General features: G+C 60.4%; 51 protein-coding genes and 2 pseudogenes (2 of these 53 cut by a window edge). 33 read left to right on the top strand and 20 right to left on the bottom strand.

Features of this window, described 5'->3' with window-relative positions; translation table 11 throughout:
• Nucleotides 1-513 carry the start of a 2,3-bisphosphoglycerate-independent phosphoglycerate mutase gene (gpmI, locus tag LOY28_RS01565; protein WP_258612974.1) on the bottom strand. 1,017 nt of this gene lie to the left of the window's left edge, so 513 of the gene's 1,530 nt are visible here — the first part of the coding sequence; it begins with the start codon at nt 511-513; its stop codon lies beyond the left edge, outside the window.
• 153 nt (nt 514-666) lie between these two features.
• On the opposite strand from gpmI, the gene LOY28_RS01570 reads away from it, so the two are divergent.
• The 3 genes from LOY28_RS01570 to secB are packed head-to-tail and all read left to right on the top strand — an operon-like array spanning nt 667 to nt 1,878.
• Nucleotides 667-1,080 (top strand): rhodanese-like domain-containing protein, encoded by a 414-nt coding sequence (locus LOY28_RS01570; protein ID WP_064615884.1) that lies wholly within the window; start codon nt 667-669, stop codon nt 1,078-1,080.
• A gap of 1 nt (nt 1,081) precedes the next feature.
• Nucleotides 1,082-1,336 (top strand): glutaredoxin 3, encoded by a 255-nt coding sequence (grxC, locus tag LOY28_RS01575; protein ID WP_018929204.1) that lies wholly within the window; start codon nt 1,082-1,084, stop codon nt 1,334-1,336.
• Between the two features lie 56 nt (nt 1,337-1,392).
• Nucleotides 1,393-1,878 carry a protein-export chaperone SecB gene (gene secB / locus LOY28_RS01580; protein WP_007939439.1) on the top strand — a complete coding sequence of 162 codons (486 nt, stop codon included), beginning with the start codon at nt 1,393-1,395 and terminating at the stop codon, nt 1,876-1,878.
• 86 nt (nt 1,879-1,964) lie between these two features.
• Here secB and trmL read toward each other — a convergent pair whose 3' ends face one another.
• The gene (trmL, locus tag LOY28_RS01585) at nt 1,965-2,420 is read right to left on the bottom strand and encodes a tRNA (uridine(34)/cytosine(34)/5-carboxymethylaminomethyluridine(34)-2'-O)-methyltransferase TrmL (protein WP_007939438.1); all 456 of its coding nucleotides are present in this window, start codon (nt 2,418-2,420) and stop codon (nt 1,965-1,967) included.
• Between trmL and LOY28_RS01590 the strand changes: the two genes are divergently transcribed.
• Nucleotides 2,419-2,859, top strand: coding sequence for a hypothetical protein (locus tag LOY28_RS01590; protein ID WP_018929203.1), 441 nt, complete (start codon nt 2,419-2,421; stop codon nt 2,857-2,859). The genes trmL and LOY28_RS01590 overlap by 2 nt on opposite strands.
• Nucleotides 2,860-3,409: 550 nt before the next feature.
• On the opposite strand, the gene ntrC is transcribed toward LOY28_RS01590, so the two are convergent.
• From ntrC to glnA, 6 genes are all read right to left on the bottom strand, one after another.
• Nucleotides 3,410-4,846: a nitrogen regulation protein NR(I) gene (gene ntrC / locus LOY28_RS01595; RefSeq protein WP_018929202.1), complete on the bottom strand. Its 1,437-nt coding sequence runs from the start codon at nt 4,844-4,846 to the stop codon at nt 3,410-3,412.
• Nucleotides 4,843-5,928 (bottom strand): nitrogen regulation protein NR(II), encoded by a 1,086-nt coding sequence (gene glnL, locus LOY28_RS01600; RefSeq protein ID WP_018929201.1) that lies wholly within the window; start codon nt 5,926-5,928, stop codon nt 4,843-4,845. The genes ntrC and glnL overlap by 4 nt, the downstream gene beginning before the upstream one ends.
• 230 nt (nt 5,929-6,158) lie before the next feature.
• The gene (locus tag LOY28_RS01605) at nt 6,159-6,779 is read right to left on the bottom strand and encodes a DUF4124 domain-containing protein (protein ID WP_019020933.1); all 621 of its coding nucleotides are present in this window, start codon (nt 6,777-6,779) and stop codon (nt 6,159-6,161) included.
• On the bottom strand, nt 6,776-7,291 hold the full coding sequence (locus tag LOY28_RS01610; protein WP_018929199.1) for a DUF4124 domain-containing protein: 516 nt from the start codon (nt 7,289-7,291) through the stop codon (nt 6,776-6,778). Before LOY28_RS01610 ends, LOY28_RS01605 begins: the two co-directional genes overlap by 4 nt.
• Nucleotides 7,292-7,392: 101 nt before the next feature.
• Entirely contained in the window at nt 7,393-7,941 is a 549-nt protein-coding gene (locus LOY28_RS01615) for a chorismate mutase (RefSeq protein ID WP_064615886.1), read from the bottom strand.
• 134 nt (nt 7,942-8,075) lie between these two features.
• A complete protein-coding gene (glnA, locus tag LOY28_RS01620; protein ID WP_018929197.1) occupies nt 8,076-9,482 on the bottom strand; it encodes a glutamate--ammonia ligase in 1,407 nt (468 codons plus the stop codon).
• Between the two features lie 328 nt (nt 9,483-9,810).
• Between glnA and thiI the strand changes: the two genes are divergently transcribed.
• Together thiI and typA are read left to right on the top strand one after the other, a co-directional pair.
• Nucleotides 9,811-11,265, top strand: a complete 1,455-nt coding sequence (thiI, locus tag LOY28_RS01625) for a tRNA uracil 4-sulfurtransferase ThiI (RefSeq protein ID WP_026286654.1) — start codon at nt 9,811-9,813, stop codon at nt 11,263-11,265.
• A gap of 139 nt (nt 11,266-11,404) precedes the next feature.
• Nucleotides 11,405-13,225, top strand: a complete 1,821-nt coding sequence (gene typA / locus LOY28_RS01630; protein WP_008028025.1) for a translational GTPase TypA — start codon at nt 11,405-11,407, stop codon at nt 13,223-13,225.
• Between the two features lie 227 nt (nt 13,226-13,452).
• Here typA and LOY28_RS01635 read toward each other — a convergent pair whose 3' ends face one another.
• Nucleotides 13,453-13,893 (bottom strand): YkgJ family cysteine cluster protein, encoded by a 441-nt coding sequence (locus LOY28_RS01635; RefSeq protein WP_026286653.1) that lies wholly within the window; start codon nt 13,891-13,893, stop codon nt 13,453-13,455.
• A 259-nt stretch (nt 13,894-14,152) separates the two neighbouring features.
• On the opposite strand from LOY28_RS01635, the gene LOY28_RS01640 reads away from it, so the two are divergent.
• The 5 genes from LOY28_RS01640 to LOY28_RS01660 all read left to right on the top strand — a co-directional run bounded on the left by LOY28_RS01640 (nt 14,153) and on the right by LOY28_RS01660 (nt 23,610).
• On the top strand, nt 14,153-16,603 hold the full coding sequence (locus LOY28_RS01640) for a glycogen/starch/alpha-glucan phosphorylase (RefSeq protein WP_258612975.1): 2,451 nt from the start codon (nt 14,153-14,155) through the stop codon (nt 16,601-16,603).
• Between the two features lie 194 nt (nt 16,604-16,797).
• A complete protein-coding gene (locus tag LOY28_RS01645) occupies nt 16,798-20,385 on the top strand; it encodes a DUF2339 domain-containing protein (RefSeq protein WP_258612976.1) in 3,588 nt (1,195 codons plus the stop codon).
• The gene (locus LOY28_RS01650; protein ID WP_018929192.1) at nt 20,382-21,749 is read left to right on the top strand and encodes a DUF3999 domain-containing protein; all 1,368 of its coding nucleotides are present in this window, start codon (nt 20,382-20,384) and stop codon (nt 21,747-21,749) included. Before LOY28_RS01645 ends, LOY28_RS01650 begins: the two co-directional genes overlap by 4 nt.
• Before the next feature lie 244 nt (nt 21,750-21,993).
• Nucleotides 21,994-23,004 carry a class 1 fructose-bisphosphatase gene (locus tag LOY28_RS01655; protein WP_007933966.1) on the top strand — a complete coding sequence of 337 codons (1,011 nt, stop codon included), beginning with the start codon at nt 21,994-21,996 and terminating at the stop codon, nt 23,002-23,004.
• Nucleotides 23,005-23,007: 3 nt separating this feature from the next.
• A complete protein-coding gene (locus LOY28_RS01660; RefSeq protein WP_018929191.1) occupies nt 23,008-23,610 on the top strand; it encodes a DUF924 family protein in 603 nt (200 codons plus the stop codon).
• Between the two features lie 62 nt (nt 23,611-23,672).
• Here LOY28_RS01660 and LOY28_RS29965 read toward each other — a convergent pair whose 3' ends face one another.
• Both LOY28_RS29965 and LOY28_RS29970 read right to left on the bottom strand, forming a co-directional pair.
• Nucleotides 23,673-24,437 (bottom strand): methyl-accepting chemotaxis protein, encoded by a 765-nt coding sequence (locus LOY28_RS29965; RefSeq protein ID WP_372240859.1) that lies wholly within the window; start codon nt 24,435-24,437, stop codon nt 23,673-23,675.
• Nucleotides 24,438-24,530: 93 nt separating this feature from the next.
• Nucleotides 24,531-25,565 (bottom strand): annotated as a pseudogene (locus tag LOY28_RS29970) (cache domain-containing protein); the annotation flags it as partial.
• Between the two features lie 284 nt (nt 25,566-25,849).
• Between LOY28_RS29970 and bamE the strand changes: the two are divergent.
• Both bamE and LOY28_RS01675 read left to right on the top strand, forming a co-directional pair.
• Entirely contained in the window at nt 25,850-26,104 is a 255-nt protein-coding gene (gene bamE / locus LOY28_RS01670; protein WP_018929189.1) for an outer membrane protein assembly factor BamE, read from the top strand.
• Between the two features lie 33 nt (nt 26,105-26,137).
• Complete coding sequence (locus tag LOY28_RS01675) at nt 26,138-26,707, top strand: lipocalin family protein (RefSeq protein ID WP_018929188.1); 570 nt, start codon at nt 26,138-26,140, stop codon at nt 26,705-26,707.
• 61 nt (nt 26,708-26,768) lie between these two features.
• Here the strand turns inward: LOY28_RS01675 and LOY28_RS01680 are convergent, their stop codons facing one another.
• The gene (locus LOY28_RS01680; protein ID WP_204123945.1) at nt 26,769-28,133 is read right to left on the bottom strand and encodes a formimidoylglutamate deiminase; all 1,365 of its coding nucleotides are present in this window, start codon (nt 28,131-28,133) and stop codon (nt 26,769-26,771) included.
• Between the two features lie 146 nt (nt 28,134-28,279).
• Between LOY28_RS01680 and hutC the strand changes: the two genes are divergently transcribed.
• From hutC to LOY28_RS01780, 20 genes are all read left to right on the top strand, one after another.
• Nucleotides 28,280-28,990 carry a histidine utilization repressor gene (hutC, locus tag LOY28_RS01685; RefSeq protein WP_161793960.1) on the top strand — a complete coding sequence of 237 codons (711 nt, stop codon included), beginning with the start codon at nt 28,280-28,282 and terminating at the stop codon, nt 28,988-28,990.
• Between the two features lie 12 nt (nt 28,991-29,002).
• Nucleotides 29,003-29,572 (top strand): HutD family protein, encoded by a 570-nt coding sequence (locus tag LOY28_RS01690; RefSeq protein WP_258612977.1) that lies wholly within the window; start codon nt 29,003-29,005, stop codon nt 29,570-29,572.
• 450 nt (nt 29,573-30,022) lie between these two features.
• A complete protein-coding gene (gene hutU, locus LOY28_RS01695) occupies nt 30,023-31,705 on the top strand; it encodes a urocanate hydratase (protein ID WP_018929184.1) in 1,683 nt (560 codons plus the stop codon).
• A gap of 170 nt (nt 31,706-31,875) precedes the next feature.
• Nucleotides 31,876-32,844, top strand: a complete 969-nt coding sequence (locus tag LOY28_RS01700) for an ABC transporter substrate-binding protein (RefSeq protein ID WP_018929183.1) — start codon at nt 31,876-31,878, stop codon at nt 32,842-32,844.
• Between the two features lie 70 nt (nt 32,845-32,914).
• Nucleotides 32,915-33,766, top strand: a complete 852-nt coding sequence (locus LOY28_RS01705) for a proline/glycine betaine ABC transporter permease (RefSeq protein ID WP_018929182.1) — start codon at nt 32,915-32,917, stop codon at nt 33,764-33,766.
• A complete protein-coding gene (locus LOY28_RS01710; RefSeq protein ID WP_018929181.1) occupies nt 33,763-34,593 on the top strand; it encodes a glycine betaine/L-proline ABC transporter ATP-binding protein in 831 nt (276 codons plus the stop codon). The genes LOY28_RS01705 and LOY28_RS01710 overlap by 4 nt, the downstream gene beginning before the upstream one ends.
• A 144-nt stretch (nt 34,594-34,737) precedes the next feature.
• Nucleotides 34,738-36,261, top strand: a complete 1,524-nt coding sequence (gene hutH / locus LOY28_RS01715) for a histidine ammonia-lyase (protein ID WP_064615898.1) — start codon at nt 34,738-34,740, stop codon at nt 36,259-36,261.
• Nucleotides 36,262-36,374: 113 nt separating this feature from the next.
• Entirely contained in the window at nt 36,375-37,913 is a 1,539-nt protein-coding gene (hutH, locus tag LOY28_RS01720) for a histidine ammonia-lyase (RefSeq protein WP_018929179.1), read from the top strand.
• 82 nt (nt 37,914-37,995) lie between these two features.
• Entirely contained in the window at nt 37,996-39,405 is a 1,410-nt protein-coding gene (locus LOY28_RS01725; protein WP_018929178.1) for an amino acid permease, read from the top strand.
• A gap of 17 nt (nt 39,406-39,422) precedes the next feature.
• Nucleotides 39,423-40,628, top strand: coding sequence for an imidazolonepropionase (hutI, locus tag LOY28_RS01730; RefSeq protein ID WP_258612978.1), 1,206 nt, complete (start codon nt 39,423-39,425; stop codon nt 40,626-40,628).
• Between the two features lie 10 nt (nt 40,629-40,638).
• A complete protein-coding gene (gene hutG, locus LOY28_RS01735; protein ID WP_018929176.1) occupies nt 40,639-41,442 on the top strand; it encodes an N-formylglutamate deformylase in 804 nt (267 codons plus the stop codon).
• Between the two features lie 327 nt (nt 41,443-41,769).
• Complete coding sequence (locus tag LOY28_RS01740) at nt 41,770-42,717, top strand: choline ABC transporter substrate-binding protein (protein WP_258612979.1); 948 nt, start codon at nt 41,770-41,772, stop codon at nt 42,715-42,717.
• Nucleotides 42,717-43,637: an alpha/beta hydrolase gene (locus tag LOY28_RS01745; RefSeq protein WP_258612980.1), complete on the top strand. Its 921-nt coding sequence runs from the start codon at nt 42,717-42,719 to the stop codon at nt 43,635-43,637. Before LOY28_RS01740 ends, LOY28_RS01745 begins: the two co-directional genes overlap by 1 nt.
• Before the next feature lie 115 nt (nt 43,638-43,752).
• Complete coding sequence (gene pip / locus LOY28_RS01750) at nt 43,753-44,724, top strand: prolyl aminopeptidase (RefSeq protein ID WP_018929173.1); 972 nt, start codon at nt 43,753-43,755, stop codon at nt 44,722-44,724.
• A complete protein-coding gene (gene dtd, locus LOY28_RS01755; RefSeq protein WP_018929172.1) occupies nt 44,721-45,158 on the top strand; it encodes a D-aminoacyl-tRNA deacylase in 438 nt (145 codons plus the stop codon). The genes pip and dtd overlap by 4 nt, the downstream gene beginning before the upstream one ends.
• Before the next feature lie 320 nt (nt 45,159-45,478).
• The gene (locus LOY28_RS01760) at nt 45,479-47,284 is read left to right on the top strand and encodes a glucan biosynthesis protein G (protein ID WP_026286649.1); all 1,806 of its coding nucleotides are present in this window, start codon (nt 45,479-45,481) and stop codon (nt 47,282-47,284) included.
• Entirely contained in the window at nt 47,277-49,847 is a 2,571-nt protein-coding gene (gene mdoH, locus LOY28_RS01765; protein ID WP_018929170.1) for a glucans biosynthesis glucosyltransferase MdoH, read from the top strand. The genes LOY28_RS01760 and mdoH overlap by 8 nt, the downstream gene beginning before the upstream one ends.
• 231 nt (nt 49,848-50,078) lie before the next feature.
• The gene (locus LOY28_RS01770) at nt 50,079-50,876 is read left to right on the top strand and encodes a transporter substrate-binding domain-containing protein (protein WP_026286648.1); all 798 of its coding nucleotides are present in this window, start codon (nt 50,079-50,081) and stop codon (nt 50,874-50,876) included.
• Between the two features lie 181 nt (nt 50,877-51,057).
• A complete protein-coding gene (locus LOY28_RS01775; protein ID WP_018929168.1) occupies nt 51,058-52,017 on the top strand; it encodes an amino acid ABC transporter permease in 960 nt (319 codons plus the stop codon).
• Nucleotides 52,010-52,744, top strand: coding sequence for an amino acid ABC transporter ATP-binding protein (locus LOY28_RS01780; RefSeq protein ID WP_007936789.1), 735 nt, complete (start codon nt 52,010-52,012; stop codon nt 52,742-52,744). The genes LOY28_RS01775 and LOY28_RS01780 overlap by 8 nt, the downstream gene beginning before the upstream one ends.
• An 80-nt stretch (nt 52,745-52,824) precedes the next feature.
• Here the strand turns inward: LOY28_RS01780 and LOY28_RS29975 are convergent, their stop codons facing one another.
• The 8 genes and pseudogenes from LOY28_RS29975 to hisI form a co-directional block, all read right to left on the bottom strand.
• On the bottom strand, nt 52,825-53,697 hold the full coding sequence (locus tag LOY28_RS29975) for a methyl-accepting chemotaxis protein (RefSeq protein WP_408981044.1): 873 nt from the start codon (nt 53,695-53,697) through the stop codon (nt 52,825-52,827).
• Nucleotides 53,683-54,741: pseudogene (locus tag LOY28_RS29980) on the bottom strand (methyl-accepting chemotaxis protein); the annotation flags it as partial. The pseudogene LOY28_RS29980 and the gene LOY28_RS29975, both read right to left, overlap by 15 nt.
• Nucleotides 54,742-54,847: 106 nt before the next feature.
• Complete coding sequence (locus tag LOY28_RS01790) at nt 54,848-55,555, bottom strand: 16S rRNA (uracil(1498)-N(3))-methyltransferase (protein ID WP_258612982.1); 708 nt, start codon at nt 55,553-55,555, stop codon at nt 54,848-54,850.
• Nucleotides 55,552-56,346, bottom strand: coding sequence for a twin-arginine translocase subunit TatC (gene tatC / locus LOY28_RS01795; RefSeq protein WP_019581837.1), 795 nt, complete (start codon nt 56,344-56,346; stop codon nt 55,552-55,554). Before tatC ends, LOY28_RS01790 begins: the two co-directional genes overlap by 4 nt.
• Nucleotides 56,343-56,774, bottom strand: a complete 432-nt coding sequence (gene tatB / locus LOY28_RS01800) for a Sec-independent protein translocase protein TatB (protein WP_258612983.1) — start codon at nt 56,772-56,774, stop codon at nt 56,343-56,345. Before tatB ends, tatC begins: the two co-directional genes overlap by 4 nt.
• 10 nt (nt 56,775-56,784) lie before the next feature.
• Nucleotides 56,785-57,063: a twin-arginine translocase TatA/TatE family subunit gene (locus LOY28_RS01805; protein WP_018929163.1), complete on the bottom strand. Its 279-nt coding sequence runs from the start codon at nt 57,061-57,063 to the stop codon at nt 56,785-56,787.
• Nucleotides 57,064-57,087: 24 nt separating this feature from the next.
• Complete coding sequence (locus LOY28_RS01810) at nt 57,088-57,420, bottom strand: phosphoribosyl-ATP diphosphatase (protein ID WP_007899279.1); 333 nt, start codon at nt 57,418-57,420, stop codon at nt 57,088-57,090.
• On the bottom strand, nt 57,413-57,671 hold the 3' portion of the coding sequence (gene hisI / locus LOY28_RS01815; protein WP_007936797.1) for a phosphoribosyl-AMP cyclohydrolase. It continues 143 nt past the right edge of the window; 259 of the gene's 402 nt are visible here — the last part of the coding sequence; its start codon lies off the right edge, out of view — the gene reads right to left on this strand; its stop codon occupies nt 57,413-57,415. The genes LOY28_RS01810 and hisI overlap by 8 nt, the downstream gene beginning before the upstream one ends.

A 57,671-nucleotide genomic window follows, 5' to 3' on the forward strand; every position in this document is an offset into this window, starting at 1 on the left:
TGCATCCAGCAATTCGATCGACGACTGGGCGCTTTTCGGCGGCGTGTCGCGGCCGTCGAGGAAGGCGTGCAGGTAGATTTTTTCGGCGCCGCGCTTGAAGGCCAGCTCAGCCATGGCGATCAGGTGGTCCTGGTGGCTGTGAACGCCGCCATCGGACAGCAGACCCATGAAGTGCACGGCTTTGCCGGCAGCGACGGCTTTATCCACCGCGGCGCAGATGGTCGGGTTCTCGAAGAACTCGCCGTCGCGGATCGCTTTGGTCACGCGAGTGAAGTCCTGATACACCACCCGGCCGGCGCCGAGGTTCATGTGGCCGACTTCGGAGTTGCCCATCTGGCCGTCCGGCAAGCCGACGTCCATGCCGCTGCCCGAGATCAGGCCGTTCGGCACGGTGGCCCACAGACGGTCCAGTACGGGCTTCTTCGCCGCATAGATGGCGTTGGATTCAGGGCTCTCACTGTGACCGAAGCCGTCGAGAATAATCAGGACCAAAGGTTTAGGCGTGGTAGTCATGGATTCCACTCGTGGCTGAATTAAAAGAGGGCGATGGAAAAGGGAGTGGCAGTTTAAAGCGAAGTTCCGGCCACGTCACCGCCGGACGGGGTTTGGCCCACCATAGTGGCTGTGTATACTGGCCGACATTTTAACGCCCTGGAACCTCCTTCGATGGTTGATCACCTGATTCAATTCGCCACCAACCACTACATTCTCGTGGGTATCTTCGTTGTACTGGCGGCCCTGCTATTGGCCTATCAGATGCAAGGCGGTGGCCGCAGCCTGAGCACCGGTGAACTGACCGGGCTGGTCAACAAGGACGCAGGCGTGGTGGTCGACATTCGTCCGACCAAGGATTTCGCCGCCGGTCACATCGTTGGCGCGTTGAATATTCCTCAGGACAAACTGGCCACTCGCGTCGGCGAACTGGAAAAGCACAAGGCCAAGACCATTATCCTGGTCGACGCCATGGGCCAGACCGCCGGTACTCATGCCCGTGAACTGGTGAAAGCCGGTTTCACCGCTGCCAAGCTGTCTGGCGGTATTTCCAGCTGGAAAGCCGATAATCTGCCGCTGGTGAAGTGATATGAACAACGTCGTCGTCTATTCCAGCGATTACTGCCCTTATTGCTCGCGAGCCAAGTACCTGCTCGAGAACAAAGGCGTGGCCTTCGAAGAGATCAAGGTCGATGGCAAGCCGCAGGTGCGTGCCGCGATGGCTCAGAAGGCCGGGCGAACGTCCGTGCCGCAGATCTGGATCGGCAACACCCACGTTGGCGGCTGTGATGATTTGTTTGCCCTGGAGCGCGCCGGCAAGCTCGACGCCATGCTCAAGGCCTGACTGCGTTACTTAGAAATAGCTAACCCTATAAGACCCGAGATCAGAAAGGATCTGAGATGACTGACCAACAGAACACTGCAGCTAGCGAAGAAGAAAACGCACCGCAATTCTCCTTGCAGCGCATCTACGTACGTGACTTGTCCTTCGAAGCCCCGAAAAGCCCGGCAATCTTCCGCCAGCAGTGGGAGCCGAGCGTCGGTCTGGATCTGAACACCCGTCAGAAGGCGCTGGAAGGCGACTTCCACGAAGTCGTGCTGACCCTGTCGGTCACCGTGAAAAACGGTGAAGAAGTGGCGTTCATCGCTGAAGTGCAACAAGCCGGGATCTTCCTGATCAAGAACCTGGACGCGGCTTCGATGAGCCACACCCTGGGCGCGTTCTGCCCGAACATCCTGTTCCCGTACGCTCGCGAAACCCTGGACAGCCTGGTGACCCGCGGTTCGTTCCCGGCCCTGATGCTGGCCCCGGTGAACTTCGACGCGCTGTACGCACAAGAGCTGCAACGCATGCAGGCGGCTGGCGAAACTCCGACTGTCCAGTAAAAGAAGCTTCGTTTGCTCCATGAAAAAAGCGCCTTCAAAGGCGCTTTTTTCATGGAGCAAACGAAACCTGTCGTCGGATCGTGAGGTTACTTGAACCCGAGCTGACGCCAGGCTTCGTACACCGCGATGGCCACGGTGTTGGACAGGTTCAGGCTGCGACAGCCTTCGCGCATGGGCAGGCGCAGGCGTTGTTCGCCGGGCAGGGCGTCGAGCACTTCGGCTGGCAAGCCACGGCTTTCCGGGCCGAACAGGAAGGCATCGCCCTCGGCGAAGCTGGCATCATGGAACGGTCGCGAACCCTTGGTGGTAAAGGCGAACAGCCGAGGGTGGCCGAGGCTTTCCAGACAGCTGGCGAGGTCTGCGTGGCGTTGCAGGGTGGCATACTCATGGTAATCGAGGCCCGCCCGGCGCAGGCGCTTGTCGTCCATCTCGAAGCCCAGCGGTTCGATCAAATGCAGGTGGCAGCCACTGTTGGCGCACAGCCTGATAACGTTGCCGGTATTCGGCGGAATTTCTGGTTGGAAAAGGATGACGTGAAACATGCACGGCTCCGAAGGTAAAGATGAGCAGCATTCTACGCCGCAAGCCGATCCCCGTTCGAAACTATTCCTGCGGGTGATGGGGTCACTGGCGATTGTCGGGGTGATGGTGGGCCTGATGATCGGTCGTCTGACTGCGCCCGACCCCAGCGTTTTGCAGCAGGTCGAGGTGACCAATGATGGACTGGTGGTTTGGTTCAACAACGAGCCCAAAACCCACGGCGAGTTGGTCGACGGCAGTGTCGCGCTGTTGTTCGAGGCTGAAGGCCGTGCACAGAAAGGTCAGCTCAAGCTCAACGGCAAGGACGTGAACTGGCGAACGCGATTGAGTGATGGGGGATTGTTGCTGACGGTGGTGGCGGCCCGACCCCTGCAGGGCGACTGGGCCGGTAGCAAGGTCGATGACCGCTGGCGGCTGGAGATCCATCTCCGAGAGCAATAAAAGAGGGAATCCCCGGCCTGCCTGTACCAAGGTTCCCGAAACGGGAGGGCTCGCGCATTGCATCGTGAGCCCGGTGTAAAGAGGGAATCCCCGGCCTGCCTGTACCAAGGACCCCAAAACGGGTGGGCTCGTCGCTGTTGCGGTATGAGCCCGGTATAAAGAGGGGAATCCCCGGCCTGCCTGTACCAAGGTCCCCGAAACTGGGTAGTGAATCGAACCACTGATTGGACTATTGCAGGGGGCGTGCCAGTTTTTAATATGCTGGAATGAAAAATCGCTGAGTAGCGCTGAAAGCCCCGTATTCCGGGGCTTTTGTGTTTTTGCGGTATGGTTTTTCCTGCAGATGAGCGCGGGATTTGGGACGGGGTGCTGTGCGCAATTGCGGTTCACGGTGCATTGCCGCGGTGCACGGTGGCCCCAAAAGCATCGTGGGCAATCCCGCTCCCACAAGGTTCAATGGTGTTCACGCGACAGTGAAACCATCGAAATTCCTGTGGGAGCGGGATTGCCCGCGATTGGATCCGGAACTCAGTGAGGAGCTGGCGGCTAGTTAACCCTCATCCCCCTCATCATCATCCCCACCGTCTACCTTCATCCCCAATTCCTTGATCTTGCGCGTCAAGGTATTACGCCCCCAGCCCAGCAGCACGGCGGCGTCGCGGCGGCGGCCGGCGGTGTGTTTGAGGGCGGTTTCGATCATGATCCGCTCGAAGGCCGGTACGGCGCTGTCGAGCAGGCTCGATTGGCCACGTGCCAAAGCCTGGTCGGCCCACTGGCGCAGCGCCTGCTCCCAATTGGTTACCGGAGCTGAATCCTGCGGCAGGCTCAGCAGCTCCGGCGGCAGGTCGCTGATGTGCACTTCGCGACCTGAAGCCATTACGGTGATCCAGCGGCAGGTGTTCTCCAGCTGACGCACGTTGCCTGGCCATGGCAGGTTTTTCAGGTATTCCTCGGTTTCGCTTTTCAGCAGTTTCGGTTCCACCGCCAGTTCTTGCGCGGCGCGGCTGAGGAAGTGCTTGGCCAGGGTCGGGATGTCTTCGCGACGGTCCGACAGCCGTGGAATGTGGATGCGGATTACGTTGAGGCGGTGGAACAAGTCCTCACGGAATTTTCCGGCATGCACCAGGGTTTCCAGATTCTGGTGAGTCGCGGCGATGATGCGTACATCGACCTTCACCGGCACATGACCGCCGACGCGGTAAAACTCGCCGTCCGCCAGTACCCGCAGCAAACGAGTCTGGGTGTCAGCCGGCATGTCGCCGATTTCATCGAGGAACAGCGTGCCGCCGTCGGCCTGTTCGAAGCGCCCGCGACGCAGGTTGGCTGCGCCGGTGAACGCGCCTTTTTCGTGGCCGAACAGTTCGGACTCCATCAGATCCTTGGGGATCGCCGCCATGTTCAGCGCAATGAACGGCGAGGCCGCCCGTGGGCTGTGACGGTGCAGGGCGTGGGCCACCAGCTCTTTACCGGTGCCGGATTCGCCGTTGATCAGCACGGTGATGTTGGAGTGACTCAAGCGCCCGATGGCGCGAAACACTTCCTGCATCGCCGGCGCCTCGCCGATGATTTCCGGGGTGCGGGTCAGCGTCGGGACGACTTCCAGGCCTTGCTGTTCCTGTGCGTGTTGATTGGCGCGCTTGACCAGCGACACGGCTTCGTCGACATCGAACGGCTTGGGCAAGTATTCGAACGCGCCGCCCTGATAGGACGCGACAGCGCTGTCCAAGTCGGAGTGGGCAGTCATGATGATGACTGGCAGCCGTGGGTGTTGTTCGCGAATCCGCGCCAGAAGGTCCAGGCCGCTGGCACCCGGCATGCGAATGTCGGAGATGATCACGTCCGGCTGCTGGCGCGCCAGGCGGCTCATCACGCCATCGGCGCTGTCGAAGCTTTGCGTGGTCATGCCTTCCTGTTGCAAGGCTTTTTCCAGGACCCAACGGATAGAACGGTCGTCATCGACGATCCACACGGTTTCACTACGGCTCATGTCGATGTGGCTCCTTGTTCCAGTGGCAGAAAGATCGAGAACGTGGTGTGGCCTGGATGGCTGTCACATTCGATCAAGCCCTGGTGCTGGCTGATGATGTTCTGGGTAATGGCCAGGCCCAGCCCGGTACCGTCCGGGCGGCCGCTGACCATGGGGAAGAAGATGGTTTCCTGCAGCTCGGCGGGGATCCCCGGGCCGTTGTCGATGATCTCGATCTTGGTCACCAGGCGATGGCGCACGTGGCCGATGGTGAACTGGCGCATGGCGCGGGTACGCAAGCTGATGCGGCCAAGGCGCAGCTCGTTCTGGCTGCTGATGGCCTGCATCGCGTTGCGCACGATGTTCAGCACGGCTTGAATCATCTGTTCGCGATCAATCAAGACATCCGGAATGCTTGGGTCGTAGTCGCGCACCAAAGTGATGCAGCCCTGACTTTCGGCCTCCACCAACTGACACACACGCTCCAGCACTTCGTGGACGTTGCACATGGCCAGCGACGGTAGCTTGTTGGAGCCGAGCATGCGATCCACCAGATTGCGCAGGCGATCGGCCTCTTCAATGATGACGTTGGTGTAATCGCGCAGGCTTTCTTCCGGCAACTCACGGGCGAGCAACTGAGCCGCGCCACGAATGCCGCCGAGAGGGTTCTTGATCTCGTGGGCGAGGCCACGCACCAGCATTTTGCTGGTTTCCTGCTTCGACAGTTGCGCCTCTTCCTTGGTGATCCGCAGGAGGCGGTCGCGAGGATGAACCTCCAGCAGCAGCATCGTGTCGCCATTGCTCAGGATTGGCGTCACGGCGTAGTCGACGGTCAAGGTCTGGCCGGTGAGGGCGGTGAGCATCGCTTCGCGCTTGGTGAACGGGTGTGCCTGCTCGACTGCCTGGCGCAGGGAGTTCAGCGCTTCGGTGGACTCGGTGAACAACTCACTGATGAACTGCCCATGGCTACGCTGGCCGCTGATGGCCAGGAGCATTTCCGCCGCCGGGTTCATGTACTCGAGGCGCAGTTCGGCGTCGAGCAGGATGGTGGCGGTGGTCAGGTTGTCGAGTAGCAAGCGGTGTAGTGCGTCGCTAATGGTCATCAGGACCTCTTTTGGAGCAGGGCATGCGCATGAATAACGCGCCGGTATTAGGAAAATGCAAAAACCAAACCAAGGCTCCGAAAAGAAGCGTTTAGAGCCTGAAACGGGCGTTTTACGCTCGTTTGCATGGCGTTCTGCGAGTTTTTTCGAGTACTTTCGAACCAAAATGGGCTGAGATGTGGGTATGGTGCAGATGTTTGCACCAATATAGTGCGCAAACCTGAACGAGGTTAGAAGAAGGGCAAGAAGGCGCTTTTTTCTTCTTCAGGCTTGTCTTTAAGGGGGCATTCCGGCCGTTGGCCGTAGTCGGTGAGGGTGCAGGGTTTGACCTGGCGTTTCTGCGCCAGGGAAATGCGCAGCATATGGAACGGTTGATTGGCCGTGCGTTCGACGGTGCGGCCCTGTTCGTCGAGGATTTCCACCGACAGGTTGTGACTGCCGCGGTCGATATTGCTCAGGGCGAACACCGGGCTGGGGCCGGGCTCGGCGGTGGGCTGGCCGTCCAGCAGCAAACGGTAACGATGACCCTGTTGCAGGCCGGGTTCGCTGGTAACGCTGACGATCAACTCACCGGCACTGCTACGGATCGTGGCATCCGGTTCCGGCACCAGCACCCGAAGCATGTCGTAATGAAACAGTGGTTTGGCCGGGTTTGTTTTCGCAGCGGTCATGGGCGCTGCGCCACTCGGGTTGGCTGACATTCGATTGCTTGTCGCCAACGGCACACGTTTGGCGTTGCGGGCGCCCGGCTGATCGGTGAAGACCCGATTACCCTGAGCGTCGATATATGTGAAGACCTCGGCCATCGCCGGCAGGCTGACCAGGCACGCGATCAACAGCCAGGCCCTCAAGGTTTATGCACCCGTTGCACGGTGAGCGTCACGGTGGGGCTCTGTTGCACGACGTTTTGCCCGTCGATCACCTGAACCGCAAGGTTATGTTCGCCACGGTCGATGTTCACCAGTTGCAGAGTCGGCACGTTGCTCGGCTGGCCGTAGGGTTGACCGTCCAGTAACAGCCTCAATCGATGAGTGCCTTGCAGGCGTGGATTGATCAATACGCTGACGGTGAACGTGCCGTTGTTGGCGCGCAAGGCTTCTTCGGTGGGCAGGCCGCTCAGCTCCAGCACCTGATAGGCGCTGTGCGGTTGGTCACGGCTACTGGCTTGCGGCGGTGCTACGGGTTCGCTGGGCGACTGACGCTCGACGCTGTTGAGCGGTGGCAATTCGACCGGCCGGGCTTTGACGCCGTCGGGCGGCTGATTGCTGTAGGCGGTGTTGCCATTGGCGTCGGTGTACTTATAGATCTGCGCAGCGGCGGGCAGGGCGATCAGTACGAGCAGGCATAACAATAATGAGCGCATTGCAGGCTTCCATTGGCCGTTGGGCAAGTGTCCGGCCCTGTTCCGTTCGTGGCGACTAAGCGCTGAGCATAGAGCACATCAGCGCATGTCGGCAGGCCGGCTCAGCGGCTGGCGCTGCACAACTCAGCGCTGGCGCGTACCTTGGCGAGCTCGCGCAGAGATACTTGGGTGCCGGTTTTATTGGCCTTGGCCAGCCAGGACGGGCACTGCGGGTCGTTGCGATAAGGGCTGAAATCGGCCAGTTGTTGCAGCAGGCGTTTTTGTAACTGATCAAGTTGCGGGCGGATCTGCCCGACGAGGTCGGGGCGAGGATCGTCGGGTGCCTTGCCTTGCGCATGCCAGTCAGACAAATGCGCGTATTGCACCAGTTTGTTGGCCTCGATCTGCGCCGAGAAGAACTGTTCGACGGCTTCGTTGCTCAATTTATAAGCAGGTGCCAGGGCAACGGCGCCGGCAATCACCTCACGCTCGCGCTGACGGTCCTCGACGGGTTTACCGCTGTCCCATTTGCTCAACGCGACTTGATCGGCAATCGCCAGGCGCTCCTCGATGGTGCCAAGCAGTGGGGCGAGGGCGGCAGGTGCCGGGCTGGCGAAAGCGCTGTTGGCCAGCAGGGCAGTGAGCAAGGCAAGGGATGAGCGTAGGCGCATGGAGGATCTCGACTTTATCGGGTGAAGGCCATGATGCACGCAACCGGGCATTCGATGACAGACGTTCGCCCACAAAAAAGGCCTCCCGAAGGAGGCCTCTCTTTTGTCACGCTGCGTAGTGCAGCGCTACCGGATCAGCAGCTGTAGTACAGCTCATATTCCAGTGGGTGTACGAAGGTACGAACCTTGATTTCTTCTTCGCTTTTCAGAGCGATGTAAGCGTCGATGAAGTCGTCGCTGAAAACGCCGCCTTTGGTCAGGAACGCACGACCTTTGTCCAGCTCTTCCAGGGCTTCTTTCAGGCTGCCGCAAACTTGTGGGATCTCTTTCGCCTCTTCAGGCGGCAGGTCGTACAGGTTTTTGTCAGCTGCGTCGCCAGGGTGGATCTTGTTCTGGATGCCGTCCAGGCCAGCCATCAACAGTGCAGCGAAGCCCAGGTACGGGTTAGCTGCTGGATCCGGGAAACGGGCTTCGATACGGCGAGCGCGAGGGCTGGACACGTAAGGAATACGGATCGAAGCGGAACGGTTGCGAGCCGAGTAGGCCAGCATCACTGGAGCTTCGAAGCCTGGGACCAGACGCTTGTAGGAGTTGGTCGACGGGTTGGTGAAGCCGTTCAGAGCCTTACCGTGCTTGATGATGCCTCCGATGAAGTACAGGGCGGTATCGGACAGGCCGGCATAGCCTTCGCCAGCGAAGGTGTTCTTGCCATCTTTGGCGATGGACAGGTGAACGTGCATACCCGAACCGTTGTCGCCGTACAGCGGCTTAGGCATGAAGGTCGCGGTGCGGCCGTATGCGTCAGCTACGTTGTGTACGCAGTATTTCAGGGTCTGAACTTCGTCAGCCTTGGCAACCAGGGTGTTGAACTTCACGCCGATTTCGTTCTGACCGGCAGTCGCCACTTCGTGGTGGTGAACTTCGATGGTCAGGCCCATTTCTTCCATGGCGTTGCACATGGAGGTACGGATTTCGTGGTCGTGGTCGAACGGCGGAACCGGGAAGTAGCCGCCTTTGACGCCTGGACGGTGGCCTTTGTTGCCGCCTTCCACGTCCTGGTCGGACATCCACGAACCTTGTTCGGAGTAGATTTTGAACATCGAGCCAGAGATGTCGGACTTGAACTTCACTTCGTCGAAGATGAAGAACTCGGGCTCTGGACCCACAAATACGGTGTCGCCGATACCGGTCGACTTCAGGTATTCCTCGGCACGCTTGGCGATCGCCCGTGGGTCACGGTCGTAGCCTTGCATGGTCGAAGGCTCGATCACGTCGCAAACCAGGATCAGGGTCGGCTCTTCGGTGAACGGGTCGAGAACGGCAGTGGTGTCGTCCGGCATCAGGATCATGTCGGAAGCTTCGATGCCTTTCCAGCCAGCGATGGAGGAACCGTCGAACATTTTGCCTTCTTCGAAGAAAGCTTCATCCAGCGCATCGCGAGCCGGCATGGTCACGTGGTGCTGAGTGCCTTTGGTGTCCGTGAAGCGCAGATCAATCCACTTGACGTCATGATCTTTGATGAGTTGAACCGACTTCGACATAGTGTCCTCCGGGTGGCTTAGGGCTAGTAATGGATGCCCTTAAATGTGGGTGATGCCGGCGCGAATACTCTGCCATGGCAACCTGCCTCACAAGGGAGCAAATTGCATGCCAGTGCCTCATCATGGGTTTTTTGCCCCAATATCACGCTTGCAAGGGGGCGGCGCACCATAAAGCGCAAAATATCGCCCTGTAATGTAGCGTCGATTTCCATAAATGACCTGTTTTGGTGCATGCAAAACCTTCTGCACATTAACTGGTTAAACCTTGAGCAATTTCCGCTATAATCCGCGCCCCCCTTTTTCGGCTGGCCCTGCGCGCGCTGTTTTCATGAAACTAATCGTAAAAGTCTTCCCCGAGATCACCATCAAGAGCCGCCCGGTACGGATGCGTTTCATCCGCCAGTTGGCCAAAAACATCCGTACCGTGCTCCGCGACCTGGACCCGGCCGTGGTGGTGAACGGTGTGTGGGACAATCTCGAGCTGGAAACCCGCGTCAGCGACCCCAAGGTCCTGAAAGAGATGGGCGAGCGCCTGACTTGCACGCCGGGCATCGCGCACTTTTTGCAGATCGACGAGTACCCGCTGGGCGACTTCGACGACATCGTCGAGAAGTGCAAGCAGCACTACGGCGATGCGCTGGCCGGAAAGATTTTCTCGGTGCGCTGCAAGCGCGCCGGCAAGCACCCATTCAGTTCGATAGACATCGAGAAATATGTCGGCAGCCAGTTGCGCCGTCAGTGTGGTGCCGCCGGGATCGACCTGAAAAAGCCCGAAATCGAAGTCCGTATCGAAGTTCGCGACCAACGGTTGTTCGTGATCCACAGCCAGCACAACGGCATCGGCGGTTATCCGCTCGGGGCCCTGGAGCAGACGCTTGTACTGATGTCCGGCGGCTTCGATTCCACCGTTGCGGCCTACCAGATCATGCGCCGCGGGCTGATGAGCCACTTCTGCTTCTTCAACCTGGGCGGACGCGCCCACGAATTGGGCGTCATGGAAGTCGCGCACTTCATCTGGAAGAAGTACGGCAGCTCCCAACGCGTGTTATTTGTCAGTGTGCCGTTCGAGGAAGTTCTGGGAGAAATTCTCGGGAAAGTCGATAACAGTCATATGGGTGTAGTTTTGAAGCGTATGATGTTGCGCGCTGCTTCCCGAATTGCCGATCGACTGCACATCGAAGCGCTGGTCACGGGTGAGGCGATCTCCCAGGTGTCGAGCCAGACGTTGCCGAACCTGTCCGTGATCGACTGCGTGACCGACAAGCTGGTCTTGCGTCCACTGATCGCCAGTCACAAGCAGGACATCATCGACACGGCCAACGAGATCGGCACCGCCGATTTCGCCCGGCACATGCCGGAGTACTGCGGGGTCATCTCGGTCAATCCGAAGACGGCGGCCAAGCGCTACCGCGTGGAGCACGAAGAGAAAGAATTCGACATGGCAGTCCTTGAGCGCGCGCTCGAGAACGCCAAACTGGTGCCGATCGATCGGGTGATCGACGAATTGGGCCAGGACTTGCAGATTGAAGAAGTCAGCGAAGCGCTGGCGGGCCAGATCATCATCGATATCCGTCACCCGGATGCCGCCGAAGACGACCCGCTGGAGCTTCCTGGTATCGAGGTACAGACGATGCCGTTTTATGCACTGAACGCTCGTTTCAAGGAACTGGACCCTACTCGCCAGTACCTGCTGTATTGCGACAAAGGCGTGATGAGTCGCCTGCATGCCCACCATTTGCTCAGTGAGGGGCATGCCAATGTGCGCGTTTATCGACCGAGCTAAGTGCCCGGGGCTGTTTGCCTGTGGCCTGCGTCACCGGCCCCCCGATGCCACCGTCAAGTTGTAACGGCTTGTACGGACGCTACTGTTAATCGCTGCCAAGACTTGTCAGCACACCGAATCCTCTGATCGAGATACACAAGTGATCGAAAATCTACGCAACATCGCCATCATTGCCCACGTTGACCATGGTAAAACCACCCTGGTAGACAAACTCTTGCGTCAATCCGGCACCCTGGAGCGCAACGAGCTCAACGACGAGCGCGTGATGGACTCCAACGACCAGGAGAAAGAGCGCGGTATTACCATTCTGGCGAAAAACACCGCCATCAACTGGAACGGCTACCACATCAACATCGTGGACACCCCGGGCCACGCCGACTTCGGCGGCGAAGTTGAACGCGTAATGTCGATGGTCGACTCCGTTCTGCTGCTGGTTGACGCTCAAGACGGCCCTATGCCGCAAACCCGTTTCGTGACCAAGAAGGCGTTCGAAGCCGGCCTGCGTCCAATCGTGTGCATCAACAAGGTTGACCGTCCAGGCGCGCGTCCGGACTGGGTTCTGGACCAGATCTTCGACCTGTTCGACAACCTGGGTGCTACCGAAGAACAGCTGGACTTCAAAGTCGTCTACGCCTCGGCCCTGAACGGCATCGCCGGTCTGGACCACACCGACATGGCTGAAGACATGACCCCGTTGTACCAGTCGATCGTCGACAACGTACCGGCTCCTAAAGTTGACCGTGAAGGCCCGTTCCAGATGCAAATCTCGGCACTGGACTACAACAGCTTCCTGGGTGTTATCGGTGTTGGCCGTATCGCTCGTGGTAGCGTCAAGCCGAACACTCCAGTCGTGGCCATTGGCGCCGACGGCAAGAAGCGTAACGGTCGTATCCTGAAGCTGATGGGTCACCACGGCCTGCACCGTATCGACGTTGAAGAAGCGTTTGCCGGTGACATCGTGTGCGTGAGCGGTATGGACTCGCTGTTCATCTCCGACACCCTGTGCCAGCCGGACAACGTCGAGGCGATGAAGCCTCTGACCGTTGACGAGCCAACCGTTTCCATGACCTTCCAGGTAAACGACTCGCCTTTCTGCGGTAAAGAAGGCAAGTTCGTGACTTCCCGTAACATCAAGGAACGTCTGGACAAAGAGCTGCTGTACAACGTTGCACTGCGCGTTGAAGAAGGCGACTCGGCTGACAAGTTCAAGGTTTCCGGCCGTGGTGAGCTGCACCTCTCGGTACTGATCGAAACCATGCGTCGCGAAGGCTTCGAAATGGGCGTTGGTCGTCCGGAAGTGATCATCCGTCAAGTTGACGGCGTGAAGCAGGAACCGTTCGAAAACGTAACCATCGACACCCCTGAAGAATCCCAGGGCAAGGTCATGGAAGAGATGGGCCTGCGTAAAGGCGACCTGACCAACATGGTGCCGGATGGCAAAGGCCGTGTTCGTCTGGAGTACAACATCCCTGCTCGCGGTCTGATCGGTTTCCGTAACCAGTTCCTGACCCTGACCAACGGTGCTGGCATCCTGACCTCGATCTTCGATCGCTACGACACCATGAAGTCCGGCGACATGTCCGGTCGTCAGAACGGTGTTCTGGTATCGGTAGAAACCGGCAAGGCGCTGACCTACTCCCTGGAAACCCTGCAGGCGCGTGGCAAGCTGTTCGTTGAGCACGGTCAAGAGATCTACAACGGTCAGATCGTTGGTCTGAACAGCCGTGACAACGACATGGGCGTCAACCCAACCAAAGGCAAGAAGCTCGACAACATGCGTGCTTCGGGTAAAGACGAAACCATCGCCCTGGTTCCACCTGTTCGCTTCACTCTGGAACAGGCCCTGGAATTCATCCAGGATGACGAGCTGTGCGAAGTGACACCTAAGTCGATCCGCCTGCGTAAGAAGATCCTGGACGAAGGCGAGCGTACCCGCGCTGCCAAGAAAGCCAAGAACTGAGTTAACTCAGGCTGAATGAAAACGCCCCCGGTCGAAAGGCCGGGGGCGTTTTTGTTTGTCTGGCTGTAGCAGCTGCCGAGCCTGCGAGGCTGCGTTCGACTGCGCAGCAGTCGTGAAATCAAACGCTGCGGTGCATCATATAAATCGTGTTTTCAGGCCTGCGACTGCTGCGCTGCCGAACGCAGCCTCGCTGGGGCTCGACAGCTGCTACGGGGATCGAGGCGGCTTTAAAACTTTTCGAGGGTGCGGCTGGAGCTGCTGGTCTCGCGCACCACTTCTTTAGGCTTGTACGCGCAATACCCTGGCCGCGGTCCGATCTTCGGGTGGTTGCGGCAGGTGTCCGGGCGCTTATCATAAATAGTGCACAAACGGCTTTTACGATCCAGGTACAGGCAATCGTTGTTGCTCATGCGCTGGAGGGTGAAGATCTCGGACTTCTGGTTGTAGCGCTCGACAATCCCTTCCTTCTGCAAGCGCTTGGCGATGTTCTTGGGTGGATCGCCCAGTTCGAATTCGTCGACGATGCCGATACGGATCAGATCCTTGATCTTGACCTCGACCGGCAGCGTGCAGCAGCTGGACATGCACGAGCCGCACATTGGGGCAGAGTACTTGGCCCAGGTATCGAGGCGATCGATTTCCGCGGCGGCGATCAGGTTGGGCTTCATCATCGGTTGTTACCAGCGTGTGCATCAGGGCGCGCGATCATACCGGGACTGGTGGATTTTTGAACAACCTTTCGCCAGATTTTTTTTGCTTGTCGCAAAATAGTCCTGTGTCCGGCACGGCCCCTGCATTGTTTCTGGCCCACGACAACGTAATGTCGATCTATCTCGTACTAACAGGAAAAACTGCCGAACCAGAGTCTCTACGGTCTGTCAGACCGACTAGGCTCAGACAACTTCACGCTCGCTCGAGGTCTTATCGATGACTCAAGAACCACTTGTTCGCGAAGCAGAGGTGGCCGCATTCCGCGACGCCGTCTTGACCAAGCTCACTTACGCAGTGGGCAAAGACCCGGATCACGCCTTCGACCATGACTGGTTCGAAGCCATTGCCCTGGCGGCGCGTGATCACATGGTCGAGCACTGGATGGACCACACCCGGCAGATCTACCGCAAAGGCCAGAAACGCGTTTATTACCTTTCCCTTGAATTTCTTATCGGTCGCTTGCTCTACGACAGCCTGAGCAACCTCGGCTTGCTCGATGTGGCCCGCGAGGCCATGACCGAACTGGGGGTCGACATCGAACGCATCCGTCTACTGGAGCCCGATGCGGCACTGGGCAACGGTGGCCTCGGACGTCTGGCGGCATGCTTTATGGAAAGCATGTCGACCCTCGGCATCGCCGGCCATGGTTATGGCATTCGTTACGAACACGGTTTGTTCCGCCAGGCCATCGTCGACGGCTGGCAGCAGGAGCAGACCGAACACTGGCTGGACTTCGGCAACCCGTGGGAGTTCGAACGACCAGAGGTGGCCTACCCGATCGGTTTCGGCGGCAGTGTCGAAACCGTGACCGATGAAGCCGGCAAGTCCAGGCAAGTCTGGTCTCCGTCGGAAACCGTGCGGGCCATCGCCTACGACACCCCGGTGGTCGGTTGGCGTGGTGCAAGCGTCAACACCCTGCGGCTGTGGCGCGCCCGGGCCATGGAAGAATTGCATCTGGAGCGCTTCAACGCGGGCGACCACTTGGGCGCGGTCGCGGAAGTGGCCTGGGCAGAAAGTATCTCCCGCGTGCTTTACCCGGCGGACAGCAACGAGGCCGGCCAGGAGTTGCGCCTGCGCCAGGAATATTTCTTCGTCTCCGCGTCCTTGCAGGACTTGTTGCGTCGCCATCGAAACATGCACACCTCGGTGCTGACCATGGGCGATCACGCGGCCATTCAACTCAACGACACTCACCCCTCGATCGCCGTGGCCGAACTGATGCGTCAGTTGGTCGACGTCTATGACGTGGCGTGGGATGCGGCGTGGCAGATCACTGTCGACACGCTGTCGTACACCAACCACACGCTGTTGCCGGAAGCGCTGGAAACCTGGCCGGTCAGTCTGATGGAACGGATGCTGCCCCGGCACATGCAGATCATTTACTTGATCAACGCCCAGCACATCGACTCGTTGCGAGCCAAAGGTGTTCACGATTTCGACGTGCTGCGTGCGATTTCGCTGATCGAGGAAGACAACGGTCGCCGCGTGCGCATGGGTAACCTGGCATTCCTGGGTTCCCACAGCGTCAATGGCGTGTCCGGCCTGCACACGCAGCTGATGCGCAGCACGGTGTTCTCCGAGCTGCACAAGCTTTACCCGGACCGGATCAACAACAAGACCAATGGCATTACCTTCCGCCGCTGGCTCTATCAGGCCAACCCCGAACTCACCTCCATGCTGGTCGACGCCCTCGGCCCGAATCTGCTGGACAACCCCGAGGAGCGCTTGCTCGCGCTGGAGCCGTTTGCCGAGAAGACTGCATTTCGCAAGCAGTTCGCCGAACAGCGGCTGCACAACAAGAAAGCCCTGGCGTATCTGATTCATGAGCGGCTGGGGATCGCGGTCAATCCGGCGGCGATGTTCGATGTGCAGGTCAAGCGGATCCACGAATACAAGCGTCAGTTGCTTAACCTGATGCACACCGTCGCGCTGTATCAGGCGATTCGTGCCGAGCCGGAAACCGACTGGGTACCGCGAGTAAAAATCTTCGCCGGCAAGGCGGCGGCCAGTTATCACCAGGCCAAGCTGATCATCAAGCTGACCAACGACATCGCGCGGGTGGTCAACAACGACCCGACGGTGCGCGGCTTGCTCAAAGTGGTGTTCCTGCCCAACTACAACGTCAGCCTGGCCGAGAGCATCATTCCGGCGGCGGACCTGTCGGAGCAGATTTCCACTGCCGGCTTCGAAGCCTCGGGCACCAGTAACATGAAATTCGGCCTCAACGGCGCGCTGACCATCGGTACCCTGGACGGGGCCAACGTGGAAATGTGCGAGCGCATCGGTGCCGAGCACATGTTTATTTTTGGTCTCAGCGCCCAGCAAGTGGAAGCGCGCAAGCGTAACCATGAATTCAACGCCGCGCCGGACATCGCCGCCTCCCATCGGCTCAACGACGTGCTGCAAGCGATTCGCAGCGGGGTGTTCTCACCAGACGATCCGTCCCGTTATACCGCGCTGATCGATTCGCTGGTGGACTACGACCGCTTCCTGGTCTGCGCCGATTTCGACTCTTATTGGAACGCGCAGATGCGGGTCGAAGCTCACTGGCACGACTCGAAAGAGTGGTGGCGCTCGGCGGTATTGAACACCGCGCGGATGGGCTGGTTCTCGTCCGACCGGACCATTCGCGAGTACGCAACGGATATCTGGAAGGCTTTGGAGTAATTTTTAGCAACAAATGTGCGCAAGGCCCAACGTCCGTTGGGCCTGATCGATATACTAAGCGCCAACTTGACCCCAGTGTGGGGGCGGCGCACCGCCGCTCCCACACTGGACTCCGGGTGTCTGCTCACTAGACTGAGCCAGAGGCTGTATCGCACGGATCAGCCCCGCCACGGGGCCGCTTAGGGATATCGACCATGCAATGGATGTTCATGCTGATTGGGCTGCTGTTGGGCTGGATACTTGACGAGTCGTTCAGCGAGGCGCTGTTGGGCGCTTTGCTCGGGCTGGGTCTCGGCCAGGCCATGCGTATCGGCCGCTTGAGCACTCAAACGGCCGAGCAGCGACGTTTACTCGATCAGGCTCAGGTTGCGCTGAATGCGGTCGAGCAGCGACTGGCGTTGCTGGAGGTGTCGGGTGCCAAGGCACCTGAACCAGGCGAACCGGTTGTCAGCGAACCCGCTGAGTCGCCTGAAATCATTCTTGAGCAAGCCCCTGTCGCACCCACGGAGCTGGTCTGGGAGCTACCCCCCGAATTCGAACCCATCACCGTAGCCGCTGCCGAAACCAGTCGTCCGTTGCCCGCCGATGTCTGGCAGCCCGAGCCGGTCGCCCGCGAACCGCAGCAACCGGCCGAGCCGCGCGGCCCGAACTTCATCGAGCGCGCCATCAGCGGCGCACGCAATTGGCTGTTCGGCGGCAATACCGTATTGCGGGTCGGCGTGGTGCTATTGTTCCTCGGCCTGGCTTTCCTGTTGCGTTATGCCACCGAAGGCATGGTGGTGCCGATCGAGTTGCGCTACGCCGGTGTCGCGGCGGCGGCCTTGGGCCTGCTCGCCCTGGGCTGGTGGCTGAGACTGCGCAACAGCAACTACGCGCTGATGCTGCAAGGCACCGGGATCGCGGTGTTGTACCTGACGGTATTTGCCGCGATGCGTCTGCATCCGTTGCTTGATCCCAAGGCAGCATTGGGCCTGTTGGTGGTGGTGACGGTGTTCTCGGCGATTCTCGCCATTACCCAAAATGCTTTGGGCCTGGCCGCCGCTGCCGCGTTGGGCGGTTTCGCCGCGCCGATCCTGACCTCCACCGGCGCCGGCAATCACGTCGCGCTGTTCAGCTATTTCGCCCTGCTCAACGCCGGCATCCTCGCCATCGCGTGGTTCAAGGCCTGGCGGCTGCTCAACCTGATCGGGTTTGTCGGCACCTTCGGCATCGGCTTTGCCTGGGGCCTGCGCTCCTATAGACCGGAGCTGCTGTGGAGTACCGAGCCGTTCCTGATTCTGTTCTTCCTGATGTACCTGGCCATCGGTTTGTTGTTCACCCGGCGCAAGTTGCTGGAAATGAGCGACGCGCCCGAGGACGACAGCCGTGAAGCGCTGCTGCGCTGGTCGGCGCACAAGGGCGATTACGTCGACGGCATGATGCTGTTCGCGCCACCGTTGGTGGGCTTCGGTCTGCAGTTCGCGCTGGTGGAGCACTTTGAATTTGCCGCGGCCTTCAGCGCCTTGGCCCTGGGCATGATTTACATGGGGCTGGCCCGGTTGCTGATGGGGGGGCGAGCACTGTTGTTGGCCGAAACCTGTCTGGCGCTGGGGGTGATCTTCGCCAGTCTGGCGATTCCTCTGGGGCTTGATGCGCGTTGGACTGCCGCAGCCTGGGCGGTGGAAGGGGCGGGGATTTTCTGGCTCGGCCTGCGTCAACGACGGCCGCTGGCGCGGGCCTTTGCCTTGCTGCTGCAATTGGGCTCGGCGTTGGCCTTTATCAGCGAATTGCGCAGCGGCGAGAGCAGCCTGCTCGATGGTGCGCCGCTGGGGGCGCTGATGCTCGGCGTGGCGCTGCTGTTCAGCTTCTACCAATTACGCAAAGCGTTGCCTGAACAGGCGTTGCCGTGGGAACGCCAGGGGTTGCCGGTGCTGGCCTGCCTGGGCCTGACGTTCCTTTATCTGCTGGCGCCGCTGTTTTTCTTCACTCACGGCACGGCGATCAGTTGGGCGCTGGCCGGGTTGGCGACGCTGTTCGTCGGCCTGCGCCTGCAATCGCGGGCGTTCCTGTTCAGTGCGTTCGCCGTGCAGCTGCTCGGCGGTGCGTTGTTCCTGGTGCGGCTGCGAGGGGCGAGCGGAGACTCGGCTGCGGTATTCAGCGCCGGCTGGAGCGGTTTGCTCAGCGCATCCTTGATCGGGCTGGCACTGATCGCCGGCATGTTGTTGGCGGCCCGGGACGAAATGGTGCGCAGTGACGTGCGTTTGTTGCGTGGCTTGTCGGTGGTGCTATTGGCCGGTCTGGTGCTGATCAACCTGGCTGTGCTGTTCGTGTTGCCGTGGCAAACCGCGAGTGCGGTGTGGGCGGCCAGTGGTTTGTTCATCATCTGGCTGAGTCTGTACCTGAAGCAGCGTGTGAGTTTTGTCTTTGGTCTGCTGTTGCAGGTGATCGGCGGCGTAGCGTTCCTGTTCGCCGGGCCAGACCTGCTCGGGCCGCTGCTCAGCGAAGGGTTGCGACCGTTGGCGCATAGCGGGTTCTGGACACCGCTGGTGCTGGGACTGGCGGCATTTGTCGGGGCCTGGCGTTTGCAGCTAGGCAACCATGCTTCGGCTTTCGATGTGTTGAGCCTGCAGCGCTTGTCCGAAGTGTTGCTGGTGTGGGGCACGGGTTGGTGGGCACTGGCGTGGATCAGCGAAGTGCTGCGTTTTGCGCCTGTGAACCTGCAAGCGACGTTGCTGCTGGCGGTCGCGGCGGTGAGTGTGGCGCTGTGGGCGGTGCTGGCGCTGCGCCTGAAGTGGTCGTCGCTGGGTTTGCTCTGCACCTTGCTGATTCCCGCCGCCGGTCTGGCGTTGCTCGCGGCCTGGCATTCGCGTTATCACCCGGCCGCCAACTTCGGCTGGCTGGTTTGGGCCGCGGTGTTCGTCGTGCATTTCATCTCGTTGCAGCGTCTGGCGTCGATGCTGCCCGAAAAAGCCCAGAGCACCGCCCATGTACTCGGTTGCTGGCTGTTGATCGGCGTGTTGGCCCTGGAGCTGCGTTATGGCTTGCTGCTGTTGTCGGAGCAGTACAACGCCTGGCGCTGGTTGGGCTGGGCGATTCTGCCGAGCCTGTATCTGGTGCTGATGGCCGCACCGCGCGCGTGGCCATGGCCAGTGTCGGCTTATCCCCGCGAGTACCGGGTCTATGCCGCCGCGCCGTTGGCGTTGTTGATGCTCGGCTGGTTCTGGCTGGCGAACATGTCCAGCGACGGCACCGCCGAGCCGTTGCCCTATGTGCCACTGATCAACCCGCTGGAGCTGGGCCTGTTGTTCGCCCTGTTCGGCGTTTATGTCTGGTCCCGCAACGCAGTCACGCAACTGGCGATCCGCAAGGATTACACCGATAACGCCACGCAGGTGATTGCCGGTGTTTCACTGTTCGCCTTCTTTACCGCGCTGGTGATGCGCGCGGCCCACCACTGGGGTGGCGTGCCGTTCGCGCTGGATCTGCTGCTTGAATCGATGCTGGTGCAGGCCGGCCTGTCCATCGTTTGGACGCTGATGGCCCTGAGTCTGATGATCGGTGGGCATCTGCGTCACCGCCGTGAAGTCTGGCTGATCGGCGCAGGGCTGATCGCGCTGGTGGTTGCCAAGCTGTTCTTCGTTGAATTGAGTAACCGCGGCGGGCTGGCGCGGATCGTGTCGTTTATCGGCGTTGGCGTGTTGCTGTTGGTGGTGGGCTATTTCGCCCCGCTGCCACCCAAGCGTGCCGAAGCCGTGCCGGGTGCTGAAAAACCGGCCCCTGAAACCGAAGGAGTGTCATCTTGAGTCAGAAGCTGAACCTGGGCTGGTGGGCTGCTGTTGTGCTGGGGGTGACACTGTCGGCTGGCGCGCAGGAAAAACCTGCGGACTTCGCCACGCAGGTGCCATTGTCTGTGAGCGGCGAGGGCCCGTGGTATCGCCTGGAATTGCCCTTGGGCGTGCAACTGAACGCGCGGCAAACCGATCTCAGCGATGTGCGCGTGTTCAACGCCGCCGGTGAGCCTCAGGCGTACGCTTTGGCTCGAGAGCCTGCTCAGACCCACGAAAACCGCACGCTGACCGACGTAAAGTGGTTCCCGTTGTACAACTCGGCGGATGCCAGCGAACGCACGCCGAGCGTACGGGTGCAATCGAACACCAACGGCACGTTGATCGAAGTGCAGCCGTCCAGCCAGTTGGAGGCGGGCGAAGAAGAGCTGCGCGGCTGGTTACTCGATGCCAGCGGCATCAAGGCGCCGTTGCAGCAATTAATCCTCGACTGGACCAGTGAACGCGACGGCTTCCAGCGTTTCAGCATCGAAGCCAGCAACGATTTGCAGCATTGGCAGTCATGGGGTGAAGGGCAGGTGGCGCGTCTGACGTTTGCCGACGAACGGGTCGAGCAACATGAAGTCGGCCTGCCGGGGCAATCGGCGCGCTATCTACGTTTGCTTTGGAATTCGCCTCAGTCGGCGCCAGTGCTGACTTCGGCGCAGCTGGAAAGCACCAACCCTCGCACCTTGCCGCTGCCGTTGGTCTGGTCGCAACCCTTGGCCGGCAGCAGCGTGAAGGCCGGTGAGTACATCTGGCAATTGCCGATGGGGTTGAACGTCCAGCGTTTGCAGGTCGAGCTGAATCAGCCCAACAGCCTGGCACCGGTAACGTTGTCGGGGCGCCGGGAGACCAGCCTGCCGTGGCAACCGCTGACCAACGGTTTGCTCTATCGCCTGACCCAGAATGGCCAGGATGTGGTGCAGAACGAATTGCAGTTGTCGGGCCAGACCGTGCAGCAATTGAAACTGACGGTGGATGAACGCGGCGGTGGCCTGGGTGCCGAAGCACCCACCGTGCGGTATGCCGTGCGCTCCACGCAATTGGTGTTCCTGGCGCGCGGTGCCGGGCCTTATACGCTGGCGCTGGGAAGTGCGACGGTGAAGGCTGCAAGCTTGCCATTGTCGACGCTGATTCCCGATTACAGCGCGGCGAAGCTGGCGACGCTGGGCAAGGCGACGGTGGACGGCGGGGCCGTGGTGACCCCGGCGGCGACAGCACCAACTGTGCTGGGCACGAACTGGAAAAAGATCGGGTTGTGGGCGGTGTTGCTGCTCAGTGTGCTGTTTCTGGGAGGGATGGCGTTCAGTTTGCTGCGCAAGCCTGCTGCTAAATCCTGAGGATGGCTGGCGCTGCGCGCCAGATCGCGGGCAAGCCGCTCCTGCAGGGGCGAGGCTTGCCCGCGCAGACGTCCTTCCTGCCACCAAAAATATCGAAACTGCCGCCCAATCGCGGCCCATTTCGAACTACGCTCAACCCCGCGCATGAACTCTATTGGGTGTATCACGTCTGATAGGAGGAAATGCGCCCCGACTCGCGTTAAACTGCGCGGGTTTTTAGCCCCCCATTCCTCCGGAGCCGTCCATGTCCCGCGTTACCCTGAGTCGCTATTTGATTGAGCAGACCCGCAGCAACAACACTCCTGCCGATCTGCGTTTCCTGATCGAAGTGGTGGCGCGTGCCTGTAAGGAAATCAGCCACGCCGTCTCCAAAGGCGCCCTGGGTGGTGTCCTGGGCAGCATGGGCACTGAAAACGTCCAAGGTGAAGTGCAGAAGAAGCTTGATGTGATGTCCAACGACATCCTGCTCGAAGCCAACGAATGGGGCGGTCACCTGGCCGGCATGGCATCCGAAGAAATGGACAATGCCTACCAGATCCCGGGCAAATACCCGAAAGGCGCGTACCTGCTGGTGTTCGACCCGCTGGACGGTTCGTCGAACATTGACATCAACGCGCCGGTCGGTACGATCTTCTCGGTGCTGCGTTGCCCGAACGAATACCTGACCCAGAACGAGCCTTTGAACGAAAAGGCCTTCCTGCAGCCAGGCACTCAGCAGGTTGCCGCCGGTTACGCGATTTACGGTCCACAGACCATGCTGGTGCTGACCCTGGGCAATGGCGTCAAAGGCTTCACCCTGGATCGTGAAATGGGCAGCTTCGTATTGACCCATGAAGACATCACGATTCCGGAGTCCACACAGGAATTCGCGATCAACGCGTCCAACAAGCGTCACTGGGAAGCGCCGGTACAACGTTACGTCGACGAATTGCTGGCTGGCGATGAAGGCCCGCTGAAGAAGAACTACAACATGCGTTGGGTCGCCGCGATGGTGGCCGACGTGCACCGCATCCTGACCCGCGGCGGTCTGTTCATGTACCCACGCGACAGCCGCGAGCCGTCGAAGCCGGGCAAACTGCGCCTGATGTACGAAGCCAACCCGATGTCGTTCCTGGTGGAGCAAGCGGGTGGCGCATCCACTGACGGCCACCAGCGCATCCTCGACATCCAGCCGGAAGGCCTGCACCAGCGTGTTGCGGTGTTCCTCGGTTCGAAAGAAGAAGTTGCCCGCGTCACGGCTTACCACAAGGAATAAAACATGACCGCGCCCTGGCAGCCGTTACTCGAATGGTGGTTTGGATCTTTCGAATCACCCAACGAAATAGCGGCTGACAAGGGCAAGTTATGGTTCGGCAAGCGTGACAGTCAGGACCTCGAAGCGCGGATGCGTTTCGGGGATCTGGTCGAGCAGGCACTGGCCGGCGGATTGACCGAATGGGCGCAACGCCCCGAAGGTTGGCTGGCCCTGGTGTTGTTGCTCGATCAATTGCCGCGAATGATCTTTCGCGACACACCCAAATCCTTTTCCGGCGACGTCAGGGCCCAGGCACTGGTGGCGCAAGGCATTGCCGCGGATTTCGATCGGCAACTGCGACCGATCCAGCGGGTTTTTATCTATCTGGTGTTCGAACACTGCGAAAACCTGGCGGTGCAGAACGAAGCGGTTTCGCGGTTTCTCGATCTGGTTGAACAGCAACCCGAGGCGGATCGGGCGGTGTTTGCCAGCAACCTGGATTACGCCGAACGGCATCAGAAGATCATTGCGCGATTTGGGCGGTTTCCCCATCGCAATGCGGTGTTGGGGCGTGAGTCTACGGCTGAGGAGCTGGAGTTTCTTTCGGGGCCAGGATCGCGCTTCTAGCTTTTCGTTGTTGTTGATGCCGGCATCGCGGGCAAGCCCGCGATGAGGCCGGTGAGAGCGCCTTAGATCCGGAAACTACCCACCAACTGCTTCAACCGCGCCGCTTGCTGCTCAAGATCGGCACACGCACGCAAAGTCGACTGCAAGTTCTCCACGCCTTCCTGGTTCAGCGTGTTGATCTCGGTGATGTCGACGTTGATCGATTCCACCACGGCGGTCTGTTCTTCAGTCGCGGTAGCCACCGACTGGTTCATCCCGTCGATTTCACCGATGCGCTGCGTCACGCTGCCCAGGCGTTCGCCAGCCTGGTTGGCGATGCCGACGCTGCTTTCGCTCTGGCGCTGGCTGTCGGTCATGGTGCTGACCGCTTCCCGGGCGCCAACTTGCAGCTCCTCGATCATCTTCTGCACTTGCTGCGCCGAATCCTGAGTGCGGTGGGCGAGGTTGCGTACTTCGTCGGCCACCACGGCAAAACCACGGCCGGCTTCACCGGCACGGGCAGCTTCGATGGCCGCGTTGAGGGCCAGCAGGTTGGTCTGTTGCGAGATGCTGGTGATCACTTCCAGAATCTGTCCGATGTTCACTGTGTTGCTGTTCAGGGTTTCGATGTTGCCGCACGAATCGCTGATTTTTGCCGAAAGCTGGTGCATCGCGGCGATGGTTTTATCCACTACCTGCTGACCGTCTTCGGCCAGGCTGCGTGCGTCGCTCGAATGTTGCGAGGCGAGGGCGGCGTTCTGGGCGATTTCCTGGGCGGCGGCCCCGAGCTGGTTGATCGCTGCCGCGACGCTGCTGGTGCGCGAGGCCTGTTGATCGGAGTTGAACATCGATGAGTTCGAGGCCGCCACTACGCGCAGGGCAACTTCGTTGACCTGGCCGGTGGCCGAAGATACTTCGCGGATCGAGGTATGGATACGCTCGACGAAACGGTTGAACGAGGTGCCCAGAGCACCGAATTCGTCCTGGCCATGAATGGTCAGGCGTTTGGTCAGGTCGCCTTCGCCCTCGGCGATGTCATGCATGGCGCGGCCCATGATCAGCAGAGGCTGCATCAGCACGCGGATCAACATGCTCAGCAGCGCAATGATGATCACCACGGCGATGACCATGGCGATGATCGCCGAGGTGCGGAATTCGCTGAGCATCGAGAACGCGGTTTCCTGATCCAGAACCAGCGCCACGTACCAGTCCGCCGACGGCACGCCGTTAACGTGGGTGAAGGAGATGAACTGGGTTTTACCGTCCAGTTCGACTTCTTTCAGGCCCGGGCTGACTTTCGGCGCGCCGTTGGGGTAGGCGTCGGCCAGGTTCTTGAGCACCAGTTTGCTGTCCGGGTGGATCAGAATCTTGCCGTCGGCGCTGACAATGAACGCATGGCCATGACCGCCGAAGTTCAGCGAGTTGATGATCGCGCTGACGCTGGACAGGTCGATATCCGCGCCGGCGACGCCAATCATCTGGCTCTGGTACTTCACCGGCGTGGCCACGGTGATCACCAGTTTGCCCGACGACGCCGCGATGTAGGGTTCGGTGACGATGGTCTGTTGCGCGTTGTTGGCTGCCTTGTACCAGCCACGGGCGCGAGGGTCGTAGTCCGCGGCGCGGTTGCCGGCCGGGATCGAGAACATCACGCCATCGGTGCCGCCGAAGTAGCTCAGCTGGAAGTTGCTGGTATAGGCCGGCAGGTCGATGGCGCGTTTGAGATTGGCCGGGGCGCTGCCGTCCACGGCGATCTGCTGGGACAGCGATTGCAGCAATTGGATGCGGCTTTCCAGCCAGGTCTGGATGTTGCTGGTGGTCAGGCTGCCGAGTTCCTGCATCGAGGACTCGGTACTGCTGCGCAGGGTTTGACGCTGGCGGTAATCGTTGAACAGGATGAAACAGGCGAATGCAACGGCCACCACGAGAGCGGCTGCCAACAAGATCTTGTGGCTGAATTTCATGTTTCTGGTCATTAAGTGATCTACCGCGCAGTGGCTGGTCAGCAAAGGGGCGTCAATTTGCCACAGTCGAGGGCTTGGCGCTGCTTTTATGTCGACTGGCCAGCGCCAAAGATTAGGCGGGTATTGACGAAAACCGACGAAATACCCAGTGACCTGAGAAAGGGGCTGATTTATCGGTAAAAGGCTGACGAGTGGCCTAATAAATAGGCGGACGGTCGGGGAACCAGATTAGGGTTTTCTCTTCTAAGCTTCTGGTTGGCAACATGCCACCTCTCTTCCGCTCCAGGAGTTACACCATGTCGCTGCGTTCTATCGCCTTGCTCTCGTTCTGCGTGCTGTTGGCCGCGTGCAGCAAGATCAATCAGGAAAATTATTCGAAGCTGTCGACCGGCATGCCCAAGGCCCAGGTTGAAACCTTGCTGGGCAAACCCACCGATTGCTCGGGCGCACTCGGCATGTCCAGCTGCACCTGGGGCGACAAAAACAGCTTTATCAGCGTGCAGTATGCCGGTGACAAAGTGCTGATGTTTTCGGGCCAAGGCCTGAAGTAAACCGGGGCTTTTCGCCCACGGGAGAAAAAAATAATGAAGCGGTTCCTGATCGTTCTTTTTGCCGGCCTGGTATTGGCCGGCTGCGCCTCTTCTGGCGTAGATCCGTTGGCGCCCAAGACCGTCAATAGTGTCAACCTCAAGCGCTACCAGGGAACCTGGTACGAATTGGCGCGTCTGCCGGTGTATTTCCAGCGTAACTGTGCGCAATCCGAAGCCCATTACAGCCTCAAGCCTGACGGTGAGATGGCGGTGCTGAACCGCTGCCTGACTTCGCAATGGCAATGGGAAGAGGCCAAGGGCAGGGCTTATCCACAGGTACCCGGCAAGGCCGACAAGCTGTGGGTCGAGTTCGATACCTGGTTCTCGCGACTGATACCTGGTGTGTCGAAGGGAGAATATTGGGTGTTGTACGTTAGCGATGACTACAAGACCGCGATTGTCGGCGACCCGAGCCGCCATCATCTCTGGCTGCTGTCACGGACCCCGACGGTCAATGGCGTAGTGCGTGAAGAACTGCTGAGCAGGGCGCGTCAGCAGGGCTATGACACGACGCGACTGATCTGGCGTACGTCGGATGCCAAGATGGCCAAGACCTCGAACTAACGGTCACCGAAGAGCAAAAACTGTGGGAGTGAGCAGGCTCGCTCCCACAGTTTTTTTTGCGTCAGCCCAAGAGATCGCGCAGGACTTGAGTGAATGCCCGGTTACTCTCTTCCTCGTCGGCATGCCGCCCATCGCGCACGACCCACTGGCCATTGACCAGCACATCCCGCACCTGGCGATCGCCACCGGCAAATAGCCAACGATTGAGAATCCCGTCGCCACTGGCCGTCGCCAGGTACGGATCGTTGCCGTCCAGCACCAACCAATCCGCGCGCTTGCCGACTTCCAGGGCGCCGATTGGCTGCCCCAACGCCTGGGCGCCGCCATCCAGCGCGGCGTCGTACAGCGTGCGGCCGACCATCGGCTGATTCGCGCCATACAACCGATTACGCCGCTGATCGCGCAGACGCTGGCCGTATTCCAGCCAGCGCAATTCTTCCACCACGCTCAACGACACATGGCTGTCGGAACCGATACCCATGCGCCCGCCCTGCGCCAGGAAGTCCACCGCCGGGAAAATCCCGTCGCCGAGGTTGGCTTCAGTGGTCAGGCACAGGCCGGCGATGGCGCGGCTCTTGGCCATGAGCGTGACTTCTTCCGGGTTGGCGTGGGTGGCGTGGACCAGGCACCAGCGTTGATCGACTTCGGTGTTTTCGTACAGCCATTGCAGCGGACGGCGACCGCTCCAGCTAAGGCAGTCGTCGACTTCCTTCTGCTGCTCGGCGATGTGAATGTGCACCGGGCACTGCTTGTCGCTGGCCGCCAGCACTTCGCTGATCTGCTGCGGTGTGACCGCGCGTAACGAGTGGAAACACAGGCCGAGCGACTGCGCCGGTTGCTGCGCCAGAATCGGCTGCAAACGTGACTGAAGCTTCAGGTAGTTTTCGGTGCTGTTGATAAAGCGGCGTTGGCCTTCGTTCGGGGTCTGGCCGCCGAAACCGGAATGGCTGTAGAGCACCGGCAGCAAGGTCAAACCGATACCGGCAGAGCTGGCCGCCTGGCTGATGCGCAGTGCCAGTTCGGCCGGGTCCGCATACGGCTGGCCATTGTTGTCGTGATGGACGTAATGAAATTCAGCGACCGATGTGTAACCGGCCTTGAGCATTTCGATGTACAACTGACGGGCGATAACGCCGAGTTGGTCCGGGCTGATTTTTCCGACGAGCCGATACATCAGATCGCGCCAGGTCCAGAAACTGTCATTCGGATTACCCGCCACTTCCGCCAGGCCGGCCATGGCCCGCTGGAAGGCGTGGGAGTGTAAATTCGGCATTCCCGGCAGTAGCGGACCGCTCAACCGTTCGGCGCCATCTGCGTGGGAATCGGCCTGGATATGGGTCAGCACGCCATCGGCGTTGACTTCAAGACGTACATTGTTGGCCCATCCACTAGGCAGCAGCGCGCGTTCGGCAAAGAAGGCGGACATGGTTCAGCACCCCATCGTGTGTTATTTGTATATACATATACAGACGTTTGCCTGCTCGGTAAACTCCGGCAAGCTAGCAACCTCTACCAAATGAACAAGGATTAACCGTGCCGACTCCGCCTCCAGTCTCCCCGTTGGCCGCGAACATGGGCGACAGTCCGGCGCCCTTGTACGCCCGCGTAAAACAGATGATCACCCAGCAAATCGACAGTGGAAACTGGCCGCCGCACTACCGCGTTCCGTCGGAAAGCGAACTGGTCAACCAGCTGGGTTTCAGCCGCATGACCATCAACCGCGCCCTGCGCGAGATGACTGCCGACGGCCTGTTGGTGCGTATGCAAGGCGTCGGAACGTTCGTCGCCGAGCCGAAAAGTCAGTCTGCGCTGTTTGAAGTGCACAACATCGCCGACGAGATCGCCTCCCGTGGTCATCGTCACACGTGCAAGGTGATCACCCTCGAAGAAGAGGCCGCCGGTTCCGAGCGGGCCCTGGCCCTGGACATGCGCGAAGGCCAGAAGGTGTTCCACTCGCTGATCGTGCATTTCGAAAACGATATCCCGGTGCAAATCGAAGACCGTTTCGTCAACGCGCTGGTGGCGCCGGACTACCTCAAGCAAGACTTCACCCTGCAAACGCCTTACGCCTATCTGAATCAGGTCGCGCCGTTGACCGAGGGCGAGCATGTGGTCGAAGCGATTCTTGCCGAGCCATCCGAATGCAAGCTGCTACAGATTGAAAAGGGCGAACCGTGCCTGCTGATTCGTCGCCGCACCTGGTCCGGCCGTCAGCCTGTGACCGCCGCCCGCTTGATCCACCCCGGTTCCCGTCATCGTCTGGAAGGACGGTTCCACAAATAAAAAGAGCCATAAATGAGTCAGTTGAAGGTATTACGCGCGGCCGATTACCCGCGCATGCCGTGGAAGAACGGCGGCGGCAGCACTGAAGAAATCACCCGTGATACGGGGATAGGTCTTGATGGTTTTGGTTGGCGCCTGTCGATTGCCGACATCGGCGAGTCGGGCGGTTTTTCCACCTTTGCCGGTTATGAGCGGGTCATCACCGTACTGCAAGGCGAGGGCATGACCTTGCGCGTCGATGGCCAGGACACGCGGGCGTTGTTACCGCTCGACCCGTTTGCTTTCAATGGCGAGAGTCACGTGTCCTGCGCATTGCTCGGTGGGCCGATTCGCGACTTCAACCTGATTTATGCACCGGATCGTTACAGTGCGCGGTTGCAGTGGCTGGAAGGCAAGCAGCGGTTTTTTAGTGAAGCCGGGACTCTGCTGGTGTTCAGTGTCAGTGAAGCGCTGGAAGTGAAGGTCGGTAACAAAGCATCGCAACTCGGTCGCCATGATTGCCTGCAACTGGACGGTAACGTCGGTCTGCAGGACGTCGCCATCAATGGTTCGTGCTGCGTCATTGAACTGACTGCACGCTGATCCAATATCGAGTCGCCTCTATCGCGGGCAAGCCTCGCTCCCACAAGGTCGATGACAATCTTGTGGGCGCGAGGCTTGCCCGCGATGCTTTTCTTCCTCGCAAATCCGTTCCCCATCGCGCACCAATTTGTTACCGAACGCCCCAGTGTGGCGCAAAACCATGCTCAAGTAACAACCGGCACGTCCCCGAATAAATCCCCGCGAAAAATTTCACTTACGCCAGAACCCTTGATCCAGGCGCTTTCCAGCCCTGTAAGAAATTTTCTTGGATGCTCATTCAACAAGTTGGCCGCTTGATTGCATATGCTTGTATGTACAAGTAAAGACGTATGTGTATGAGTCACGAAGACTCAACCATCGTCCACTGATTCGCTGATGTGCACTGATGCCCATCGGCTTGCTCGCCCACTACCTGGGTTGGTTTGGATTGATTGCTGAGGAGTTCTTTTCGTGACTGAGAATAAACCTACTAAGTTTCGTGACGTTGAAATCCGTGCTGCCCGCGGTAACAAGCTGACCGCCAAGAGCTGGCTGACTGAAGCGCCGCTGCGCATGCTGATGAACAACCTCGACCCGGAAGTCGCCGAGAACCCTAAAGAGCTGGTGGTTTACGGTGGTATCGGTCGTGCGGCACGTAACTGGGAATGCTACGACAAGATCGTCGAAAGCCTGACCAACCTGAACGACGACGAGACCCTGCTGGTGCAATCCGGCAAGCCGGTCGGCGTGTTCAAGACCCACAGCAACGCACCACGCGTTCTGATTGCCAACTCCAACCTGGTACCCCACTGGGCGAACTGGGAGCACTTCAACGAACTCGACGCCAAAGGCCTGGCCATGTACGGCCAGATGACCGCCGGCAGCTGGATCTACATCGGCAGCCAGGGCATCGTTCAAGGCACCTACGAAACCTTCGTCGAAGCCGGTCGCCAGCATTACAACGATGATCTGAAAGGTCGTTGGGTCCTGACCGCAGGCCTCGGCGGCATGGGCGGCGCTCAGCCTCTGGCTGCAACCCTGGCCGGCGCTTGCTCGCTGAACATCGAATGCCAACAAGTGAGTATCGATTTCCGTCTGAAAAGCCGTTACGTCGACGAGCAAGCCAAAGACCTCGACGACGCCCTGGCCCGTATCGCCAAATACACCGCCGAAGGCAAGGCGATCTCCATCGCCCTGCTGGGCAACGCTGCGGAAATCCTCCCGGAACTGGTCCGTCGTGGCGTGCGCCCGGACATGGTCACCGACCAGACCAGCGCCCACGACCCGCTCAACGGCTACCTGCCGGCCGGCTGGACCTGGGACGAATACCGCGCTCGCGCCAAGACCGAACCTGCTGCCGTGGTCAAGGCCGCCAAGCAATCGATGGCCGTGCACGTTAAAGCGATGTTGGACTTCCAGAAAATGGGCGTGCCGACGTTCGACTACGGCAACAACATCCGTCAGATGGCGCAAGAAGAAGGTGTGGAAAACGCATTCGACTTCCCGGGTTTCGTACCGGCTTACATCCGTCCACTGTTCTGCCGTGGCATCGGCCCGTTCCGTTGGGCTGCGCTGTCGGGCGACCCGCAGGACATCTACAAGACCGACGCTAAAGTCAAAGAACTGATCCCGGACGACGCCCACCTGCACAACTGGCTGGACATGGCTCGCGAGCGCATCAGCTTCCAGGGTCTGCCGGCACGTATCTGCTGGGTTGGCCTGGGCCTGCGCGCCAAGCTCGGTCTGGCGTTCAACGAAATGGTCCGTAGCGGTGAATTGTCCGCGCCAATCGTGATCGGTCGCGACCACCTGGACTCCGGCTCCGTATCCAGCCCGAACCGCGAAACCGAATCGATGCAGGACGGTTCCGACGCCGTGTCCGACTGGCCACTGCTCAACGCTCTGCTGAACACCGCGAGCGGCGCGACCTGGGTTTCCCTGCACCATGGCGGCGGCGTCGGCATGGGCTTCTCCCAGCACTCGGGCATGGTGATTGTCTGCGACGGTACTGACGAAGCGGCCGAGCGTATCGCTCGCGTGCTGCACAACGACCCGGCCACCGGTGTCATGCGTCACGCCGATGCGGGTTACCAGATCGCGATCGACTGCGCCAAGGAACAGGGGCTGAACCTGCCGATGATCACCGGCAAATAAGAGAAAAGACCACTGCAGGAGCTGTCGCGGCTGCTCCTGCAGAGATCACGATGTTGCAGACCCAACAATAAGCGGGGCGGGTCGCGCGTAGCGCAGGCCTGATTGGACGTGGACAGGGCTGGATGCCTCTTGACTGCCGTAAGCCAACTCATGATTAGGAGCGTCACACAATGAAATCGAACAAGACCCTGCTGACCACTTTGCTTTCCATGGGCCTGCTGGCCAGTGCCGGTGCTACCCAGGCGGCTGGCTGGTGCGAATCGGGTAAACCGGTGAAATTCGCCGGCCTGAACTGGGAAAGCGCCATGCTGCTGACCGACGTGCTGCAAGTCGTGTTGGAGAAAGGCTACGACTGCAAGACCGACAGCCTGCCGGGCAACTCCATCACCATGGAAAACGCCCTGAGCAGCAACGACATCCAAGTGTTCGCCGAAGAGTGGGTCGGCCGCAGCGAAGTCTGGAACAAGGCCGAGAAGGCCGGCAAGGTCGTCGGTGTCGGCGCTCCGGTGGTGGGTGCCGTCGAAGGCTGGTACGTGCCGCGCTACGTGATCGAAGGCGACGCCAAGCGCAAACTGGAAGCCAAGGCGCCGGACCTGAAAAACATTGCCGATCTGGCTAAATATTCCGCGGTATTCAAGGACGCCGAAGAGCCATCCAAAGGGCGTTTCTACAACTGCCCGGCCGGCTGGACCTGCGAGCTGGATAACAGCGAAATGCTGAAAAGCTACGGCCTGGAAAACAGCTACACCAACTTCCGTCCGGGCACCGGCCCGGCGCTGGATGCGGCGGTGCTGTCGAGCTACAAGCGTGGCGAGCCGATCCTGTTCTACTACTGGTCGCCAACCCCGCTGATGGGCCAGATCGACGTGGTCAAACTGGAAGAAAAACCGGGTGTCGACAAGCGCGTGACCATCAAGGTCGGCCTCTCCAAGACTTTCCACGAGCAGGCCCCGGAACTGGTGACCGTGCTGGAAAAGGTCAACCTGCCGATCGACCTGTTGAATCAGAACCTGGGGCGTATGGCCAAAGAGCGGATCGAGTCGCCAAAACTGGCCAAGATCTTCTTGAAGGAACATCCTGAAGTCTGGCACGCGTGGGTGAGCGAAGACGCAGCCAAGAAAATCGACGCGGCCTTGTAGGTTGAGCCTCTCCGACTGTCGGCAACGGCAGTCGGATGCTTGATCGCAACCCCTTGATTGAGAGTCTCTTATGTTTCCCGAAAGCTTTACCTTTTCCATCGCCGACTGGGTCAACGGTTGGGTCGATACGCTGGTCACCAACTACGGCGACGTGTTCCGCAGCATCTCCGACACCCTGCTGTGGGCCATCGTCAATCTTGAAGGGCTGCTGCGTGCGGCGCCCTGGTGGCTGATGCTGGCGATCGTGGCGGGCGTGGCCTGGCACGCGACCCGCAAAGTCGTGACCACGGCGGTCATCGTCGGCCTGCTGTTCCTGGTGGGCGCGGTCGGTCTCTGGGACAAGCTGATGCAGACCCTGGCGCTGATGATGGTGGCGACGGTCATCTCGGTGCTGATCGGCATTCCGTTGGGCATTCTTTCTGCGCGCAGCAATCGCCTGCGTTCGGTGTTGATGCCGTTGCTGGACATCATGCAAACCATGCCGAGCTTCGTGTACCTGATCCCGGTGCTGATGCTGTTCGGCCTGGGCAAGGTCCCGGCGATTTTCGCTACCGTTATTTACGCTGCGCCGCCGCTGATCCGCCTGACCGATCTGGGTATTCGCCAGGTTGACGGTGAAGTGATGGAAGCGATCAACGCCTTCGGTGCCAACCGCTGGCAGCAACTGTTCGGCGTGCAACTGCCGCTGGCCCTGCCAAGCATCATGGCCGGGATCAACCAGACCACCATGATGGCCCTGTCGATGGTGGTGATCGCCTCGATGATCGGTGCCCGTGGCTTGGGTGAAGACGTATTGGTGGGGATTCAGACCCTCAACGTCGGACGTGGTCTTGAGGCCGGTCTGGCGATCGTGATTCTGGCAGTGGTGATCGACCGCATTACACAGGCGTACGGTCGTGCACGGCATGAGGTGAGCAAATGAGCAACGCAGCCATCAGCAAGATTGAAGTCAAAAACGTCTTCAAGATTTTCGGCAACCGTTCCAAGGATGCGCTGGCCATGATTAGCCAGGGCAAAACCAAAGACCAGGTACTGGCCGAAACCGGTTGCGTGGTCGGCGTGAATGACCTGTCGCTGAGCATCGGCACCGGCGAGATCTTCGTGATCATGGGCCTGTCGGGTTCCGGCAAGTCGACCCTGGTGCGTCACTTCAACCGCCTGATCGACCCGACCAGCGGCGCGATCCTGGTGGACGGCGTGGACATCCTGCAATACGACATGGAAGCCTTGCGCGAATTTCGCCGGCACAAGATCAGCATGGTGTTCCAGAGCTTCGGCCTGCTGCCGCACAAAAGCGTGCTGGATAACGTCGCCTACGGCCTGAAAGTGCGTGGCGAGAGCAAGCAGATGTGCGCCGAGCGCGCGCTGCACTGGATCAACACCGTAGGCCTGAAGGGCTACGAAAACAAATACCCGCATCAGCTTTCCGGCGGTATGCGCCAGCGTGTGGGCCTGGCTCGCGCCCTGGCGGCGGACACCGACATCATCCTGATGGACGAAGCTTTCAGCGCCCTCGACCCGCTGATCCGCGCCGAAATGCAGGACCAGTTGCTGGAACTGCAAAAGACCCTGCACAAGACCATCGTCTTCATCACCCACGACCTCGACGAGGCCGTGCGCATCGGCAATCGCATCGCGATTCTCAAGGATGGCCGGCTGATTCAGGTCGGCACGCCACGAGAGATCCTGCATTCGCCGGCGGATGAGTATGTGGACCGGTTCGTACAGCGGCGGGCTGCAGTGGTTTGAGGTTGATCGTTTTTGTGGCGAGGGAGCTTGCTCCCGCTGGGCTGCGAAGCGGCCCTGAAAATCTGCGACCGCTGCGCGGTCGAACGGGAGCAAACTCCCTCGCCACAGGTGTCATACGTCCATGAATTTTGTATGAGGCTCTAGATGTCCCAGGCTGAAAAAATCGTTATCGCCGATGCCCCGTTGCGTTGGCAGGATGTGGTCGCGGTCGCCCGCCACGGTGCGCAGCTTGAGCTGTCGGCCCAAACCTGGGCGCGGATCGAGAATGCCCAGGCGATCGTCCAGCGCATCGTCGCCAGCGGCGAGCGCGCCTATGGCGTCAACACCGGCCTGGGCGCCTTGTGCAACGTCTCGCTCAAGGATGAACAACTCAGCCAGCTGTCGCGCAACACCTTGCTCAGCCATGCCTGCGGCGTCGGTGCTCCACTGTCCGACGAGCAGACTCGCGCGATCCTCTGCGCCGCGATCCACAACTACAGCCATGGCAAATCCGGCATTCACCGCCGGGTGGTCGAAGCGTTGCTGGCGTTGCTCAATCGCGGCATCACTCCGCAAGTGCCGTCCCAGGGGTCGGTCGGTTATCTGACCCACATGGCCCACATCGGTATCGCGCTGCTGGGCGTCGGCAATGTCAGCTATCGCGGGCAGATCGTTTCTGCACAACAAGCCTTGGCCGAAGAAGGGCTGCAACCGGTTCAACTGGGTGCCAAAGATGGTTTGTGCCTGGTCAACGGCACACCGTGCATGACCGGCCTCAGCTGCCTGGCCCTGGCCGATGCAACGAACCTGGTGCAGTGGGCCGATGTGATCGGCGCCATGAGCTTCGAAGCCCAGCGTGGTCAGATTGCCGCGTTCGATGCCGAGATCATTGCGCTCAAACCGCATCCGGGCATGCAGCAGGTGGGTATCAATCTGCGGGCGTTGCTCGACGGCAGTGAAGTGATCGCCAACAGCAAAGGCATTCGCACTCAGGATGCACTGAGCATCCGCTCGATTCCGCAAGTGCATGGCGCTGCCCGCGATCAGCTGGAACACGCCAGAAAACAGATCGAAACCGAGCTCAACTCCGCGACCGACAACCCGTTGCTGCTGGGCACGCCGGACAATTTCCGCGTCATGTCCCAGGCCAATCCGCACGGCCAATCAGTTGCTTTGGCGGCTGACTTGCTGGCGATCGCGATGGCTGAGATCGGCTCCATTGCCGAGCGTCGCCTGGACCGCTTGGTCAACCCGCACGTCAGCGGTTTGCCAGCCTTTCTGGTGGCCAATCCGGGCGTGAACTCCGGGATGATGATCGTGCAATACGTCGCTGCGTCGCTGTGTGCGGAAAACCGCCAGTTGGCGCAACCGGCGGTGCTCGATAACTACGTCACTTCGGGCTTGCAGGAAGACCACCTGAGCATGGGCACCAACGCCGCGCTGAAGCTGCATCGCGCGTTGGAAAACTGCACACAGATCCTCGCCATCGAGTACCTGTTGGCGGCTCAGGCTTTTGAATTCCTGAAAGAACAACGCTTCGGCGCCGGCACCGATGCCGCGTGGCGCCTGCTGCGCGAACGTATTCCGGCCTACGACCAGGACCGCTGGCTGGCGCCGGACATCGCCAGCGCCGCTGCTGTTTTGAAAGACCCGATTTTGCTGCACAAGGCTGTACCGAACCTCAACTGATTTCCACAACCACCAGCGTGCCAAGGCGCGGCCCCTCCAAAAGGCGGGAAGCGACGGACAACGGATATCTCCGGAGCGTCTGGTTAGTTAATAAAAATGCTCTCAAAAGGAGAATGAATGTGACTGCGCTTAATTTGATTCCCGGCCAACTGAGCCTTGCCCAACTGCGTGATGTGTATCAGCAACCGGTCAAAATCACCCTCGACGAAAGCGCTTCGGCGCAAATCGAAGCCAGCGTTGCCTGCGTGGAACAGATCCTCGCCGAGAACCGCACCGCGTATGGCATCAACACCGGTTTCGGCCTGCTGGCCTCGACCCGCATCGCCAGCGAAGACCTGGAAAACCTCCAGCGCTCGCTGGTGCTGTCCCACGCCGCCGGTGTCGGCGAACCGATCAGCGACGCCTTGGTGCGGCTGGTCATGGTGCTCAAGGTCAACAGCCTGAGCCGTGGTTTCTCCGGTATTCGTCGTCAGGTGATCGACGCACTGATCGCGCTGATCAATGCCGAGGTTTACCCGCATATTCCTCTGAAAGGTTCGGTTGGTGCATCCGGCGATCTGGCGCCGCTGGCGCACATGTCGCTGGTGCTGCTGGGCGAAGGCAAGGCGCGTTACAAAGGTGAATGGCTGCCCGCCACCGAAGCGCTGAAAGTCGCCGGTCTGACACCGCTGACCCTGGCAGCGAAAGAAGGCCTGGCGCTGCTCAACGGCACTCAGGTGTCCACCGCCTACGCCCTGCGTGGCCTGTTCGAAGGCGAAGATCTGTTCGCCGGCGCACTGGCCCTTGGCGGCCTGACGGTCGAAGCGGTACTGGGCTCGCGCTCGCCATTCGACGCACGTATTCATGCCGCTCGCGGCCAGAAAGGCCAGATCGACGCCGCTGCCGCTTACCGCGATCTGCTGGGTGAGCGCAGTGAAGTGTCCGACTCGCACCAGAACTGCGAAAAGGTCCAGGATCCGTACTCCCTGCGCTGCCAGCCGCAAGTCATGGGCGCCTGCCTGACCCAGTTCCGTCAGGCCGCCGAAGTGCTCGCCATCGAAGCCAACGCCGTATCGGACAACCCATTGGTGTTCGCGGCTGAAGGCGACGTGATCTCCGGCGGTAATTTCCACGCCGAGCCGGTGGCCATGGCTGCCGACAACATGGCCCTGGCCATTGCCGAAATCGGCTCCCTGAGTGAACGCCGCATCTCGCTGATGATGGACAAGCACATGTCGCAACTGCCGCCGTTCCTGGTGGCCAATGGCGGCGTGAACTCCGGCTTCATGATCGCTCAAGTAACGGCTGCGGCACTGGCCAGCGAGAACAAGGCGCTGTCCCATCCGCATTCGGTGGACAGCCTGCCGACTTCCGCCAACCAGGAAGACCATGTGTCCATGGCGCCGGCTGCCGGCAAGCGTCTGTGGGAAATGGCCGAGAACACTCGCGGGATTCTCGCGGTGGAATGGTTGGCGGCGGCCCAGGGGCTGGATCTGCGCGACGGTCTGAAAACCTCGCCAAAACTGGAAAAAGCCCGTGCGATCCTGCGTGCTGAAGTGCCGTTCTACGAGAAGGACCGCTTCTTTGCGCCGGACATCAATGCGGCCAGTGAGTTGTTGGCGACGCGTTGCCTGAATGGCCTGGTGACGGCGAAGTTGTTGCCTAGCCTGTAATAGCTCCTTCCCTGATGATCGTTCCCACGCGGAGCGTGGGAACGATCATTTAGCGTCGAATAAGAATAATTAAGGACGAGAGATGCAACAGCCAGCAAAAGGTTTGAAACGCGGGCTCTCTGCCCGACATATTCGCTTCATGGCACTGGGGTCGGCGATCGGCACCGGGCTGTTTTACGGTTCTGCCTCGGCCATTCAAATGGCCGGCCCCGCGGTCCTGCTCGCTTACCTGATCGGTGGCGCGGCGGTGTTCATGGTCATGCGCGCCCTTGGCGAGATGGCGGTGCATAACCCGGTGGCCGGTTCATTCGGCCAGTACGCCAGCACCTATCTGGGGCCAATGGCGGGCTTTATCCTCGGTTGGACCTACGCATTTGAAATGGTCATCGTCGGTATGGCCGACGTGACCGCATTCGGCATTTACATGGGGTTCTGGTTTCCGGAAGTCTCCCGCTGGATCTGGGTGCTGGGCATCGTTTCGGTGGTCGGCGGCTTGAACCTGTGCAACGTCAAAGTCTTCGGCGAAATGGAGTTCTGGTTGTCGCTGCTCAAGGTCGCGGCCATCGTCGCGATGATCCTCGGTGGTTTCGGCATCATGCTGTTCGGCATCAGCAATGCGCCCGGTGCCCAGGCGACCGATATCAGCAACCTCTGGACCCAGGGTGGCTTCATGCCCAATGGCGTGGGCGGCTTGATCGCCTCGTTTGCGGTGGTGATGTTTGCCTTTGGTGGTATTGAAATCATCGGCGTTACCGCCGGTGAAGCCAAAGACCCGCAGCATGTGCTGCCTCGCGCGATCAATGCCGTACCGTTGCGAATCCTGCTGTTCTACGTGCTGACGATGCTGGTGCTGATGTCGATCTTCCCGTGGCAGCAGATCGGCAGCCAAGGCAGCCCGTTCGTGCAGATTTTCGACAACCTGGGGATCAGCTCGGCGGCGACCATCCTCAACATCGTGGTGATCTCGGCGGCGGTGTCGGCCATCAACAGTGACATCTTCGGCGCGGGCCGCATGATGTATGGCCTGGCTCAGCAAGGGCACGCACCGAAAGGCTTCGCTCGCTTGTCGCGCAATGGCGTGCCGTGGCTGACGGTGATGGTGATGAGCTGCGCGCTGCTGCTGGGTGTGTTGCTGAACTACCTGATCCCGGAAAACGTGTTTCTGCTGATCGCCTCCATCGCGACCTTTGCCACGGTGTGGGTCTGGCTGATGATTCTGTTCACCCAGGTGGCCATGCGTCGCTCCATGAGTGCCGAGCAGGTCGCACAATTGAAATTCCCGGTGCCGTTCTGGCCCTATGCGCCGATGGCGGCGATTGCCTTCATGCTGTTCATCTTCGGCGTGCTGGGTTATTTCCCGGATACCCAGGCGGCGTTGATCGTCGGCGTGGTCTGGATTGTGTTGCTGGTGCTGGCCTACCTGACGTGGGTCAAACCGGCGGCAGGCAAGGCGGTACCGGTGGAACAGGAACCCATTTTTTCTCATCGATAACCTAACGGAGGCCAAGGATGAAAACGCTCTGGCAACACTGCCACGTCGCAACCATGGCGCAAGGCGTCTACTCGATCATCGAGGATGCGGCCATCGTGACGTCCGGTGCGCACATTGAGTGGATCGGCCCACGCGCCGAACTGCCGGCCGGCGAGTACCCGGCGGTCAATGACTTGAGCGGGGCCTGGGTCACCCCGGGCCTGATCGACTGCCACACCCATACGGTATTCGGCGGCAACCGCAGCGGCGAATTCGAGCAGCGCCTGCAAGGCGTCAGCTACGCGGAAATCGCCGCTGCCGGCGGCGGCATTGCCAGCACCGTGCGCGCCACCCGAGCCGCCAGTGAAGACGAACTGTTCGCCAGCGCCGCCAAGCGTCTGAAAAGCCTGATGCGTGATGGCGTGACCACCGTCGAAATGAAATCCGGCTACGGCCTGGACCTGGCCAGCGAACGCAAGATCCTGCGGGTGATCCGCCGTCTCGGCGCCGAGCTACCCGTCAGCGTGCGCAGCACGTGCCTGGCGGCCCACGCCTTGCCGCCGGAATACACCGACCGCGCCGACGCCTACATCGATCACATATGCAGCGAAATGCTCCCGGCCCTGGCGGCCGAAGGGCTGGTGGATGCGGTAGACGCTTTCTGTGAATACCTGGCGTTTTCGCCAGAGCAGGTCGAGCGGGTGTTCGTCGCCGCGCAGAGCCTCGGCTTGCCGGTGAAGCTGCACGCCGAGCAATTGTCATCGCTGCACGGTTCGAGCCTGGCGGCGCGTTACCACGCACTGTCCGCCGATCATCTGGAATTCATGACCGAAGCCGACGCCATCGCCATGGCCAAGTCCGGCACCGTCGCGGTATTGCTGCCCGGCGCGTTTTACTTCTTGCGGGAAACCCAATTGCCGCCGATGGAAGCCCTGCGCAAACACGGGGTGAAAATCGCCATTGCCAGCGACCTTAACCCGGGCACTTCGCCGGCGTTGTCGTTGCGCTTGATGCTGAACATGGCCTGCACCTGCTTCCGCATGACCCCGGAAGAGGCGCTGGCGGGCGCGACTATTCATGCCGCCACCGCCTTGGGCATGGGCCAAACCCACGGTTCGCTGGAAGCCGGCAAGGTCGCAGACTTCGTCGCCTGGCAAATCGATCGTCCGGCCGACCTGTCGTACTGGCTGGGCGGCGACCTGGAAAAACGCGTCGTGCGTCACGGCGTTGAATCAAATCTGTAGGAGAGCGGTTGTGGATAAGGTTCTGAACTTCAAACAAGGCCGCGTGCCACTGCTGATCAGCATGCCCCACGCCGGCCTGCGCCTGACCCCGACGGTGGAAGCGGGGTTGATCCCCGACGCGAAAAGCCTGCCGGACACTGACTGGCACATTCCACGGCTTTATGAGTTCGCTGCCGAACTGGGCGCCAGCACCCTGGCGGCCGAGTACTCGCGGTTTGTCATCGACCTGAACCGGCCGTCCGACGACAAGCCTTTATATGTCGGCGCCACCACCGGTCTGTATCCGGCGACGCTGTTCGATGGCGTGCCGTTGTTCCGCGAAGGGCTGGAGCCGTCGGCTGCGGAACGGGCGACGTATCTGGAGCAGATCTGGACGCCGTACCACCGCACCTTGCAGGAAGAGCTGGCGCGGCTGAAAGCCGAGTTCGGCTACGCGCTGCTGTTCGACGCGCACTCGATCCGTTCGGTGATTCCGCACCTGTTCGACGGCAAGCTGCCGGACTTCAACCTCGGCACCTTCAATGGCGCCAGCTGCGATCCACAGTTGGCCACACAGCTGGAAGCGATCTGCGCGAAGCACACCGATTACAGCCATGTGCTGAACGGTCGCTTCAAGGGCGGTCACATCACCCGGCATTATGGCAATCCGGCCGAGAACATTCATGCCGTGCAACTGGAGTTGGGCCAGTGTACGTATATGGAAGAGTTCCAGCCGTTCCGTTATCGCCCGGATTTGGCCGAGCCGACGCAAGTGGTGCTCCGGGAATTGCTGCAAGGGTTGTTGGCGTGGGGCGAAAAGCATTACAGCGCGTAACCCCGTGGCGAACAGGCCTTTGTGGCGAGGGAGCTTGTCGGATCGCCGCACCGTCCCGCTCGGCGGCGAAGCCGTCGTAAACCCTGTTGGTCGGGCGTATCTGATGAAACTCGGTTGAATGGTTTGGGGGCAGCTTCGCAACCCAGCGGGAGCAAGCTCCCTCGCCACAGATTAGTGTTCGCCTTGGTAACGCATCAGGACAGTCGCCACCGTGCAAAACACGGTCGCCACAGGTCACTTTTGCCGACTCGGCGCTGCGTAACGTTGTGGGCACGGTGCACAAAGACACCGGGCCCACAATAATCTGCTGCCGAGCGAGCCTTCCCGATGAAACGACTGTTCAACCGCTGTCTGTTAATCCTCACCGGCACTGCTCTTCTGAGCACCAGCGTTTTCGCCAACGACCCCGCTTCCTGCAAGGCCGTGCGCATGGGCGTGGTCAACTGGACCGACGTCATTGCCACCAGCGGCATGGCCGATGTGCTGCTCAATGGCCTTGGCTATGAAAGCAAGCAAACCAGCGCCGTGCAGCAAATCATCTTCGCCGGCATCCGCGACAAACGCCTCGATATCTTCCTCGGTTACTGGAAACCGGCGATGGACAAGAACATCGCCCCGTTCGTCGCTGCCAATCAAGTGAAGGTCATGGACAAGCCGAGCCTGGCCGACGCCCAGGCAACGCTCGCCGTACCTGATTACGTCGCTGCCGCCGGCCTGAAAACCTTCGCTGACATCGCCAGGTTCAAGGATCAGTTGGGCGGCAAGATTTACGGCATCGAGCCAGGCAGCGGCGCCAACACCACCATCAAAACCATGATCGAGACCAACCGCTTCGGTTTGAAGGACTTCAAGCTGATCGAGTCCGGTGAGGCCGGGATGCTCGCCGCCGTGCAGCGGGCGGTCAATCGCAAGGAGTTCGTGGTGTTCGTCGGCTGGACCCCGCATCCGATGAACATCAACATGAACATCGCCTACCTGACCGGCAGCGAAGACGTCTATGGCCCGAACGAAGGCGCGGCGACCGTTTCCACCGTGACCGCGCCGGACTATGCCGAGCGTTGCCCGAACGTGAACCGTCTATTGGAAAACCTGACCTTCACCGCTGCCCAGGAAAGCCAGTTGATGGTGCCGATCATGGAGCGCAAGACGCCGCAGGATGTCGCCAAACAGTGGCTGCGTGATCATCCCGAAGACCTTCAGCGCTGGCTGGCGGGTGTCAGCAGTTTCGATGGCAAGGATGGCGTGGCAACCGTTCAGGCCAGTTTGAAACCCTGATGGCCGCGTATCCACTCTCTGAACATATGGCGGCTTTCGTCGAGAAAACCCTCAGCTTCAACAGCACCGACAGCAGCCTCGCCGGTATGCGTCAGGCCTACAGCGAGATGTGCCGGGCGTTTACCCCGCCACATCCCGCGGGGCTTGAGGTGGTCGATCTCGAGTTGGCGGGAGTGGCGGTGCGCGCCTGGCAACCGCCGGTTCCGCCGCCGACCAACGGTTGGCCCTGCATTGTGTATCTGCATGGCGGCGGTTGGGTGGTGGGGGATCTGGACTCCCACGACTTCATCTGCGCCGAACTGGCATCGGTGCTCGGTGTGTTGGTGATCGCCGTCGATTATCGGCTGGCGCCGGAGCATCCGTTTCCAGCGGCGTTCGATGACTGCCTGAGTGTCTGGCGTGCGTTGCGCACGGGGCCGTTTCAGCTCGACCCGGCGCGGACGCTGGTGGCCGGCGACAGCGCTGGCGGCAACCTTGCCGCTGCGCTGTGTCTGGCCTTGCGCGATGCCGGCGAACCGGCGCCTTGTGCGCAGGTGCTGATCTATCCGGGCCTGGGCGGTGATCACCGGTTGCCATCACGCGGCGAATGCGCCGACGCGCCATTGCTCAGCAGCAGCGATCTGGATTGTTATCACACGCTGTACCTGGGTGGTGTCCGTCAGCCAACGGCCTATGCGATGCCCTTGCTCGCCGCCGACTTCAGCGGCCTGCCGCCGGCGCTGATCGCTGTGGCGCAGTTCGATCCGCTACGCGATGACGGCGTGCTTTACGCCGGGCGACTCAACACCGCCGGCGTGAGCGCAATGCTTTATTACGGTCAGGGGCTGGTTCACGGGTGCTTGCGGGCGCGGGGGCAGGTTGCCGAGGTCGACCGACTCTATGAAACCCTGCTCGGCTATTTGGCTGACAAGACGGGCTGACAAGCGCTGACGCTGCAAGGGGCATGCTCATTGAAGTAATTCGGGTTTATGATGCCGGACGGCAGAATAATAGAAGTCCCTACAGGGATGACCTCGACCCCTTACGGAGCGCGCAATGCAGACTTTGTACCCGCAGATCAAACCCCACGCCCGGCACGATCTGGCCGTCGATAAAACCCATACGCTGTATGTCGACGAAAGCGGTTCACCGGAAGGTTTGCCGGTAGTGTTCATTCACGGCGGCCCTGGCGCCGGGTGTGATGCGCAGAGCCGCCGGTATTTCGATCCGAACCTGTATCGCATCGTCACCTTCGACCAGCGCGGTTGCGGTCGCTCCACGCCCCACGCCAGCCTTGAGAACAACACCACCTGGGATCTGGTCGCCGATCTCGAGCGGATTCGCAAGCACCTGGGCATCGACAAATGGGTGCTGTTCGGCGGTTCCTGGGGTTCGACTCTGGCCCTGGCTTACGCGCAAACCCACCCGGAGCGCGTGCACGGTCTGATTCTGCGCGGGATTTTTCTCTGCCGTCCCCAGGAAATCGAGTGGTTCTACCAGTGTGGCGCCAGTCGCCTGTTCCCCGATTACTGGCAGGACTACATCGCGCCGATCCCGCTGGACGAGCGCGACGACTTGCTCACGGCATTCCACAAACGCCTGGTCGGCAACGACCAGATCGCCCAGATGCATGCGGCCAAAGCCTGGTCCATCTGGGAAGGCCGCACCGCGACCTTGCGTCCGAACCCGCTGGTGGTCGATCGTTTCTCCGAACCCCAGCGTGCGTTGTCCATCGCCCGCATCGAATGCCACTACTTCACCAACAACGCTTTCCTTGAGCCGAATCAGCTGATCCGCGACATGGGCAAGATCGCCCATTTGCCCGGCGTCATCGTCCATGGTCGCTATGACGTGATCTGCCCGCTGGACAACGCCTGGGAACTGCATCAAGCCTGGCCGAACAGCGAACTGCAGGTGATCCGCGACGCCGGCCATGCGGCGTCCGAACCGGGGATCACCGATGCATTGGTGCGCGCCGCCGATCAGATGGCCCGTCGCTTGCTCGACCTGTCGCCTGACGAAGCATGAAGGCCCTGCTGCAACGCGTGCGCGGCGCGCGAGTCGAGGTCGCGGGAGAGGTGGTTGGTGCGATAGATCAGGGGTTGCTGGTGCTGGTGGCGGTCGAACCCGACGACACGCAGGCCAGCGCCGACAAACTTCTGCATAAACTGCTTAACTATCGAGTATTCAGTGACGCCGAGGGCAAGATGAATCTGTCCTTGGCTGACGTGGACGGCGGGTTGTTGCTGGTCTCGCAGTTCACCCTGGCCGCCGATACCAAAAACGGGTTGCGTCCGAGTTTTTCGACTGCAGCCCCCCCGGCCTTGGGCGAGGCGCTGTTCGACTATCTATTGGGCAAAGCGAAACAGGTGCATGGCACTGTGGCATCAGGTAGATTCGGCGCGGATATGCAGGTGCACCTGGTCAATGATGGCCCGGTAACCTTCCTGTTACAGACGTGAAAGCGCTTGAAACATGTTTTTAAGGGCATTTCGGCTGAAAACAGAGGCTTTTCCCGATAAATACTTGCTTCCCCCTGATGCGTTGTAACGCGGCCTACTAGATAATCGCGCGCTACGGGGATCAGCGTTCGTTGGTCCATTTTGACTTAGGTAGAGACTTGTCCGCGGCCTGTTGGGGAATCATTTTGCCCCATGGGAGTCGGAACAATGCTCGCCAACTTGGCAAGAGTGGTCCGCAGGGTCGGTTTTTTCCACCGTACACCGTGCTGGCACTTTAACTGGCCGTTGGTTTTTTGATCTGTTTTCGGCGAGGGTTGCTCGTGATTGTTAGTCCCTGTAATGCACCAAAATTGTCTGCCAAACGGTTTCGAAATGCTCTGGTAGCGGGCTCTGCACTGCTCTGCCTGTTCAGCGCCGGCCAGCTTTGGGCATTCAATCTGGATGACGTATCGGTCAAGGCAAAAGAGCTGGCCGGGCAAAAATACGAAGCCCCGCGCAGTAACCTGCCGAATGAATTTCGTGAAATGAAATTCGCGGATTATCAAAAAATCCGCTTCCTCACCGAAAAAGCCGAGTGGGCTAACCAGAAAACCCCATTCAAGCTGTCGTTCTATCACCAGGGCATGCACTTCGATACGCCGGTGAAAATCAACGAAATCACGGCCAACACCGTCGAAGAGATCAAATACGACCCAAGTCGTTTCGATTTCGGCGATATGAAGTTCGATCCTAAAGCCACCGAGCAGCTGGGTTATGCCGGTTTCCGTGTGCTCTACCCGATCAACAAGGCCGACAAGCAAGACGAAATCATGACCATGCTCGGCGCGAGTTACTTCCGCGTCGTCGGCAAGGGCCACACCTATGGCTTGTCCGCTCGCGGCATGGCCATCGATACCGCCTTGCCGTCCGGCGAAGAGTTCCCGCGTTTCACCGAGTTCTGGATTCAGCAGCCGAAGCCGGGCGACAAGCACCTGGTGATCTTCGCCCTGCTGGATTCGCCGCGCGCCACTGGTGCCTATCGCCTGACCCTGCGTCCGGGCAGCGACACGGTCGTCGACGTCAAGGCCAAGATGTTCCTGCGTGACAAGGTCACCAAACTTGGCGTTGCGCCGCTGACCAGCATGTTCCTGTTCGGCGCCAACCAGCCGTCGAAAGTGCTGAACTACCGTCGCGAACTGCACGACTCCAGCGGTCTGTCGATCCATGCCGGCAACGGCGAATGGATCTGGCGCCCATTGAACAACCCGAAACACCTGGCCGTGAGCAACTTCTCGATCGAGAACCCGCGCGGTTTCGGCTTGCTGCAACGTGGCCGTGACTTCAGCCACTACGAAGACCTCGATGACCGCTACGACAAGCGCCCAAGTGCCTGGATCGAGCCGAAAGGCGATTGGGGCAAGGGCTCCGTCGATCTGGTGGAGATTCCTACCGCTGACGAAACCAACGACAATATCGTTGCTTTCTGGAGTCCGGAAAAACTGCCAGAGCCTGGCCAACCCCTGGACGTCGCCTATCGCATGCACTGGACCATCGACGAAGCCGCCCTGCATTCGGCGGACAGCGCCTGGGTTCAACAGACCCTGCGTTCCACGGGTGACGTGAAGCAGTCGAACCTGATTCGTCAGCCGGACGGCAGCGTGGCCTACCTGGTGGATTTCCAAGGTCCGTCCCTGCAAGACTTGCCAGAAGATGCTGAAGTACGCAGCCAGGTTAGCGTTGGCGACAACGCGGAACTGGTCGAGAACAGTGTCCGTTACAACCCTGAAACCAAGGGCTGGCGCCTGACCCTGCGGATGAAGATCAAGGATCCGGGCAAGTCCACTGAAATGCGTGCAGCACTGGTCAAGACCATCACGCCGGCCGAGACGATCAAGACCACGGCGCCAGCGTCCAGCTCTTCCGTTGCCAAGGCCGACAAGATCGCCGCCAAGCAGCAGGAGAAGAAGGACAAGGAGGCCAAGCAAGCTGAAGCGCAAGCCCAGCAAGTCAAGGACACCAAGGACAAGGACAACAAAGACGCCAAGCAGCCTGTCGCTGCCGAAGCGGCCCCTGCCACACCGGAATCGGCACCGACTGAACAAGTCCTGACCGAGACCTGGAGCTATCAGTTGCCTGCCGATGAGTAATTCACAAGTACAGCCACAAACGCTTGCCGAGTACCTGGCGCATTTGCCGATGACCGACGAGCAGCGCGCGGAACTCGCGGGCTGCAAGTCTTTCAGTGAGTTGCACGAACGTCTGTCGTCCCAGGCGTTCGACGCGCCAACCGATGCCGCCCAGGCGTCGGTCGGGCGGCGCCTGACCCTGAACACCGCCGAAGAGCTGGCGGATGCGCAAATGTTGGGACTCGACGCCAGTGGTCGGGTTTGCCTCAAGGCAGCCCCGCCGATCCGTCGGACCAAAGTCGTTCCGGAGCCATGGCGCACCAATATCCTGGTGCGTGGCTGGCGTCGGCTGACCGGTCGCACCAACCCGCCGAAGCCGCCGAAAGACGAGAACGTGTTGCCAGCAGCTCGCTGGCGCACCGTCGGTTCGATCCGTCGTTACATTCTGTTGGTGCTGATGCTTGGTCAGACGATCGTCGCCGGCTGGTACATGAAAGGCATCATGCCGTACCAGGGCTGGTCGTTCGTCGATCTGGAAGAAGTCCTGCACCAACCGCTGCTGCAAACTGCGGCCCAGGTGCTGCCTTACGTGTTGCAAACCAGCATCCTGATTCTGTTCGGGATTCTGTTCTGTTGGGTGTCGGCCGGTTTCTGGACCGCGCTGATGGGCTTCCTCGAGTTGATCACCGGTCGCGACAAGTACCGCATTTCCGGCGCCAGCGCCGGCAACGAGCCGATCGCCAAGGACGCACGCACCGCATTGGTGATGCCGATCTGCAACGAAGACGTGCCGCGGGTGTTCGCCGGTTTGCGGGCGACCTTCGAGTCGGTTGCAGCCTCGGGTAACCTGGATCGTTTCGACTTTTTCGTGCTCAGCGACAGTAACGACGCCGATATCTGCGTCGCCGAACAGCAGGCCTGGCTGGACGTCTGCCGTGAAGCCAAGGGCTTCGGCAAGATCTTCTACCGCCGCCGTCGTCGTCGCGTAAAACGTAAAAGCGGCAACCTCGACGACTTCTGCCGTCGTTGGGGCGGTGACTACAAATACATGGTCGTGCTCGACGCCGACAGCGTAATGAGTGGCGAATGCCTGAGCAGCCTGGTGCGCCTGATGGAAGCCACGCCGGACGCCGGGATCATCCAGACCGCGCCGCGTGCGTCGGGCATGGACACCCTTTATGCGCGTATGCAGCAGTTCGCCACCCGTGTGTACGGTCCACTGTTCACCGCTGGCCTGCACTTCTGGCAGTTGGGCGAATCCCACTACTGGGGCCACAACGCGATCATCCGCATGAAGCCGTTCATCGAGCACTGCGCCCTGGCGCCGTTGCCCGGTAAAGGCGCGTTCGCCGGTGCGATTCTGTCCCACGACTTCGTTGAAGCGGCGCTGATGCGCCGTGCCGGCTGGGGCGTGTGGATTGCCTATGACTTGCCGGGCAGCTACGAAGAACTGCCACCGAACCTGCTGGACGAACTCAAGCGTGACCGTCGCTGGTGCCACGGCAACCTGATGAACTTCCGGCTATTCCTGGTCAAGGGCATGCACCCGGTACACCGTGCGGTGTTCCTGACAGGCGTGATGTCTTACTTGTCGGCGCCGTTGTGGTTCTTCTTCCTCGTGCTGTCGACAGCCCTGCTGGCGACCAACACGCTGATGGAGCCGCAGTACTTCCTGGAACCGCGCCAGCTCTATCCGCTGTGGCCACAATGGCACCCGGACAAGGCGATCGCACTGTTCTCGACGACTATCGTGCTGCTGTTCCTGCCGAAGCTGCTGAGCATCATCCTGATCTGGGCCAAAGGCGCGAAAGAGTTCGGTGGCAGGTTCAAGGTGACGCTGTCGATGCTGCTGGAAATGTTGTTCTCCATGCTGCTGGCGCCGGTGCGGATGATTTTCCACACCCGTTTCGTGCTCGCCGCGTTCCTCGGCTGGGCCGCGACCTGGAACTCGCCGCAACGTGACGACGACTCCACGCCGTGGAGCGAAGCGGTCAAGCGCCACGGTCCGCAAACCTTGCTGGGTTTCTTCTGGGCGTTGCTGGTGATCTGGCTGAACCCGAGCTTCCTCTGGTGGCTGGTGCCGATCGTCGGTTCGCTGATGCTGTCGATTCCGGTGTCGGTGATCTCCAGTCGTGTCGGCCTGGGCCTGAAGTCCCGTGACGAGAGCCTGTTCCTGATTCCTGAGGAATACAATCCGCCGCAGGCATTGCTGGCGACCGATCAGTACACCCACGAAAACCGCTGGCATGCACTGCACGACGGCTTCGTCCGGTCGGTGGTCGATCCACAGCAGAACGCGTTGGCGTGTGCGCTGGCGACGTCTCGTCACCGTCAGGCCGAGCCGATCGAATGGCTGCGCATCGAGCGGGTTCGCCATGCGATGAAGGTCGGGCCTGAAGGGCTGACCAACAACGAGCGCGTGGCCCTGCTGAGTGATCCGGTGGCACTGGGTCGCTTGCATGAGCAGGTCTGGAGCGAAGGCCATGCCGAGTGGCTGCAGGCCTGGCGCACTTCGGTGGATGCCGATCCGCATGCGCCGCTGTTGCCGCTCAAGCCGTTGAGCGTGCAGCCTCAGTTGGCATAATGAAAAACCCCGCGAAAGCGGGGTTTTTTTTTGTGCTGATGATCGCTCCCGTGTTCTGCGTGGGAACGATCAAACAAATCTCCCTCAACCCCTTGTGCAAACGGCCGAGTGCGTTAGCATCCGTCCCCGAATTGGTGCGCCCGGACAACTTTCTGTTCGTATCTGCCGGTTTCCCAAAGGAAACCTGCGGTTTGCGTGCCTCACAATGCGATGGGTTTTGGGGACTTGAAGATGAAGAAGTATCTGTCGATGCTGCTGGTCGGCGTCACGGCATTGGTTGCAGTCAGCGCGGCGCAGGCCGGTGCCATCGATGACGCGGTCAAGCGCGGCACGCTGAAAGTCGGCATGGACCCGACCTACATGCCGTTCGAAATGACCAACAAGCGCGGCGAAATCATCGGCTTCGAAGTCGACATCCTCAAAGCCATGGCCAAGGCCATGGGCGTCAAGCTGGAAATGGTATCCACCGGCTACGACGGCATCATCCCGGCCCTGCTGACCGACAAGTTCGACATGATCGGCAGTGGCATGACCCTGACCCAGGAACGCAACCTGCGCCTGAACTTCAGCGAGCCCTTCATCGTGGTCGGCCAGACACTGCTGATCCGCAAGGAGCTGGAAGGCACCATCAAGTCCTATAAAGACCTGAATACCGCCGACTACCGCATCACCTCCAAGCTCGGCACCACCGGCGAGATGGTCGCCAAAAAACTCATTTCCAAAGCCAAGTACCACGGCTACGACAATGAGCAGGAAGCGGTGCTCGACGTGGTCAACGGCAAGGCTGACGCCTTCATCTACGACGCGCCTTACAACGTCGTGGCGGTGAACAAGGTCGGCAACGGCAAACTGCTGTTCCTCGACAAGCCGTTCACCTATGAACCCCTGGCTTTCGGCCTGAAGAAGGGCGACTACGACAGCCTCAACTTCATCAACAACTTCCTGCACCAGATCCACGAAGACGGCACCTACGATCGCATCCATGACAAGTGGTTTAAAGACACCGCCTGGCTCAAGGACATGGAATAACACCGCCTTTGTGGCGAGGGAGCTTGCTCCCGTCCGACTGCGAAGCAGTCGTAAATCGATTGACTCGTTTTACCCGACGTTGCGCGGTGGCCGATTTCAGGGTTGCTGCGCAACCCAGCGGGAGCAAGCTCCCTCGCCACAGAGGGAGCGGGCGCCCTGATCGTTATGGATTTGCCTTTAAATGAAACAGAAAAAAGCCCAATGGCCCTGGCACGTATTAACCGTGCTGGTGCTGATCGGTCTGGCTGGCGCGTTGTACTACGCCACCTCGCTGATGTCCTACGAATGGCGCTGGAACCGTGTGCCGCAGTACTTCGCCTACCACGCCGAAGAGTCCCAGCGCGCGGCCGACATCTCCACCGTCAGTGAGCTGGTGCGCAAGGGCAGCAAGGCTGAAGTCACCCTGCGCAATGATGCAGGGGATGAGCAGCACCTGACGGTTGACGACAACAGCCTGCAAGTCGCGCAAGGCGATGATGTGGCCGAAGGCGATGTGATCGGCGTGACCCGGCATTGGGCCGCCGGCCCGCTGCTATGGGGGCTCTGGACCACGTTGTGGTTGTCCCTGGTGTCTGGCGTGCTTGGCCTGCTGATCGGCCTGGCCACCGGGCTGTGCCGCCTGTCGAACAACCCGACCCTGCGCGACCTCTCGACGATCTACGTCGAGCTGGTGCGCGGTACGCCGCTGCTGGTGCAGATTTTCATTTTCTACTTCTTCATCGGCACCGTGATGAACCTCTCCCGGGAGTTCGCCGGGATCGCCGCGCTGTCGCTGTTCACCGGCGCCTACGTGGCGGAGATCATCCGCTCTGGCGTGCAATCGATTGCACGCGGCCAGAACGAAGCGGCGCGCTCCCTCGGTTTGAGCGGTGGCCAGTCGATGCGCCACGTGGTGCTGCCACAAGCGTTCAAGCGCGTGCTGCCACCGCTGGCCGGGCAGTTCATCAGTCTGGTCAAGGACACCTCGCTGGTGTCGGTGATCGCGATTACCGAACTGTTGAAAAGCGGTCGTGAAGTCATCACTACCTCGTTCTCGCCGTTCGAAATCCTGTTCTGCGTGGCCGGGTTGTACCTGTTGATCAACCTGCCGCTGTCGAAAATCGCCAGTCGGCTTGAGCGGAGGCTCGCGCAAAGTGATTGAAGTCCGCGATCTGATAAAAGTCTTCGACACCCGCGGCCAGGTGGTTCGCGCGGTGGACAACGTCACCACCCAAGTGGCGAAGGGCGAAGTATTGGTGGTGATCGGCCCGTCCGGTTCCGGCAAGTCGACCTTTCTGCGCTGCCTGAATGGCCTGGAAGCGTTCGACTCCGGTTCGGTGAGCATCGACGGTCTGCAACTGGCCGACCCGAAAACCGACGTCAACGCCTACCGCCGCGAAGTCGGCATGGTGTTTCAGCATTTCAACCTGTTCCCGCACATGACCGTGCTGGAAAACCTCTGCCTGGCCCAGAAAGTCGTGCGCAAGCGCGGCAAGAAGGAGCGCGAGGCCAAGGCCATGGTGTTGCTGGAAAAGGTCGGTATCGCTCAGAAGGCCCACGAGTTTCCATCGCGCCTGTCCGGTGGTCAGCAGCAGCGCGTGGCCATCGCTCGGGCGTTGGCGATGGAGCCGAAGGTCATGCTGTTCGATGAGCCGACGTCGGCGCTCGACCCGGAAATGGTCGGTGAAGTGCTGGATGTGATGAAGACCCTGGCCGTGGAAGGCATGACCATGGTTTGCGTCACCCACGAAATGGGCTTCGCCCGGGAAGTGGCGGACCGGGTGCTGTTCTTCGATCACGGCAAATTGCTGGAAGACGCCTCACCGGCCGAGTTCTTCGATGCACCGAAGGATCCCCGTGCGCAGGCATTTTTGCGCCAGGTTTTGTAACCGCATTGCCCAAAAAAGATCGCAGCCTTCGGCAGCTCCTGCAGGCTGCCGAAGGCTGCGATCTTTTTGCTTTGTGTGGGTTAAACCTTGAACCTGCCCACCAGCATCTGCAAATGCGTCCCCAACCGCGCCAGCTCGACGCTGGAGGCCGCGGTCTCTTCACTCGCGGCCGAGGTCTGCTCGGACACGTCACGCACGTTCAGCACGCTGCGGTTGATCTCTTCGGCCACCGCGCTCTGTTGCTCGGCGGCAGCGGCGATCTGCTGGTTCATCGACTGGATCGCCGACACGGTACGGGTGATGCTTTCCAGTGAGTCACCGGCACGGCGGGTCAGTTCGACGCTGCTGTCGGTCAGGTTGCGGCTGTTGTCCATGATGGTCGCGACTTGCTGAGTGCCGGTTTGCAGGCCGACGATCAGCTCTTCGATTTCTTCGGTGGACTTCTGGGTACGCTGGGCCAGGCTGCGGACTTCGTCGGCGACCACCGCAAAGCCACGCCCGGCTTCACCGGCGCGAGCGGCTTCGATGGCGGCGTTGAGCGCCAGCAGGTTGGTTTGCTGGGCCACGGATTTGATCACGTCGAGCACGCTGCCGATCTTGTCGCTTTCGCGCTTCAGGTCGCCCATGGCAGCAGTGGAATTGCCGACTTCGAGGGCCAGGCGCTCGATCTGGGCGATGGCTTCGCCGACCACCCTGTCACCCTCGCGGGCCTGCTGGTCGGCGGCGACGGCGGCTTCGGACGCTTCCTCGGCATTGCGCGCGACTTCCTGCACGGTGGCGGTCATTTCGTGCATGGCGGTGGCCACCTGATCGGTTTCGACCTTCTGACTGTTGACCCCGGCGCTGGTCTGCTCGGTAACGGCAGACAGTTCTTCAGCGGCGCTGGCGATTTGGGTCACGCCGTCGCTGATGCCGCCGATCAGCTCCCGCAGGCCCAGGGTCATACTCTGCATGGCGCGTTGTAGCTGGCCCAGTTCGTCCTGGCGCTCGGAAATCAGGTTGTGGCTCAGGTCGCCCGCGGCGACACGCTCGGCCACTTTCAGGGTCTGGCTCAGGGGAATGACAATCTGCCGGGTGATGGCCCAGGCCGCGAACAGGCCAAAGGCCGACGCCAGGACGGTGGCCATCAGCAGCAGATTCTTGGCATGCGCCGTATCGGCGTCACGCACTGCGGTTTGCGAGGTGGTGAGCTTTTTGCTGACGTCGAACAGAATGTCGCCCTGGGCGCTCATGCGTTTGAAGGCAGCAGCGCTGGCGACCTGGGAGTCGCGGAACTGGCTGACAGCCGCGCGATAGGCCTTGAGCGAGTCGGTCGCCTGTTGCAGGTTGGCGATGTGTTGCTCCGGTAGTTTGGACGGCAGGCTTTCGAGGTTTTTCAGGGCGTTGTCGATGGCGTCCAGCGCTGGCTGCTCGGCCTCGGGTTTGCCGCTGTAGGTGTAGCCGCGGACCTGGAAGCGCGCCTGCTGGATCAGCTTGCTCAGTTCGATCACGCTGTTGAATTGAGCGACGCTGTCGCCCTGCAGCATGGATTTTTCGACTTCAGCGACGCGGGCCACGGCGTTATCGGCGGTGGCGCCCAGTTTGCTGCGAGCATCTTCGCGAGCGACGGTGGCCTGGGTCAGATCGGTGAAGGCGCGTTTGTACTCGCTGATGGCGGCCACTTGCTGGTCGATCAATGCCACGTCGTCAGGTTGTTCGATCAGTGTGCGGGCGGTTTTCAGGCCAGCATCGATTTTGCCGATCAGCTCGTTGACGGCGCCCGGTCCTTGTTCGCCACGGCGCATGTCGTAGTCCAGACGGGCGAGGCGCAGGTCTTTGGTCAGCTCATTGAGGCTGGAAATAAACCCGAGCGTGTCGCCACGGCTGATCACACCGCTCAGGCCGGTCCAGCCGGTGAAGGTGATCAACAAGGTGAGAAGCAGCACCAGACCGAAGCCGACACCCAGTTTGCGATTGACGCTTACGTTCCCCAGTTTCTCGGCTAGCCAACGGTACATGCTGCAACTCCCCTCGGACCATTATTCGGTTTTATGGGGACTGTATCGGCAGGCAGGCTGGAACCTGTAGGTGAGCAAACACCTGTGGCAAGGGTAAGTGTCTGGGTCAGAACAAACGCGAGAGCAGTGCAGTGACCGCTGTTTCGACCCGCAGGATGCGCTCGCCGAGCTGCACCGGTTGCAGGCCGGCCTTGGCCAGCAGGTCGATTTCGTAAGGAATCCAGCCGCCTTCGGGGCCGATGGCCAGGGTCACGGGTTCGTCCAGGCCACGGGGGCAGGGCGGGTAATTGCCGGGATGACCGACCAGGCCGAGAGTGCCTTCAGTGATTGCTGGCAGGCGATCTTCGACAAAAGGTTTGAAGCGCTTCTCGATGACGACTTCCGGCAGCACGCTGTCCCGGGCTTGTTCAAGCCCCAGGATCAATTGTTCGCGAATCGCCTCAGGTTCCAGGAACGGGGTTTGCCAGAAGCTCTTCTCGACGCGATAGCTGTTTACCAGAACGATTCGTGGCACACCCATGGCGGCCACGGTCTGAAACACCCTGCGGAGCATTTTCGGGCGTGGCAGGGCCAACACCAGGGTCAGTGGCAGCTTGGCTGGCGGCGGCTGGTCGAGGGTGACGCGCAACTCCGCTTCGTCGGCGTCCAGGCGCAGCACTTCGGCGGCGCCCATCAGCCCACCGATACGCCCGACGCGCATGCTGTCACCCACTTCGCAGCGGTGGACTTCCTGCATATGAGTCAAGCGGCGATCGCGCAGGATCACCCGGTCGGCCGCAATGAAATCGGCCTCCTCGAGGAGCAGCAGGTTCACGCTTGGGTCGCTGGCGGCTGGTCGTTGTGATCGTCAGCCGGCTTTTCGTCCGGGTGCTCGCCGCGCTTGCTGATCAGGCCGCCGAACAGGACGCCGATCTCGAACAGCAACCACATTGGTACGGCCAACAGCGTCTGCGAGAAGATGTCCGGCGGCGTCAGGATCATGCCGACCACGAAGCAGCCGATGACCACATACGGGCGGATTTTCTTCAGGTAGGCGACGTTGACCACGCCGATCCACACCAGCAGCACCACGGCCACCGGGATCTCGAACGCCACGCCGAAGGCGAAGAACAGCGTCATGACGAAATCGAGGTAGCTGGTGATGTCGGTCATCATTTCCACGCCGGCCGGGGTGGCGGCGGCGAAGAACTTGAAGATCAGCGGGAACACGAGGAAATAGGCGAAGGCCATGCCGGTGTAGAACAGCAGGATGCTGGAGACCAGCAACGGCACGGCGATGCGCTTCTCATGCTTGTACAGGCCTGGCGCGATGAAACCCCAGATCTGATGCAGGATCACCGGGATTGCCAGGAACAGCGAGACCATCATGGTCAGCTTCAGCGGCGTCAGGAACGGCGACGACACGTCGGTGGCGATCATCGTCGCGCCGGCCGGCAGGTACTGGCGCAGCGGCGTGGAGACGAAGGTGTAGATCTGCTGGGTGAAGGCGAACAACCCGGCGAAGATAATGAAAATCGCCGCTACACAGCGCAGCAGACGGGTGCGCAACTCGGTGAGGTGCGAGACCAGTGGCATGTGCTGGTCGTTTTCGGGGAGATCGCTCATGGGGCTCGCGGCGGCAATGTTGGGTCATGAGGCGCCGGCGTTGTCGGCGCGGCGGCAGGAGCAACAGGTTCTACTGGAGTAGCAGGTGCAGGTTCAGCAGCTGCAACCGCCGGCGTGACTTCAGCTGTCGGCGCATGAATCGTCGGCGTCGCCACAGGTTCCACCGGAGTTGGCTCCTGCTGAGTCGGCGTGAAAATCTTCCGCGCCTCCTGCTCCAGGGACAGAATGTGCTCGTTGTGCAGTTGCCGGCGAATCTCGTCGGCACCGATTTCACGTTCAACTTCCTGTTTGATCGCGTTGAAGCTGCGCTTCAGCCGCCCGACCCACAGGCCAGCGGTGCGCGCAGCACCCGGCAGGCGCTCGGGGCCCAGTACCAGCAGGGCGACGAGGCCGACGAGCAGCAGTTCAGAGAAGCTGATACCAAACATTAGTCAGTGCTCACGAGTCTTTGCGGATCGGCTCTTCGACTTTTTGCGCCTGCACGTCGATGGTGTGCGGCGGGTTCACAGACGTTGTGGCCTGTGGCTGGGTCGGTGGAACCGGTTGGGCCGGAGTCGCAGTCGGGTCGGCCGGTTTCTCTTCGTCGTTCATGGCCTTGCGAAAGCCCTTGATCGACTCGCCGACGTCAGTGCCGAGGTTTTTCAGTTTCTTGGTGCCGAACACCAGCACCACGACAACCAGGATGACGATCCAGTGTTTCCAGTCAAAAATGCCCATGTTGCGTTCCTCTCTAATAATTGTTCAGGCGGACGGGCGCGAGGCTTTCTCGGCGTGTCCGGACAGACCGAAGCGACGGTCCAGTTCATCGAGCACAGCCTGTGGATGTTGCCCCAACTGGGCGAGCATGACCATGCTGTGGAACCACAGGTCGGCGGTCTCGTAGATCACATCGCTGCAGTCACCGCTGATGGCGGCATCCTTGGCGGCGATAATGGTTTCGACCGACTCTTCGCCGACTTTTTCCAGAATCTTGTTCAAGCCCTTGTGGTACAGGCTGGCGACGTACGAGCTGTCGGCGGCTGCGCCTTTGCGCTCTTCCAGCACCTGGGCCAGACGGGTCAAAGTGTCACTCATGGGTATGTCCTGCGGAGTAGATGGCGTGCGGGTCTTTGAGAACCGGGTCGACGGTTTTCCAGTCGCCGTTCTCGAAGACGCGATAGAAGCAGCTCTGACGGCCGGTATGGCAGGCGATGTCGCCGATCTGCTCGACCATCAGGATGATCACGTCAGCGTCACAGTCCAGGCGCATCTCATGCAGGGTTTGCACGTGGCCGGACTCTTCGCCCTTGCGCCACAGCTTGCCACGGGAACGTGACCAGTAAATG

Source organism: Pseudomonas sp. B21-017, assembly GCF_024749245.1.
Taxonomy (GTDB): Bacteria; Pseudomonadota; Gammaproteobacteria; order Pseudomonadales; family Pseudomonadaceae; genus Aquipseudomonas.

Coding starts and splice junctions, on each gene's coding strand:
- bamE (WP_018929189.1), top strand. CDS start 25,850: ATGTCGCTGCGTTCTATCGCCTTGCTCTCGTTCTGCGTGCTGTTGGCC.
- LOY28_RS01805 (WP_018929163.1), bottom strand. CDS start 57,063: ATGGGCATTTTTGACTGGAAACACTGGATCGTCATCCTGGTTGTCGTG.
- thiI (WP_026286654.1), top strand. CDS start 9,811: ATGAAACTAATCGTAAAAGTCTTCCCCGAGATCACCATCAAGAGCCGC.
- dtd (WP_018929172.1), top strand. CDS start 44,721: ATGAAGGCCCTGCTGCAACGCGTGCGCGGCGCGCGAGTCGAGGTCGCG.
- secB (WP_007939439.1), top strand. CDS start 1,393: ATGACTGACCAACAGAACACTGCAGCTAGCGAAGAAGAAAACGCACCG.
- LOY28_RS01645 (WP_258612976.1), top strand. CDS start 16,798: ATGCAATGGATGTTCATGCTGATTGGGCTGCTGTTGGGCTGGATACTT.
- LOY28_RS29975 (WP_408981044.1), bottom strand. CDS start 53,697: ATGCAGAGTATGACCCTGGGCCTGCGGGAGCTGATCGGCGGCATCAGC.
- LOY28_RS01810 (WP_007899279.1), bottom strand. CDS start 57,420: ATGAGTGACACTTTGACCCGTCTGGCCCAGGTGCTGGAAGAGCGCAAA.
- grxC (WP_018929204.1), top strand. CDS start 1,082: ATGAACAACGTCGTCGTCTATTCCAGCGATTACTGCCCTTATTGCTCG.
- LOY28_RS29965 (WP_372240859.1), bottom strand. CDS start 24,437: ATGTTCAACTCCGATCAACAGGCCTCGCGCACCAGCAGCGTCGCGGCA.
- glnL (WP_018929201.1), bottom strand. CDS start 5,928: ATGACCATTAGCGACGCACTACACCGCTTGCTACTCGACAACCTGACC.
- LOY28_RS01770 (WP_026286648.1), top strand. CDS start 50,079: ATGAAGAAGTATCTGTCGATGCTGCTGGTCGGCGTCACGGCATTGGTT.
- LOY28_RS01615 (WP_064615886.1), bottom strand. CDS start 7,941: ATGCGCCTACGCTCATCCCTTGCCTTGCTCACTGCCCTGCTGGCCAAC.
- ntrC (WP_018929202.1), bottom strand. CDS start 4,846: ATGAGCCGTAGTGAAACCGTGTGGATCGTCGATGACGACCGTTCTATC.
- trmL (WP_007939438.1), bottom strand. CDS start 2,420: ATGTTTCACGTCATCCTTTTCCAACCAGAAATTCCGCCGAATACCGGC.
- LOY28_RS01570 (WP_064615884.1), top strand. CDS start 667: ATGGTTGATCACCTGATTCAATTCGCCACCAACCACTACATTCTCGTG.
- pip (WP_018929173.1), top strand. CDS start 43,753: ATGCAGACTTTGTACCCGCAGATCAAACCCCACGCCCGGCACGATCTG.
- glnA (WP_018929197.1), bottom strand. CDS start 9,482: ATGTCGAAGTCGGTTCAACTCATCAAAGATCATGACGTCAAGTGGATT.
- LOY28_RS01775 (WP_018929168.1), top strand. CDS start 51,058: ATGAAACAGAAAAAAGCCCAATGGCCCTGGCACGTATTAACCGTGCTG.
- mdoH (WP_018929170.1), top strand. CDS start 47,277: ATGAGTAATTCACAAGTACAGCCACAAACGCTTGCCGAGTACCTGGCG.
- LOY28_RS01700 (WP_018929183.1), top strand. CDS start 31,876: ATGAAATCGAACAAGACCCTGCTGACCACTTTGCTTTCCATGGGCCTG.
- tatB (WP_258612983.1), bottom strand. CDS start 56,774: ATGTTTGGTATCAGCTTCTCTGAACTGCTGCTCGTCGGCCTCGTCGCC.
- LOY28_RS01680 (WP_204123945.1), bottom strand. CDS start 28,133: ATGTCCGCCTTCTTTGCCGAACGCGCGCTGCTGCCTAGTGGATGGGCC.
- hutC (WP_161793960.1), top strand. CDS start 28,280: ATGGGCGACAGTCCGGCGCCCTTGTACGCCCGCGTAAAACAGATGATC.
- LOY28_RS01745 (WP_258612980.1), top strand. CDS start 42,717: ATGGCCGCGTATCCACTCTCTGAACATATGGCGGCTTTCGTCGAGAAA.
- LOY28_RS01710 (WP_018929181.1), top strand. CDS start 33,763: ATGAGCAACGCAGCCATCAGCAAGATTGAAGTCAAAAACGTCTTCAAG.
- LOY28_RS01655 (WP_007933966.1), top strand. CDS start 21,994: ATGTCCCGCGTTACCCTGAGTCGCTATTTGATTGAGCAGACCCGCAGC.
- hutH (WP_018929179.1), top strand. CDS start 36,375: ATGAATGTGACTGCGCTTAATTTGATTCCCGGCCAACTGAGCCTTGCC.
- hutI (WP_258612978.1), top strand. CDS start 39,423: ATGAAAACGCTCTGGCAACACTGCCACGTCGCAACCATGGCGCAAGGC.
- LOY28_RS01635 (WP_026286653.1), bottom strand. CDS start 13,893: ATGAAGCCCAACCTGATCGCCGCCGCGGAAATCGATCGCCTCGATACC.
- hutH (WP_064615898.1), top strand. CDS start 34,738: ATGTCCCAGGCTGAAAAAATCGTTATCGCCGATGCCCCGTTGCGTTGG.
- LOY28_RS01660 (WP_018929191.1), top strand. CDS start 23,008: ATGACCGCGCCCTGGCAGCCGTTACTCGAATGGTGGTTTGGATCTTTC.
- LOY28_RS01740 (WP_258612979.1), top strand. CDS start 41,770: ATGAAACGACTGTTCAACCGCTGTCTGTTAATCCTCACCGGCACTGCT.
- LOY28_RS01705 (WP_018929182.1), top strand. CDS start 32,915: ATGTTTCCCGAAAGCTTTACCTTTTCCATCGCCGACTGGGTCAACGGT.
- LOY28_RS01690 (WP_258612977.1), top strand. CDS start 29,003: ATGAGTCAGTTGAAGGTATTACGCGCGGCCGATTACCCGCGCATGCCG.
- LOY28_RS01725 (WP_018929178.1), top strand. CDS start 37,996: ATGCAACAGCCAGCAAAAGGTTTGAAACGCGGGCTCTCTGCCCGACAT.
- LOY28_RS01640 (WP_258612975.1), top strand. CDS start 14,153: ATGACTCAAGAACCACTTGTTCGCGAAGCAGAGGTGGCCGCATTCCGC.
- LOY28_RS01590 (WP_018929203.1), top strand. CDS start 2,419: ATGCACGGCTCCGAAGGTAAAGATGAGCAGCATTCTACGCCGCAAGCC.
- LOY28_RS01675 (WP_018929188.1), top strand. CDS start 26,138: ATGAAGCGGTTCCTGATCGTTCTTTTTGCCGGCCTGGTATTGGCCGGC.
- tatC (WP_019581837.1), bottom strand. CDS start 56,346: ATGAGCGATCTCCCCGAAAACGACCAGCACATGCCACTGGTCTCGCAC.
- LOY28_RS01610 (WP_018929199.1), bottom strand. CDS start 7,291: ATGCGCTCATTATTGTTATGCCTGCTCGTACTGATCGCCCTGCCCGCC.